This is a genomic window from Variovorax ureilyticus, assembly GCF_050632185.1.
Taxonomy (GTDB): Bacteria; Pseudomonadota; Gammaproteobacteria; order Burkholderiales; family Burkholderiaceae_C; genus Variovorax; species Variovorax ureilyticus_A.
In genome coordinates this window covers 3,275,353-3,332,714 of the sequence record NZ_CP192579.1, presented here as the reverse complement: position 1 = coordinate 3,332,714, position 57,362 = coordinate 3,275,353, and the positions used below count along the sequence as shown (strand labels likewise).

The window sequence follows — 57,362 nt, the reverse complement described above, 5'->3', positions numbered from 1 at the left end:
GCAGCGGCGCCACGCCGTACAGCCTGGTCGAGCAGGCCCGCTTCCGCGCCGCCTTCGATTTCATGCGCCTGCGCGCCGATGTGGGTGAAATCGGCGAGGCGATCGCCGAATGGTGGCAGGAGTTCAGCACGGCCGACGATGTGCGGCGGCAGGACCTGATGGACCAGGTTCGCGACGAGCAGCACAAGAAGGTCCGCCAGCGTGCGCCGCGATCCGCCGGCACGGCCGCGTCCCGTCCGGTCGCCACGCCCGCGGCGGAGGCGAGTGCCGCATTGCCGCCCGACGGCGAGGTCGCGTTGGCGCCTGCGCGCAAGCGCCGTCGCCGGCGCAAGCCGCGCAGTGGCGATGGCGGTGGCGGTGGCGGTGGCGAAGGCGCGAGCGGCGCCGCGGAATGACCGTTCGCGCCTACGTCGCGATCGGCGCGAACCTCGGTGATGCGCGCGCAGCAGTGCTGCACGCCATCGCCGACCTCGACACCCTGCCTGAAACGCGGGTCGTCGCGCGCTCGTCGCTCTACCGTAGCGCGCCTGTCGATGCGACCGGGCCGGACTTCATCAACGCCGTGGTCGAACTCGAAACCGGGCTGGAACCGGAACCCCTGCTGCGCGAGCTCCAGCGTCTGGAGCTCGGTGCGGGCCGCGAGCGGCCGTACCGGAATGCGCCGCGCACCCTCGACCTCGATCTGCTGTATCACGGCGACGTCACGATGGCGACGGAAGCTTTGGCGCTCCCGCACCCGCGCATCGCCGAGCGCGCGTTCGTCCTGCTTCCGCTGGCCGAGATCGCCCCGGGCCGCGTCACGCAGGCGCAGTTGCGCCAAGTGGCCGACCAGCGGATCGAACGGCTCTGAGAGCGGCGCCCAGGGCTGCCCATTACACTTGCGCGGTTTTTTCACGAAGGTGTCACAAAAAATGACTGTGACCGCCGCGAACTCAGGAGAGCGCCATGTTCGGCAAGCTGCTGCCCCGGGAGGGGAATTTTTCGAGATGTTCAACCAGCATGCCGACCGCATCGTCGAAGCCGCGCGCGCGTTTGAACACCTCGTGGCGAACTACAGCGACCTCCACCTGCGTGAGCAGTACAACCGCGATGTCGACAACGCCGAGCGTGCGGCGGACCGGGTCACGCACGAGGTCAACCGCCTGATCCACAAGACCTTCATCACGCCGATCGACCGCGAGCAGATCCACAAGCTCATCAACACCATGGACGACGTGGCCGACCTGATCCAGGACTCGGCCGAGACCATGGCGCTGTACGACGTGCGTCACATGACGGAGGAAATCACGCGCCTGACCGCGCTCAGCGTGAAGTGCTGCGAGCGCGTCAAGGATGCGGTCGAGTTCCTCGGCAAGATCACCGACCCCGTGAAGGCGGAGGCGACGCTCAAGACCTGCGAGGAGATCGACCGGCTCGAGTCGGACGCCGACCGCGTGATGCGCAGCGCGATGAGCAAGCTCTTCCGCGAGGAGCCCGACGTTCGCGAGGTCATCAAGCTCAAGGCCATCTACGAACTGCTCGAGACGATCACCGACAAGTGCGAGGACGTTGCCAACGTGATCGAGGGCATCGTCCTCGAGAACTCCTGACCGCGGGCTTCGAATGGCATCGGTTCAAGTCGCCCTCTGGGTGGTCGTGGTGCTGGTCGTGCTGGCCATTCTCTTCGACTTCATGAACGGCTTCCACGACGCCGCGAACTCCATCGCCACGGTGGTGTCGACCGGCGTTCTCCGGCCGGGGCAGGCGGTGGTCTTCGCGGCCTTCTTCAATCTGTTGGCTGTCTTCGTGTTCCATCTGAGCGTGGCCGCGACGATCGGCAAGGGGATCGCGCAGCCGGAAGTCGTCGATGTGCACGTGGTGTTCGGCGCGCTCGTGGGGGCGATCACCTGGAACCTGGTCACCTGGTACTACGGCATTCCCAGCAGCTCGTCGCACGCGCTCATCGGCGGCATCGTGGGCGCGGTCATCGCCAAGGCCGGCGTCGGCGCGCTGATCGCGGCGGGCATCTGGAAGACGGTCGCGTTCATCTTCGTGTCGCCCTTGCTGGGATTCATGCTGGGTTCGCTCATGATGGTCTTGGTCGCTTGGTTGTTCAGGCACTCCACGCCATCGCGCATCGACAGCTGGTTCCGGCGGCTGCAGCTGGTCTCCGCAGGTGCATACAGCCTGGGCCATGGCGGCAACGATGCGCAGAAGACCATCGGCATCATCTGGATGCTCCTGATCGCCACCGGCTACGCGGCGGCCGACGCACCCGTCCCGCCGACGTGGACGATCATCGTCTGCTACACGGCCATCTCGCTCGGCACGATGTTCGGCGGATGGCGCATCGTGAAGACGATGGGCCAGCGGATCACCAAGCTCAAGCCGGTGGGCGGCTTCTGTGCCGAGACCGGCGGCGCGCTGACGCTGTTCCTGGCGACGGCGCTCGGCATTCCGGTTTCGACCACGCACACGATCACGGGCGCCATCGTCGGCGTGGGCTCGACGCAGCGCGCCAGCGCGGTGCGCTGGCGCGTCGCCGGCAACATCGTCTGGGCCTGGGTTCTGACGATCCCCGCATCGGCCTTCGTGGCTGCGATCGCGTACTGGGTCGGTATGCAGGTCCTCTGAGCGCCTCCCGGCGCTCCACTTGCTTCTTCCGTACAGCTGCCCCAGCGGTCAGTTGAGCGTCAGCATCTCGAATTCACACTTAATGCAAAAGTATTGCATTCCCGTGCTGGGATGCCTGCCTGAATCCCTTCTTCGGCAGGCCCCGCCCTTCATGGAGGAGGTGTGCGATGTACGCGAGCGGAGACAACGCGGTCAGGCCTGCGGCCACGACCTACCGGGTATGGGCTGACGATCCCCAGGGCTTCACAACCTATGGGGTCGCGGCGCTGCATCACAACTTCCACGAGCATCCGCTTTTCCAGGTGCCGGAACTGGTGAAGCTCGCCATGGAGCTCGCTCCCCGAGAGCAATGCCGATTCATGAGGCAAGGCATGACGGTGGCGTCAGCCATCGCGCACGACAGCCGGCACCCGGACGGCCGCAGCCTCGAGGAATTCTTCCAGCGCATGGAGGAGCCGGGCTCGTCGGTTGCCCTCTACAACATCGAAGTCATCCCGCGCTACGACGACCTGCTCCATTCGATCGTGGGCTCCATGCGCGCCTTGGTCGAGCGCGAGCAGCCGGACATTTTTCTGGTCAACGGTTTCGTGTTCTTCTCCGCACCACCCTCGGTGACGCCCTTCCACATCGATCGCGAGAACAACTTCTGGCTGCAGCTGCACGGGCGAAAGACCCTGGACGTCTGGGACCATCGGGACCGCTCCATCGTGCCGGCCGACGGGGTGGAGGACTTCATCGTCACGCAGTCTTTGCGCAAGGTGCGCTTCAAGGAAGAATTCATGCCCCGCGCGCTCGAGTTCGACGCGGGGCCGGGTGATGCGATCTATTTCCCGAGCACCTCGCCGCACATGACGCGGTCCGGGACGGATTGGGTCGGCCCTGGCAACCGCCTGTCGATCTCGATCGGCGTGACCTTCTACACCTCGGTCACGCGCAGGCTGGCCCGCATCCACCAGACGAGCCGGCTGATGCGCAAATGCGGGCTGTCGCCCTCCTATCCGGGGGAATCGATGTTGGCGGATGCCTGCAAGGCCGCTGTCGGCGGGCTCGTCGGCGCCGCACGCGCACGGATCGTCGGCATGTCGCCCACGGCGCGGCGCTTCAAGCGCAGCCTGAAACCGCCACCGGGCTCTTACTAGCGTTCATGAACGCGATCGCCCGGTGCGTCTTACTGCGAGATCCTGCGGCCTTCTTCGACTTCGTGTTCGAAATAGCGCTGCAAGCTGAACGCCAAGCTCGCCATCAGCACGGTGCTGCCGAAGAGAAGCGCCAGCACGACGGCGCCGATGGTGAACCAGTTCGTGCGCCCGGCCGTGGACTCGGCGGCCGAGGCGACGTCAGCGTTGTAGCGGGCGTTCCATTTCTCGGGCGTCATGAGGCCATAGACGATGGCCGTCAGCGCGCAACCCGAGAGGGTGAATCCAAGGAACGGGATCAAGACCCAGCTCAGGCCATCGTCCAGCCCGTACATCCGGGCGCGCTCGATGCCGTAGAGGCCGAGCGCCGTCGGGATCGGAAGCAGCCACCCGAGGGTGCTCGAGAGGCCGCGAAGGTAGAAGCAATGCAGGCCGAAGGGGCCGCCGAGGAAGGCCAGCCACGCGGCCACGGTCTTGTTCTTCATTCCGGCTGGGTCGAGCTGCCTTCGCCCAGGACCCTCTCCATCAGGACGACGTCGCGCCACTCGCCGAACTTCCAGCCGCAGTCCTTGAGCACGCCGACGTGGGTGAAGCCCTGTGCGCGGTGCACGCCGATCGAGCCGGCGTTGGCGGAGTCCCCGATGACGGCGATGAGTTTGCGCACGCCGACCGCTTCCGCGGCCTGGGAGAGCGCGTCGAGCAACTTCGAGCCGAGCCCCTGGCCACGCGCGTCGTCGGCAAGGTAGATCGAATCTTCGGCGGAGAAGCGATAGGCCGGCCGCGGCTTGAACCAGTTGCAGTACGCGAAGCCGAGGAGCTCGCCGTCACGCTCCGCGACGAGGTACGGGAGCTTCTTGGAGAGCACGTCCGCGCGCCGTGCCGCCATGTCCGCGGCGCTGGGCGGCTCGGTCTCGAAGGTGCCAGTCCCATGCAGGACGTGATGGGCGTAGATGGCGGTGATGGCCTCGATGTCTTGGTCGCGGCTGGGTCGGATGTGGGTCATTTGGCACGTCCTGGCGCTGCCAGGTGTAGAAAAAAGCAGGTACGGGCTATAATCGCAGGCTTTTCGGCGTGTCGCTGGCCGGGTGGCCATGTCGCGTGTCTCGACGCTGGAAGAACTCCGTGGGCGAGCCCTTGGACCTTTTGAATGGGTTTGGGTTTGCCACACCACCCGAAGGATAAATCATGGTCGTGATTCGACTCTCCCGCGGCGGCTCCAAGGGCCGTCCGTTCTTCAACATCGTCGTCTCGGACAAGCGCGAGCGTCGCGACGGCCGTTTCATCGAGCGTCTGGGCTTCTACAACCCGACCGCCAAGGACAACGAGGAAAGCATCCGCATCGCGCAGGATCGCCTGACCTACTGGAAGGGCGTTGGCGCGCAACCCTCGCTGACCGTCCTGCGTCTGATCAAGCAGGCGGCCGCAGCCGCCCCCAAGGCGGCTTAAGCCACTTCTGCCAGGCGATGCTGCCCACACTCGAAGCCGCCGAATTGCCGGCGGATGCGATCGAAGTGGCGCGCATCGCCGACGCCTGGGGCATCAAGGGCTGGTTCAAGGTCCTGCCCCACAGCGCCGAACCCGAGGCGCTTTTTTCTTCCAAGCGCTGGTTCCTGCAGCCTCCGGGCGCTCCCGCAGGCCGCGCGTTCCGGCTTCCGATCCGCGAAGCCAAGGAACACTCCGACTGCATCGTCGCCTCGTCCGAAGAGGTGCCCGACCGCAATGCGGCCGAAGCCCTGCGGGGCGCGCGGGTCTTCGTCCCCCGATCTAGCTTTCCCACCGCGGGCGACGACGAGTACTACTGGGTCGACCTGATCGGCCCGGCCGTCGTGAACCGGGAAGGCGTTGCGTTGGGCACGGTCCGCGAGCTGCTCGCGACCGGTCCCCAGACCACGCTGGTCCTGGATGCGCAGGAAGACGGCAAGCCGGTCGAGCGCATGGTGCCGTTCGTTTCGGCCTTCATCGATAAAGTCGACCTGGCCGGCCGCCTGATCACGGTCGACTGGCAGCCCGACTACTGACCGGCGCTGCGGGCCCGGCGCCGTCATGCGCTTCGACGTCATCACCCTGTTTCCAGAGCTGTTCGCTCCTCTCCTCACGAGCGGCGTGACGCGTCGTGCCTTCGAGTCGAAGCAGGTCGACGTGGTGTTTTGGAATCCGCGCGACTACGCGGAAGGGAACTACCGCCGGGTCGACGATCGGCCGTTCGGCGGTGGTCCCGGCATGGTCATGATGGCGCAGCCGCTGTCGGCGTGCCTCGATGCCGCCCTCGCGGCGAGGGGCTCCCCGCGCCGGTGGTGCTGTTTTCGCCCGTCGGAGAAACGCTGCGCCACGAGACGGTCGAACAGTGGTCCGCCAGCGACGGTGCGGTCCTGGTGTGCGGCCGATACGAGGGTATCGACCAGCGCTTCATCGACGCCAGGGTGACGCACCAGATCAGCCTGGGCGACTTCGTGCTGTCCGGCGGCGAGATTGCCGCCATGGCCTTCCTCGACGCCATCGCGCGGCTCCAGCCCGGGGTGCTTGGCGACGAGGCGAGTCATGCGCAGGACAGTTTCAATCCTGAGCTCGATGGGCTGCTCGACTGCCCTCACTACACCCGGCCGGAGCAGTGGAACGGGGAGGGCGTGCCGGCCGTGCTGATGTCGGGCCATCATGTGCAGATCGAGCGCTGGCGCCGGGACCAGCGGCTCGTCATCACGCTTCAAAAGCGGCCCGATCTCATCGAAGCCGCGCGCCGGGCGGGCCGCCTGAGTGCGGCTGACGAGGCAGTCCTCAAGAAAAAGCTATAATCTCGGGTTCCCCGATCCTCTGCCCAGCCGCGTCGGCACCCCGGGGTGCTTCAAATGACGCCTTTTGTGTAGCGTGGGCACGATCGACATCAGGAAATCATGAATCTCATCCAGACCCTCGAGCAGGAAGAAATCGCCCGCCTCGGCAAGAAGATCCCCGAATTCATGCCCGGTGACACGGTCATCGTCAGCGTGAACGTCGTCGAAGGCAACCGCAAGCGCGTGCAGGCCTACGAAGGCGTCGTGATCGCCAAGCGCAACCGCGGCCTCAACAGCGGCTTCACCGTGCGCAAGATCTCCAGCGGCGAAGGCGTGGAGCGTACGTTCCAGACCTACAGCCCGCTGATCGCCGGCATCGAAGTGAAGCGCCGCGGCGACGTCCGTCGTGCCAAGCTGTACTACCTGCGCGATCGCAGCGGCCGTTCGGCTCGCATCAAGGAAAAGCTGCCCGGCAAGTCCGCAGCGGCCGCTCAATAAGAGGCCTCTCCTTGCCATGCAAAAAGCCGCCATTCGAGGCGGCTTTTTGCTTTGGGTCCGCCATTCGGCGGGGCAATCGTGAATTTTTTCGTGGCGCCGTGTCCTGCGTCGGCGCTGTTCTTTCGTTGTATTTGAAAAGTCCATCCACTTGACCCATCAACCACCGGCCATGAGCGAATCCTCCATCGAAGCGATCAATGTCGTGCCGCCCGCGCCGCTCCGGTCGTTCGATCCTCGCGAGGTGCCGGTGACATCCGTCGATTCCGGCCTGCCGGCCGTACAGGCCGATCAAATGGCCGTGCGCGCATTGCGTGCCCGCTTCGCCACGCCGCCGGTGTGGACGCCGGAACTGCGCCGCGAACCAAGGATGACCGACCGCCCGCCGGCACAGGCGGCCGTGCTGGTGCCGATCGTCACGCGCGAGCAGCCCACCGTTCTCCTGACCGAGCGCACCGCGCACCTGAGGAACCACTCGGGCCAGGTGGCGTTTCCCGGCGGCCGCGTCGACCCGGAAGACGCGAACATCTCCGCGGCCGCGCTGCGCGAAGCCTGGGAAGAAGTCGGTCTTTCGGCGGAATACATCGAGGTGCTCGGCATGCTGCCGACCTATACGACCATCACCTCGTTCATCGTGACGCCGGTGGTTGCGCTGGTCCGGCCCGATTTCGAGCTGGCGATCAATCCGCACGAGGTCGCCGAAGCCTTCGAGGTGCCGCTTGCCTTCCTGATGAACCCGGCCAACCACCGCCGCCACACCATGACGGACGACGACCAGCGGTCGCGCGAATGGCTGTCGATGCCGTACCAGGACGGCGCCAGCGAGCGCTTCGTCTGGGGCGCCACCGCCGGCATGCTGCGCAACCTCTACAGGTTCCTTTCAGCCTGAGGGGGCTGTCGGGAAGGGGCTCTCGGTATCATCGACAAATGAGCTTCTTTGCGATCCTGTGCGCATTGCTGATCGAGCAAGTCCGCCCGCTGGCGTACCGCAACCCCGTCTATGCCGGCGTGCTCGCCTGGACGCGCTGGACCAGCCGCAACTTCGACGCGGGCAAGCCGCACCACGGCTGGGTGGCCTGGTCGCTCGCGGTGTTCGTGCCGACGGTGCTGGCACTGGCGGTCCATTGGCTCCTGATCCTGACCCTGGGCATGCCCTTCGCGGTGCTCTGGAGCGTCGCGATCCTGTACGTCACGCTTGGTTTCCGCCAGTTCAGCCATCACTTCACGGGCATCCGCGATGCGCTGGACGAAGGCGATGAGCCGCTCGCCCGTTCGCTTCTCGCGCATTGGCAGCATGTCGATGCCGTCAATCTCCCGCGCAGCGAGATCGTGCGGCATGTGATCGAGCACTCGGTGATCGCCGCGCATCGCCACGTCTTCGGCGTGCTCGCGTGGTTCTCCATTCTCGCGGCGGTCGGCCTCGGCCCGGCCGGGGCGGTGTTCTATCGGATGAGTGAATTCGTCAATCGCTACTGGGTGCACAAGAGCGGCGCATCGACGCAGCCATCGAGCACCTGGGCCCAGCAGGCCGCCGAACGCGCGTGGGCGCTGATCGACTGGCTGCCGGCTCGCATCACGGCGCTGGGCTTTGCGGTGGTCGGCAGCTTCGAAGAGGCGATCGACTGCTGGCGCAACGATGCGCGCCGCTTCCCGAACCAGAACGATGGCGTGATCCTCGCAGCGACTTCCGGTGCGGTGAATGTCCGGCTGGGCGGCGGCACGCTGCGCGCGGTTCCGGTGACCGATCCGCTGTCCCGCGCGCAGGCCGGGGAATCGTTCGGGGATGGACGGGAGCCCGACAGCGGCAGCACACCGGGGCGCGAGCCCGAACCGGCGCATCTGCGCAGCGTCGTGGGCCTGGTGTGGCGGTCCGTCGTCATGTGGATGGTCCTGCTGGCGCTCCTGACGCTCGCGCGGCTGTTGGGTTGATCCGCGCGGAGCCCACTTTGCCGAACATTCCGACCTTCTGGAGCCCGCGCATCGCGGCGCTCGAACCCTACGTGCCGGGCGAGCAGCCGCGCATCGCGAACCTGGTCAAGCTCAACACCAACGAGAACCCGTACCCGCCGTCGCCGGAGGCCATCGATGCGATCCGCCGCGCGGCCGAGAGCAGGCTCGAGCTCTATCCCGACCCCGAATCCCTGGTGCTGCGCCAAGCGATCGCTGCACGCCACGGCCTCGAAGCCGCGCAGGTCTTCGTCGGCAACGGCTCGGACGAAGTGCTCGCACACGCCTTCTTCGCCTACTTCCAGCAGGCCGAGCCGCTGCTGATCCCTGATGTCACCTACAGCTTCTACCGCGTCTATGCGCAGCTCTATGGCATTGCGTGCGAACTGCAGCCGGTCGACGAGGGCCTTCACATCGACGACCGCGCGCTCGCGACGCGCGCGTCCCGAGGTTGCGCCGGCATCGTCATCGCCAATCCGAATGCGCCGACCGGTATCGGGTTGCCGCTGGCGCGCATCGAGGCGTTGCTGGAGGCTTGCCCCGATCGCGTGGTCCTGGTGGATGAGGCCTATGTCGATTTCGGCGGCGAGAGCGCGATCCCGCTGATCGCCCGATATCCCAACCTGCTCGTCGTGCAGACCCTCTCGAAGTCGCGCTCGCTGGCCGGCCTGCGGGTGGGCTTCGCCTGCGGGCAGCCGCATCTCATCGATGCGTTGGTGCGTGTGAAGAACAGCTTCAATTCCTATCCGCTGGACCGGCTCGCGCTCGCCGGTGCGGTGGCGGCGATCGAGGACGAGCGCTGGTTCGCCCGTACGCGCAATGCCGTTGTCGACACCCGCGAGGGCCTCGCACTGCAACTTGAAGATATCGGCTTCGAGGTCCTGCCTTCACAGGCCAACTTCCTCTTCGTGCGACACCCCGGCCACGATGCCGGCGAACTGGCTGCCGCGTTGCGCGAGCGCGCGATTCTCGTGCGGCACTTCCGTCAGCCGCGTATTGCGCAGTACCTGCGCATCACGGTCGGCACCCGCGACCAGTGCGCGGCGCTGGTGACAGCGCTCTCAGACATCCTCGGCGGCTAGTACCGACTTTGACTCAGCTCGGCGAACAGCTCGCCGTAGATGCGGTAACGCGAAGCGCTGATGGCGCCCGTCTCCACCTGTGCGATCACGCCGCAGCCGGGTTCATGCAAATGCGTGCAGTTGTAGAACCTGCATTCGGTCGCGTGCGCCGCGATATCCGGCATCAGGCGCGCGAGCTGCATCGCTTCGATGTGATGCAGCCCGAATTCCTGGAAGCCCGGCGAGTCGATCAGCGCGGTGTCGCTCGCCTTGTCCATCCAGTACCAAGTGGTGGTCGTGGTCGTGTGCTTGCCGGAGTTGAGCGCCTGCGAGATCTCGCCGGTCTGCGCCGAGGCACCCGGCACCAGCCGATTGATGAGCGTGCTCTTGCCGGCGCCGGAAGGGCCGAGCACCAGCGTGGTCTTGCCGGTGAAAAGCCCGATCAGCGCGTCGCGGTCCGTGGCGTCGGCTGCCGTGAGTGCGAGCGGCAGCACCCGGTAGTTCATCTGCCGATAGGGTGACAGCCGTTCCCACGCACGGGCGAAAGCGGTCGTCAGATCGCGCTTGTTGAGCGCGATCACCGGCGTGATGTGCTCGGCCTCCGCCGCGATCAGCGCGCGCGCGAGCTGGCTCTCCGAGAACTCGGGCTCGGCCGCGATGAGGATCAGCACCTGATCGAGATTCGCCGCGAACGACTTGGTGCGGATCTCGTCCTGGCGGTAGAAGAGGTTGCTGCGTGGCAGAACCTTTTCGATCGTGCCTTCGTCCTGGCTCGCCTGCCATTGCACGCGGTCGCCGACGACCGCCTGGCTCTTCTTGCCGCGCGGGTGGCAGATCAGCCGCTCGCCCTCCGGCGTCTCGACGATGCAGTGGCGGCCGTGACTCGCGACGACGAGTCCGTCACGCAGCGCGGCGTCGTGCGCGCCGCTGCCACGCTGCTTAGCCAAGGGCGTGATCCATCGGTTCAGCCTGCCAGCAGCGCATCGACCGCTGCCGCGCACTCGAAATCGGTCGCCGAGATGCCGGACACATCATGCGTGTTGAAGCGCACCACGCAGCGGTTGTAGTGCACCGACAGGTCCGGATGATGGTCGTGCTTGTGCGCGATCAGTGCCAGAGCGTTCACGAAGGCGATGGTCTCGAAGTAGTTCGCGAAATTGAAGGTCTTCTCGATCGCCACATCCTTGCCATCGCCCGCGAGCTTCCAGCCATCGAGCCGCGCGAGGCTCGCGACGATCTCCGTCGCGCTCATGGCGCGGCGCGGGTGGGACTTCCAGTCTTTGATCTTCAGCATGCTGCTCATGGCTTCGGCTCCCGGATCAGGCCGCGGCCATGCGCGCGAGGCGCTCGGACGCAGGCGGGTGCGAGTAGTAGAACTTGACGAACACCGGATCGGGCGTGAGCGTCGATGCGTTGTCCTTGTAGAGCTTGAGCAGCGCCGCGGAGAGGTCCTTGCCGCTCGTCTGCGTGATGGCGTAAGCATCCGCCTCGAACTCGTGCCGGCGTGAAATCAGCACTGGCAGCGGCGCGACGAAGAAGCCGAAGACCGGGACCGCCAGCATGAAGAGGAGAATCGCGAGCGCATCGTTGGGCGCCGAGAGATTCGGCTGCACACCCAGCCCCGTGTAGAACCAGGTGTGGCCCGAAAGCCAGCCCAGCAGGGCGAACCCGGCAAGACTCAGCGCGAACATCGCCGCCATCCGCTTCACGACGTGCCGGTGCTTGAAGTGGCCGAGCTCGTGCGCCAGCACCGCTTCGATCTCGCCGGCGTTCAGCTGGCGCAGCAGCGTGTCGTAGAACACCACGCGCTTGCTGGCGCCGAAGCCGGTGAAGTACGCGTTGGCGTGCGCGCTGCGCGTGCTCCCGTCCATCACGAAGAGGCCCTTCGCCGAGAAGCCGCAGCGCTGCATGAGCGCATTGACGCGGGTCTTGAGGGCGGCGTCGTCCAGCGGCTGGAACTTGTTGAAGAGCGGCGCGATGAAGGTCGGATAGACCAGCATCAGCAGAAGATTGAAGCCCATCCAGACCCCCCAGGTCCAGAGCCACCACAAAGTGCCGGCGGCATGCATGAGCCAGAGGATCAGTGCCGCGAGCGGGAGGCCGATCACGGCGCCGAGCAGGACGCCCTTGACGGCGTCCTTGATCCACAGGCGCCAGGTCATCTTGTTGAAACCGAAGCGCTCCTCGAGCACGAAGGTCTGCCAGAGCGTGAAGGGCAGCTCGAGGACGCCGCCGATCAGCGCGAACGCGGCGAACACGGCCAACTGCTGCCACATTCCGCCCCCCAAGGCGTCCAGGAGCAGTCTGTTGAGGAGGTCCAGCCCACCCAGCAGCGTCCAGCCGAGCAGGACCGCCGCGGCCCAGGCCATCTCGATCACGCCGAGCCGCGTTTTCGCGATCGTGTAGTCCGCTGCCTTCTGGTGTGCCTCGAGCGCGATCGCCTGCTCGAAAGCCGCAGGCACCGCTTGACGGTGTCGTGCCACGTGGCGCACCTGCCGCGTGGCGAGCCAGAACTTCACCACCAGCCCGGCGACCAGCGCGAGGGCGAATGCCAGGGTGAAGGCGAGGGATGCAGGCAAGGAGGTCGGCATGGCGGCCGAGTTTAGCCCGCGGCCTTTCGCCTCGCGGGCAGCCCGCCCGGCGACAGGGCCATCGACGACAATCGCCCGATGCCCGAATCCATCGAAACGACCGCACAGGCGGCCACGCTCGGCAGGAGCGACCAGAACCTCGTCTGGCTGGACTGCGAAATGAGCGGCCTCGACCCCGAGAAAGAGCATCTGCTCGAGATTGCCGTGGTCGTCACCGGCCCCGATCTGACCCCCGCATCGAAGGACCCGTGCTCGTCATCCACCAGAGCGATGTGGTCCTCGACGCGATGGACGCCTGGAACAAGGGCACGCACGGCCGCAGCGGCCTGATCGACAAGGTCAAGACCTCGACCCTCGACGAGGCCGAGGCGGAGCGGCAACTGCTCGAGTTCATCGCCCGCTACGTCCCGAAGAGCGGCTCGCCGATGTGCGGCAACACCATCGGCCAGGACCGCCGCTTTCTCGTGAAGTACATGCCGAAGCTGGAGGCGTACTTCCACTACCGGAATCTCGACGTGAGTACGCTCAAGGAGCTTGCCAAGCGCTGGAAGCCCGCGGCCTTCAGCGCCTTCAAGAAGCAGCAGGCGCACACCGCACTGGCCGACGTGCACGAATCGATCGACGAACTCGAGCACTACCGCAAGACCTTCCTTCGCATCGAAGATTAGGTAAAAACCCGGGCTCGTGCGATAATTACGAGCTTCGCTGAATTGGCACTGCAATCAAGCCAGCGATTCCTCCCGCATCTCCCTATCTTGCACATCGCGCCCGCTGACTGGCTCACTATCAGCACATGGGGCCGCATCCTCGATGAAGGTCGAGGTTGAAGTCGTTGGATGGTTGATGTTTTTTGACCACCCGACGGAGCGCCGCCCACGGCAGCGCTCGCGTAAGAGACTCATTGATGACTGACGCTTTTGAAGCGCAGCGCGACTTCGCGCCTGCGCAATCTGACAGCTTTGCCGTTTCCGGCGAAGCCGTATCCATTTCCACCGCCTCCGACCTCGAAGCGCTCGATGCCGCCGAGGCGGACGCGCCCAAGGAGCCCAACGGCTTCGTCAAGCTCGGCCTCGCGCCGCAGCTGATCGCCGCCGTCGAAGACCTGGGCTTCACCCAGCCGACCACGGTTCAAGAGCAAGCCATCCCCCGCGCCATGAGCGTCAGCGGCACCGGCGAAGGCGCGACCCGCTTCGTCGACCTGATGGTGTCGAGCCAGACCGGCAGCGGCAAGACCGCGGCCTTCCTGCTGCCCGTGCTGCACACGCTGCTGCAGCGCCAGGCCGAAGCCGAAGCCGCCGCCAAGGCCGAATTCCAGCGCCTGGCCGCCGAAGCCGCCGCCCGTGGCGAAGCGCCGCCGAAGAAGCCCAAGCGCAAGGACCCCACCAACAGCCGCAACTTCAAGCCCGCCACGCCCGGCGCGCTGATCCTGTGCCCGACGCGCGAACTCGCGCAGCAGGTCGCGCACGACGCGGTCGATCTGGTCCGCCACTGCCGCGGCCTGCGCATCGCCAGCGTCGTGGGCGGCATGCCCTACCAGCTGCAGATCCAGCGTCTGCAGAACGCCGACCTCGTGGTCGCGACGCCGGGCCGCCTGCTCGACCTGCAGCGCTCGATGCAGATCAAGCTCGACCGGGTCAAGTTTCTCGTCGTCGACGAGGCCGACCGCATGCTCGACCTCGGCTTCGCCGACGATCTGGCCGAGATCAACCAGCTCACCATCGATCGCCAGCAGACGATGATGTTCAGCGCGACCTTCGCGCCGCGCATCCAGCAGCTCGCCACCCGCGTGATGCGCGAGCCGCAGCGCGTCACCATCGACAGCCCGCAGGAGAAGCATGCCAACATCAAGCAGGTGCTCTTCTGGGCCGACAACACCCAGCACAAGCGCAAGCTGCTCGACCACTGGCTGCGCGACACCAGCATCAACCAGGCGATCGTGTTCGCGAGCACCCAGATCGAATGCGACGGCCTCGCCAATGACCTGCAGCAGGACGGCTTCAGCGCCGTCGCGCTGCACGGGGCCCTGAGTCAGGGCCTGCGCAACCGTCGCCTGATGGCGCTGCGCAGCGGCCGGTGCAGATCCTCGTCGCCACCGACGTGGCGGCGCGCGGCATCGACGTGCCGACCATCACGCACGTCTTCAACTTCGGCCTGCCGATGAAGGCCGAGGACTACACCCACCGCATCGGCCGCACCGGCCGGGCAGGGCGTGACGGCCTCGCTGTCACTTTTGCCGAGTTCCGCGATCGCCGCCGGATCTTCGACATCGAGCAATACAGCCGCCAGCAGTTCAAGTCGGAAGTGATTCCGGGCCTCGAGCCGCAGCAGCGCCCGCCGCGCCCGCAAGGCGATTTCGGCGGCCGTGGCCGCAGCGACGGCCATTCGCGTGACCGCAAGTTCGGTGGCGGCGGCCATCGCGGCGGCAATGGCTACGCCAATGCGAGCGGCTTCAACGACCGCAACGCGCGCGGCCCGAATGCCGGCTTCGGCGGGGGACGCAGCAACGAGGGGTATGGCCGCAAGCAGGGCTGGGGCGAAAGCGCTCCCCACAGTGGTGCAGCAGCAGGCGCTCCCCGCCGCGACGGCTTCGCGCCGCGCGGTCATGCAGACGCCGGCAGGGGCTTCGTGCCGCGCGATGCGCAGAAGCGGGGCTTCAAGCCGAGCCGCTGACGCGAACCATCCGTTCCATCCAAAAGCCCGCGCTTCTTCGGAAGCGCGGGCTTTTTTGTTGCCGATCGCAACGGCAGGCGTTGCCGCGGACCTATCGGAAACGCGAATAGGACGTCAAATTAATTGACTTATGAACAGTTGAAAAGTAATGTATTTGGGCATCAAGTTCTCCGGAAGCGCTCCCGCGGCCGGTTCCCCACCTCATCTTTCTTCTGTTGCCCTATGAAAATCGCGATTCTTGGTGGCGGTCACGGCGCCTATGCGGCCGCCGCCGATCTGTCTGAAGCCGGACATGAAGTGCGCCTCTGGCGTCGTGATGCGGCGGCGCTGGAGCCCGTCATCCGCACCGGCTCCATCACGCTGAAGGATGCCGCGGGCGCGCGTGACGTGCCGATCGCGCTGGCGACCGCCGACATCGGTGCGGCGATGAACGATGCCGAACTCATCGTGCTGCCCACGCCCGCCATCGCGCAGGCCGACATCGCACGCGCGATGGCGCCGCACCTGGTGAACGGGCAGGTGGTGTTCCTGCCGCCCGGCACCTTCGGCAGCTATGTGATGGCGCGCATCGTGGCCGAATCGGGCAACCGCGCCGACGTGGCCTGGGCCGAGACCGGCACGCTGCCGTACCTTGCGCGCAAGCACGGCGAACGCGAAGTGAACGTGACCATCCGCGCGATCCACCTCCCCACCGGCGTGTATCCCGCGCGCAAGCAGGAGATGGCGATCGCGGTCATCCGCAAGGCCTATCCGGCGGTGCATGGCTGCGGCGATGCGTTGTCGGGCGCGCTGATGAATGCCGGCCCGATCATCCACCCGCCGCTGATGGTGATGAACGCCGCGCCGCTGCAGCACTTCGAGCGCTGGGACATCCACAACGAAGGCACGCAGCCTGCGGTGCGGGACGTGACCGACAGGCTCGACCGCGAACGCATGGCGGTGCGAGAGGCGCTCGGCCACGGCGTGCCGCACTATCCGCTCGCGGACCACTACAACAACGACCGGTGGATGTACGGCGATGCGCACAAGCAGCTCGTGAAGTCCGGCGACTGGCGCGAGAACATCGACCTGCACACGCACCGCTACATCACCGAAGACACCGAGCTCGGCCTCGGCATTCCTCGCGTCGGCCGCCCGCTATGCCGGCGTGGATGCCCCGATCGCGCATGGCCTGCTGGCGATCGTCGGCGGCTTCCTCGGCCGCGACCTGCGCAAGGGCCCGCGAACGCTCGAGGCGCTGGGTCTCGACAAGCTGACGCCGGCGGAACTGCGCAAGAGGCTGCACGATGGCAACTGAAAGCTTGCCGAGGTTTGCCGCCGTCGGCGCGGGCCGCATGGGGCGCGGCATTGCGATCGCCTTTGCGTATGCAGGCCATCGCATCTCGCTGATCGATCTGCGTCCGCGCAGCGACGAAGCCTGGCGCAAGCTGCATGCCGAGGCCCAGGCCGAGATCAGCGCCAGCCTTTCGGGCCTGTCGCAACTTGGTGTGATCGATGCGGCGCAGGTGCCTGCGATCGCGGCGCGCGTCGAGCTGGTCAAGGCCGATGAAGCGCCCGCCGCGTTGGCCGCTGCCGAGCTCCTCTTCGAAGGCGTCCCCGAGACGCTCGACGCCAAGCGCGAGGCCTTCGAGCACATCAACCGCCATTGCAGCGACGACGCAATCCTCACGTCTACCACCAGCAGCATCCTCGTGACCGAGCTTGCGGCGATGGTGCGGCGGCCCGAGCGCTTCCTGAACATGCATTGGCTCAACCCGGCCTATGTGATTCCGGTGGTCGAACTGAGCTGCCACGCCGGCACCGATGCCGGCGTGCTCGCGCGCACCAAGGCGCTGATGGAGTCGATCGGCAAGCTGCCTGTGGTGTGCGGCCCGACGCCGGGCTACATCGTGCCGAGGCTGCAGGCGCTCATCATGAACGAGGCCGCGCGCATGATCGAGGAAGGCGCGGCCACGGCCGAAGAAATCGACAAGGCCACGCGCTACGGCCTCGGACTGCGCTTCGCGGCACTCGGCGTGGTGGAGTTCATCGACTTCGGCGGCTGCGACATCCTGCATCACGCGAGCCGCGAGATGTCGGGCTCGATCGATCGCGCGCGCTACACCGCACCTGCGATCGTGGATCGCATGGTCGAGGAAGGCCGGCTCGGCCTCAAGAGCGGCGGCGGCTTCTACGACTACGAAGGGCGCGACGTGCCTGCGTACCGCCGCGATGTGCTGTCGCGCACGCTCGGCATGCTGAGGCACGCGGGGCTCTGGAAGCCCCCGCGAGCGAGACGCAATCATGAAGATCCGGCGCGCCTTCGCGGACCTCTCGCCGGGGCAGATCCACTATGCCGAATGCGGCGATCGCGAAGCACCCGCCGTGCTGCTGCTGCACCAGTCGCCGCGCAGCTGGACGGAGTATCGCGAGGTGCTGCCACTGATCGGCGCGCATCGCCGTGCGATCGCCATGGATACGGTGGGCTTCGGCGATTCGGCCGCGGGCGATGGGCCGGCCGGCATCGAGCAGTGGGCGAGGGTCGCCTGCGAACTGCTCGATGCGTTGCAGATCAGGCAGTCCGATGTGGTCGGCCATCACACCGGCGGCGTGATCGCGGTCGAACTCGCGGCGGCCTTTCCGCAGCGGGTGCGCGGGCTCGTGCTTTCGTCGACGCCTTACACGAACGCCGCCTTCCGCAAAGCGCGCGCCGAGCGTCCGCCCATCGACGAAGTGGCGCCGAGCGAAGACGGCAGCCATCTTGCGGCGCTCTGGCAGCGCAGGCAGGGCTTCTATCCGCCGGGCCGGCCCGAGCTGCTCGAAGCGTTCGTGCGCGACGCGCTGAAGGCCAGTGGAAGCCCCGAAGACGGCCACCGTGCCGTCGCGGCGTACCGCATGGAGGAACGCATTCACCTCGTCGTGCAACCCGCGCTGCTGATTCGCGCGACCGACGACCCGTTCGCGTCGCCGCATGCCGCCGAATTGCACGAGCACCTCGCGAACGCACGCATCGTCGACATCGAAGGCGGCATGGTGCCTTTGCCCGATCAGATGCCCGAGGCCTTCGCGCGCACGGTGCTCTCCTTCCTGGAGACGCTGCAATGAAGGCCGTGCGCATCCAAGCATTCGAAGCATCTCCGGTGCTGGAGGACATTCCGGAGCCGGTCGCGCGCCCGGGCCGCACCCTGGTGCGCATGGAGGCGGCCACCGTCGGCCACATCGACCGCACCGTGTGGCGCGGCAGCTTCCTGAAGCATCCGCCGTTTCCGTACACGCCGGGCGTCGAGGCCGCGGGTGTCGTCGTGGCCAGCGCGGTCCATCCCGCAGGTCAGCGCGTCTGGCTGCGCGGCAGCGGATTGGGCACGCTTTTCGATGGCACCTGGTGCGAGCTGATCGATGCGCCCGACGAGGCGCTGGGCATGCTGCCCGACGGCGTCCCGGCCGCGATCGGCTCCGCGTTCTTCTCGCCGAGCACATCGGCCTGGGTCGCGCTGCACGATGTGGCCCGCCTCTCGGCCGGCGAGAGCGTTCTCGTGACCGGCGCGACGGGCGCCGTCGGATCGCTCGCGGTGCAACTGGCGCTCGATGCGGGCGCCGAGGTGACCGCACTCGTCGCGGACGCAGCGCAGGCCGCATGGATGCCGTCCGGCGTCAAGGTGCTGGTGCTCGGCGGCGAGCTCGCTGCTTCGCTGGATTCGGTTTCGATCGACCTGCTGGTCGACACCGTTGGCGGTCCGGTGCTTGCTGCGGCACTGCCGCAGGTGCGGCCCGGCGGCCGCGCGGTGCTCGTCGGCTACACGGCCGGCAACACGCTCACACTCGACATCGCGCACTTCCTGCAGCGGGATGTTTCGCTGCTGCCGCTCAACATGTTCCGCCGCGAATCGGCAGGCCGCGCCGCCGCGCCCGAACTGCTGGCCCGCCTCGCCGATGGCCGGCTGCGGCTGGATGTCCAGCCTTTCGCACTGGAAGACGCCGCGAAGGCCATGGACTGGATCAGCCAGCGCGGCCATCGCGGCCGTGCGGTGCTTGTGACCGGGCGCTGAGCCCCGCGGGTTCTATTCCTCGGCGCCCACGTCCGCCGGCGCATCGCCCGGCGCGCGCGCGTGCAATTCGATGATGTGCCGCAGCGTGCGCTTGAGCTCTTCCGCGCGCGGGAGGCCGAAGGGCTCGAGCACGCGCATCTCGTGCTCGCGTGCGAGCTCCATCAGGTGTTCCACCGCGTCCGAGCCCTTGCGCGTGATCCGCACCAAAGTGACACGGCGGTCACTGTCGTGGGGCAGTCGCTCGACCTGGCCGCGCGCTTCCATGCGGTCCAGCAGCCGCGTCACCGTGGGTTGCTTGGTGACGGTGACCTGCGCGAGCTGCCCGATGCTGATCGCCTCGCCGCCCGCGAGCGACGCCATCACGCGCCATTCCGACACGGAAAAGCCGTGTTTGCGCGCAACGTCGTGGAACTCGGAGGAAATCAGCTGGCTGGCCTGCGCGAGCAGCGCCGGCAGGTAGTCGTCTACAAAACGGAGCTTGTGCTCCGGGCCCTCCCCGGTGAATGGTCCCTGGTCCGCGGCAGGCACGCCGCTTGCGTGTCTAGGGTTATTCATGATTGTGGATACATTCAGTTCTAAACATTATAGAGACCGAGGTTTCTATTGGAATCCCACGAATCCAGACAGGAAAGGGCGCCATGGCTGAGCGATCGTTCGTCGAAGAAGTGAAGAAGCTGCGGCTCTCGGGCGGCGAGGTGTTTCGCGGTGAAGGCATTCTGGCAGTCACCAAGGCGTTGCTGGAGTCAGGTGTTTCCTACGTCGCCGGCTACCAGGGTGCACCGATCTCGCACCTGATGGACGTGCTGGCCGACGCGCAGGACATCCTGACCGAGCACGGCATCCGCTTCGAGAACAGTGCGAGCGAGGCCACGGCCGCCGCCACGCTCGCGGCCTCGGTCAACTACCCGCTGCGTGGCGCAGTGACCTTCAAGGCGACCGTCGGCACCAACGTGGCGTCCGACGCGCTCGCCAACCTCGCGTCGGGCGGGGTCACGGGGGGCGCGCTGATCATCGTCGGGGAGGACTACGGCGAGGGCTCTTCGATCATGCAGGAGCGCAGTCACGCCTTCGCGATGAAGTCGCAGATCTGGCTGCTCGATCCGCGCCCGAACCTCCCGAGCATCGTGGATGCGGTCAAGCAGGGCTTCGATCTCTCGGAGGCGAGCCATACGCCGGTGATGCTGCAGCTGCGCATCCGCGCCTGCCATGTGCACGGCCAGTTCGTCGCCGGCGACAACCGCCGCGCGAAGTTCACGCTCAAGGAAGCGCTGGAGAACCCGCAGCGCGACGTCAGCCGCATCGTGCTGCCGCCCGCGAGCTTCCTGCACGAGCAGGAAAAGGTGAAGGACCGCTGGCCCGCCGCGGTGAAGTTCATCGAGGAGCGGCAACTTAACGAGTTCTTCTCCGAAGGCGCCGACGACATCGGCATCATCGTGCAGGGCGGCAGCTACAACACGCTGATGCGTGCGCTCGAACGGCTCGACCTGGCGGACGTGTACGGCAACACCAAGGTGCCGCTCTACGTGATGAACGTGGCCTACCCGGTCATCGAGAGCGAAGTGCTGCGCTTCTGCGAAGGCAAGCGCGCGGTGCTGGTGGTGGAAGAGGGCCAGCCCAACTTCATCGAGCAGAACCTCGCGACCATCCTGCGTCAGGCCGGTTCCAGCACCGCGCTGCACGGCAAGGACATGCTGCCGGTGGCCGGCGAATACACCGCCGCCGAACTGCTGAAGGGCGCGCGCAGCTTCGGCGAGCGCTACGGCCGCCTGCAGCCGCTGCCGGTGCCCGCGCCGGTGCGCAAGGTGATCCCGCTCGCCGTTGCGGCCGAGCCCGCGAAGCCGCTCGCCGAGAGCGTGCATGCGCGCCCGCCGGGCTTCTGCACCGGCTGCCCGGAGCGCCCGATCTTCAGTGCGATGAAGTTGGTCGAGCGCGAGCTCGGTGTGCACCACGTCAGCGCCGACATCGGCTGCCACCTGTTCTCGATCCTGCCGCCCTTCAACATCGGCAACACCACGATGGGCTACGGCCTCGGCGCCGCCGGCGCCGCGGCGCTCAACACGCAGGCCGGCAAGCGCGCGATCTCGGTGATGGGCGACGGCGGCTTCTGGCACAACGGCCTGACCAGCGGCATCGCGAACGCGGTCTTCAACGAGAGCGACAACCTCACCATCGTCGTCGACAACAACTACACCTCCGCGACCGGCGGGCAGGACATCCTGTCGTCGAAGGCGGTCAACGCCACGCGCAGCACGGGCCACGAGATCGAACGCGCGGTGCGCGGTGTCGGCGTGAAGTGGGTGAAGACCCTGCGTCGCACCTACGATGTCGCGGGCATGCGCGATGCGCTCAAGGACGCGCTGACCACGAAGCAGAAGGGCCCGAAGGTGCTCGTCGCGCAATCCGAATGCATGCTGAACCGCCAGCGTCGCGAGAAGCCGCTGGTGCGCAAGGCGATCGCGGACGGCAAGCGCCAGGTGCGCGAGAAGTTCGGCGTCGATTCGGACACCTGCACCGGCGACCACTCGTGCATCCGGCTGTCGGGCTGTCCGTCGCTGTCGATCAAGCCCAACCCCGATCCGCTGCGCACCGACCCGGTGGCGCATGTGCTCGACAGCTGCGTGGGCTGCGGCGTCTGCGGCGAGGTATCTCACGCTGCCGTGCTGTGCCCCTCGTTCTACAAGGCGCAGATCGTGAGCAATCCCAGCCGCTGGGACCGCCTGCGCGACAGCCTGCGCCAGCGCGTCATCGGCTGGCTGCAGAAGGGCGAGGCCAAGCGCCGCGAAGCCTACTCGTTTTGAACGGAACAGACATGGAGCACAAGCAATTTCAGGGATACCGCGGAACCGGCTTTGCCGGGCCGCTGGTATCGCCCCCGGTCGGGCGGTGGCGGCTACACGAAGTGAGCAAGCCTGGGGGCGAGCAATGATGCAACCAATCAAGATTGCAATCCTTGCCATGGGGGGCGAAGGCGGCGGCGTTCTGGCCGACTGGATCGTCGACATGGGCGAAGCCAACGGCTACGTGGCGCAGACCACTTCGGTGCCGGGCGTGGCGCAGCGCACCGGGGCGACGATCTATTACGTCGAGCTCTTCCCGCAGGCGCAGGCCGATGCGGATAGCGGCAAGCCGGTGCTGGCGCTGATGCCGCTGCCGGGCGACGTCGATGTCGTGCTTGCCTCCGAATTGATGGAAGCCGGCCGCGCGGTGCAGCGTGGGCTGGTCACCAACGACCGCACCACGCTGATCGCTTCCACGCACCGCGTCTATTCCATCGCCGAGAAAAGCGCGATGGGCGATGGCCGCGTGGACAGCAACGAGCTGCTCGGCCATGCCGAACGTGCCGCCAAGCGCTTCATCCGCTTCGACATGGCGCAGGCCGCGGAAGCCTCGGGCAGCGTCATCAGCGCGGTGCTGTTCGGCGCACTCTGCGGCGCCGGCGTGCTGCCGTTCAGCCGTGCGCAGTTCGAGGCGACCGTCGAGCGCGGTGGTGTTGGCGTCAAGCCCAGCCTGAAGGCCTTCGGCGCTGCATTCGCACGCACGCAGGGCGAGACGGAAAAGGCGGCCGCAGCACAGCAGACCCCGGCGCCGCAACCCCGCCATCCCGCCGTGCGTGCACTGGTCGAGCGCGTGCAGCGCGACTTCCCGGCCGATGTGCAGCACGTGCTGCTCGAAGGCGTGCGTCGCCTCATCGACTACCAGGATGTCGATTACGCCGGCCTCTATCTCGACCGCGTGGCCGCGCTCGCCGCGTTGCCCGCCAACGACGGCGGCAAGCTGCTGCGAGAGACTGCGCGCCATCTCGCGCTGTGGATGTCGTACGAAGACACGGTGCGCGTCGCCGCGCTCAAGACCCGCGCGACCCGCTTCGACCGCGTGCGCGGCGAAGCGCGCGTGCAGCAGGGCCAGGTGCTCGCGATCAACGAATTCATGCATCCGCGCCTGCAGGAAATCTGCGAGACGCTGCCGGCAGGATTCGGCCGCTGGCTGATGAACTCGACCGGCCCGCGCAAGCTCGTCGAACGCCTCACGCAGAAAGGCCGTGTGATCCAGACCAGCTCGCTGCGCGGCTACCTGATGCTGCGCACCGTCGCCGCGATGAAGCGCTGGCGCCGTTCGACCATCCGCTATGCGGACGAGAACCGCCGCATTGAAGAGTGGCTGGGCCGCATCGCCGACATTGCAGCGCGCAACCCCGAGCTCGCGCTCGAAGTGGCCCAATGCCAGCGCCTGGTGAAGGGCTACAGCGACACGCACGAGCGCGGCCTTCGCAACTACGACACCGTGATGGCCGCCCTGCAGCGCGCCGGCGCTGCCATCGCGCCCGCCACCCTGCGCGAACTGCGCGATGCGGCGCTTGCCGACGAGCACGGCCACAAGCTGCGTGCCGCGCTCGTCCAGCACGCGCTCGCCTGAACCGGGATCGAACCATGTCCGCCCAACCCGCCACCCTGCAACTGCGTGTCGCCGAAGCGCGTTTGCTCAATCCGCTCATCAAGCTGTTCAGGCTGCGTGCCGCGGATGGCGCGGCGCTGCCGGCCTATACCGCCGGTGCGCACATCCGCATCGAAGTCCTGCTCCCGGACGGCAAGAAGGACTGGCGCCACTACTCGCTGATCAACTTCGCAAACCAGGCCGACGCGACCGATGCGCCGGCCGAGTACGTGATCGCGGTGCGCAAGGAAGACGACGGCCGCGGCGGCTCGCGCTTCATGCACGAGCGCCTGAAGGAAGGCGATACCGTCACCATCGAAGTGCCGAAGAACGACTTCCCGCTGCATGCCGGCCCCGGCGGCACGGTGCTGCTGGCCGGCGGCATCGGTATCACGCCGCTTGCGAGCATGGCTGCCCGGCGTCGCGCCGAAGGCCTGCCGGTGCGCCTGCACTACGCCGGCCGCAGCCGCGACCTGATGGCTTTCCTGCCCGAGCTGCAAATGCTGCTGGGCGAGGACCTGCGCGTGCATGCCGACACGGAGCAGGGCGGCCCATTCGACATCGGCGCGCTGCTCGACGGCTTCCCTCCCGGAGACCGCCTCTATGTGTGCGGTCCGAAGGTCATGCTCGACGCGGTGCTCGCGCAGACGCAGGCGCGCGGCTGGACGCACGACCGCGTGCACTTCGAGCTTTTCACCACGCCAGCGGTGGAAGAGGGCGACCACCCCTTCGAGGTCGAGCTTGCGCAATCGGGCCAACGCTTCACCGTACCGGCCGACCAGAGCATCCTCGACTGCCTGATCGAGCATGGCTGCGACCCGATGTTCGACTGCAAGCGCGGCGAATGCGGCGTGTGCGCCACGCCGGTGATCGACGGCGAGATCGATCATCGCGACTATGTGCTCACCGCCCGCGAGAAGGCCGAAGGCAATGTGATTCAGATCTGCATCTCCCGCGCCAAGGGGAAGCGGCTGGTGCTCGATATTTGAAGGAGACCCCACGATGACTTCCTACCGAGGCAACCCCGATGCGGTGCGCGCGCTGGTGCAGGACGACCGCGTGCATCGCGACCTCTACATCAGCCAGGAATTGTTCGAGCTCGAACAGGAGCACTTCTTCGCGAACACGTGGAACTACGCCGGCCACGAAAGCCAGATTCCGAAGGCCGGCGACTACATCACCAACGACATCGCCGGCCGGCCGCTGATCATCGCGCGCCACTCCGACGGCTCGGTGCGCGTGATGATGAACCGCTGCGCCCACAAGGGATCGCGCCTCGTGAGCTCGCCGTGCGGCAACACCGGCAAGTTCTTCCGCTGCCCCTACCATGCCTGGACCTTCAAGACCGATGGCTCGCTGCTGTCGATCCCGCTGAAGAATGGGTACGAAGGCACGCAGCTTCACGAATGCGAGGCATCGAAGGGCCTGGTCGCGGTGAAGAACGTTCGCAGCCATCGCGGCTTCATCTTCGTCAAGATCAACGACGTCGGTCCGGGCTTCGAGGAATACTTCGGCGACTCGCTGAGCTCCATCGACAACATGGCCGACCGCTCGCCCGAAGGCGAACTGGAGATCGCCGGCGGGTGCCTGCGCTTCGTCCACCAGTGCAACTGGAAGATGTTCGTCGAGAACCTCAACGACACCATGCACCCGATGGTGGCGCACGAATCCTCGGCCGGCACTGCGAAAACCATGTGGGCCGACAAGCCGGCCGACGAACCCAAGCCGATGGCGATCGAGCAGTTCGTGCCCTTCATGTCCGACTACAAGTTCTTCGAGGACATGGGCGTCCGCACCTACGACAACGGCCACAGCTTCACCGGCGTGCACTTCAGCATCCACAGCAAGTACAAGGCGATCCCCGAGTACGACAACGCGATGAAGGCGAAGTACGGTGAGGAGCGCACTGCGCAGATCCTCGGCATGGCGCGGCACAACACGGTGTACTACCCGAACCTCACGATCAAGGGCGCGATCCAGTCGATCCGCGTGGTCAAGCCGATCGCCGCCGACAAGTGCCTGGTCGAGAGCTGGACCTTCCGCCTCAAGGGTGCGCCGCCGGAGTTGCTGCAGCGCACCGCCATGTACAACCGCCTCATCAACTCGCCGTTCTCGGTCGTGGGGCATGACGACCTGCAGGCCTATCGCGGCATCCAGGCCGGGCTGCACGCGAGCGGCAACGTGTGGGTGAGCCTGCATCGCAATTACGATCCGGCGGAGAAGAAGGGCGGCGAGATCACCACGGTCGGCACCAACGAGTTGCCGATGCGCAATCAGTACCGCTCCTGGGCCAAGTACATGACGGAGACCATGTAATGCAGAACGAAGTCACCCGCCAGCAGCTCGTCGATTTCGTGGTCCACGAATCGCGCCTGCTCGACGCCAAGCGCTTCGACGAATGGAACGCGCTCTTCACCGACGATGCCTTCTACTGGGTGCCGCTGATTCCCGACCAGGAAGACGGCATCAACCACACCTCGCATCTCTACGAAGACAAGCTGCTGCGCGACCTGCGCATCGAGCGCCTGAAGAGTCCGCGCGCCTTCTCGCAACAGCCGCCGAGCCGCTGCCACCACCTGCTTCAGACGCCCAGTGTCGAGGAGTTCGACGCGGCTGCGAATCGCTTCGTCGTGCGCACGGAGTTCCACTACACCGAATCGCAGGGCGACGAGCTTCAGTTCTACGTCGGCACCTTCTTTCACCACCTCACGGTGCAAGACGGCGCGTTGCGCATGACGCTCAAGCGCGTGAACCTGCTCAACTGCGACGCGGCGCTGCCGGCGGTCCAGCTCTTCATCTAGGTCCGTCATGCATCACACCGTTCATGACGCCTTCAGTGCGAGCGCGAGGCGCACGCCCGGGGGCGAGTTCCTCTTCACCGAGTCGGTTACCGCAAAGGCCTACGACATCGCGCCGGGCCCGATCCTGTGGGGCGATGCCGCCGGGCAGGTCGAGCGACTGCGTGCCGCATACGCGAAGGCGGGCTACGGCCACGGTCATCGCGTCGGCCTGCTGCTGGAGAACCGGCCGGCCTTTCTCTTCCACTGGTTCGCGCTCAATGCGCTGGGCGTGAGCGTGGTGCCGATCAATGCCGAGATGCGCTCGGCCGAGCTGAGCTATCTCATCGGCCACAGCGAGATCGGCCTGGCCGTGACGCTGCCGCATCGCGCGGACGACCTGCGCGCGGCGGCGAAGATTGCGGGCATCCTTTTCGAGACGATGGGCCCGGACGATGCGGTGCCGCCAGCGACCACGCCTGCGCCGCGTGCCTCGGAGCCCGTCGGCCTTGGCACCGAATGCGCGTTGCTCTACACCTCCGGCACCACCGGCCGCCCCAAGGGGTGCATGCTGAGCAACGAATACTTCCTGCGCGCCGGCCAGTGGTACGCGGAACTCGGCGACCTGTGTCCGGTGCGCCCCGATGCAGAACGCATCATCACGCCGCTTCCGCTCAACCATGTGAACGCGATGGCGTTCTCGACGATGGTGGTGCTCGTCGCGGGTGGCTGCCTCGTGCAGCTCGACCGCTTCCATCCGAAGAGCTGGCTCCAGAGTGCGCGTGAAAGCCGCGCCACCATCGTGCACTACCTTGGCGTGATGCCCGCGATGCTGCTGTCGGCGCCTGCGGTGGATGCCGACCGCGAGCACGACATCCGCTGGGGCTTCGGCGCAGGAGTGGATCGCAAGAATCACGCGCCCTTCGAAGAACGCTTCGGCTTCCCGCTGGTCGAGGCCTGGGCCATGACCGAGACCGGCGCCGCCGCCTGCGTGATGGCGAACCACGCGCCGCGTCATGTCGGTACCAGCTGCTTCGGCCGCCGCGAGGACTTCGTCGAGATTCGCCTCGTCGATGATGAAGGCCACGATGTGCCCGACGGCACGCCGGGCGAACTGCTGGTGCGCTCGTCGGGCGATGACCCGAAGCGCTACTTCTTCTCCGGCTACCTCAAGGACGAGGAAGCCACCCGCGAGGCCTGGGCCGGCGGCTGGTTCCACACCGGCGACATGGTGCGCCGCGATGCCGAAGGCAACTACTACTTCGTCGATCGCAAGAAGAACGTGATCCGGCGCAGCGGCGAGAACATCTCGGCGGTCGAGGTCGAGAGCGTGCTCAACCAGCATCCGGCGGTGAAGACATCGGCCGTTGCTGCGACGCCCGACACGGTGCGCGGTGACGAGGTGCTGGCCTGCATCGTGCTGCGCGACGATGCTTCCGCCTCGGCCCAGCTCGCGGCCAGCATCGTGGACCACGCCTTGTCGCAGCTCGCCTACTACAAGGCGCCGGGGTACGTCGCCTTCGTCGATGCGCTGCCGCTGACCGCGTCGCAGAAGATCCAGCGCGGGCAGCTTCGCGAACTCGCGCAATCCTTGCCGGGCCGCGCGAACTGCGTCGATACGCGTTCGATGAAGAAGAGGCAGTCATGACGCGCCGGCTCTCCTACGAAGGCGTGGCCGTCGCGGTGCCGGTGACGGTGCCCTATGTGCGCTACTCGACGCACGGCGCGCACTGGTTCCTCGGCCAGGCGGTCGAGGCGCTGGTGAAGGCCAGCGGCGTGAAGAAGGAGCAGATCGACGGCCTGTGCGTCAGCAGCTTCTCGCTCGTGCCCGACACGGCGGTCGGCGTGACGCAGCACCTCGGCCTATCGCCGCGCTGGCTCGATCACGTGCCCACCGGCGGCGCATCGGGCGTGATGTGCCTGCGGCGTGCGGCGCGTGCGGTGCAGTCGGGCGATGCGGATGTCGTCGCGTGCGTGGCGGCTGACACGAACCATGTCGATTCGTTCCGCATGACGCTCGGGGCCTTCAGCAACTTCGCGCGCGACGCCACCTACCCGTACGGCTCGGGTGGCCCGAACTCGATCTTCGCGATGATCACCTCGCACTACATGCGCACTTTCGGCGCCAAGCGCGAGGACTTCGGCCGCATCTGCGTGGACCAGCGCAGCAATGCGCTGAAGAACCCGCACGCGATGTTCAATAAGCCGCTGACCCTGGACGAATACATGGCCGCGCGTCCGATCTCCGATCCGATCCATCTCTTCGACTGCGTGATGCCGTGCGCGGGCGCTGAAGCCTTCCTCGTGATGAGCGAGGAGCGCGCACGCGATCTCGGCCTGCCGCATGCGGTGATCCGCGGCGCGATCGAGCGGCACAACGCCTATTCCGAAGACCCGGTGATGGTGCGCGGCGGCTGGCGCATGGACCGCGACGACCTCTACGCGCAAGCCGGCGTGAAGCCCGCCGACATCGACTTCGTGCAGACCTACGACGACTATCCGGTCATCGTGATGATGCAGTTCGAAGACCTCGGTTTTTGCGAGAAGGGCGAGGGTTCGGCCTTTGTCCAGTCGCACGTCATGACGAACGAGGGGAGCTTTCCGAACAACACCAGCGGCGGTCAGCTTTCAGCGGGCCAGGCGGGTGCGGCGGGGGGTTCCTTGGCATGACCGAAGCCATCCGCCAGTTGACCGATGCAGCCGAATCCCGCGCCGTTCCCGATGCACAACTCGGCCTCGTCGCCGGCTTCGGCATGGTCACCTACGACCGGTGCCTCTGCACAGGCGCCATCATTCTCGGGAGACCGGCATGACCATGCCCCTGATGCGCCCCACGCGCAAGAACCCCGTCCTGCGCACGCGGCAGATGAACCTGCCGCCGTGGGCGCGCGGCCGCGTCGCGCTCGGCATCACCGCGGGCGCGGCGGAAGGCCGCTTCGTGCTCCAGACCTGCGAGGACTGCGGCACCGTGCAGTACCCGCCGCGCGAGGCCTGCCACAAGTGCCTTTCGCCGCGTCTTCATTGGCGCGAGCAGACCGGCGAAGGCGAACTGCTGAGCGCCACCACGCTGCACCACAGCAACGACCTGTTCTTTCGCGAGCGGCTGCCATGGCGGCTGGGCCTCGTGCATCTCGATGCCGGCCCGACGCTGATGGTGCACCTGCACGGCGAAGTCGCTGAACCTGGTCAGGCGCCTCAGCGCGTGCGCGTCGGCGCGCGGCTCGACCGCGCCGGACAGGCCGTCCTCATTGGATTTCCGAACGAAGGGAGCCCCCACATGGCTGACGACAAGATGCTCCGTGAAATGACGAGCGACCCGAAATTCCGCAAGGTGCTCGTCACCGACGGCAAGACCGAGGTGGGCCGGGCGATCGTGCGTGCGCTGGTCAAGGCCGGCGCCGACATCGTCTGGGTCGGCCACGCCGAGCCGTGGAAGAAGATGGGCGGCCTGGAAGACATCACCGCATTGCCGCAGGTCACGCTGGTGCCGTTGGACCTGACCAACGGTCGCTCGGTGAGCGAGTTGGCCGGCGAGATCGGCGGCAAGGTCGACATCGTCATCAACAACGCGGAAGTGCATCGCACCTTCGGCATCGGCGCGCGCCGCGGCACCGATGTGGCGAAGGCCGAGATGGACATCAACTATTTCGGCCTGCTGCGATTGGCACAGGAGTTCGGCCCGGCGCTCAAGGGGCGATCGGCCGACGGCGTGACCGGCGCGACCGCGTGGGTCAACCTGCTGTCGATCTATGCGCTCTCCAACTTCCCGCCGCACGGCACTTTCAGCGCGTCGAAGGCGGCGGCGCATTCGCTTGCGCAATGCCTGCGTGCGGAGATGCGGCCAGCCGGCATCCGCGTGATCAATGTGTTCCCCGGCCCGATCGACGACGAATGGAACCAGCACACGCCGCCGCCCAAGTTGGCGCCAAGCGCGCTCGCGAACGCGATCGTGAAGGCGCTGCGCGATGGCGTCGAGGACGTGTACCCCGGCGACGTGGCCCAGGAGTGGCTCGAGCGCTGGCGCGACAACCCCAAGATTCTCGAACGCGAACTCGCGGCGGGCGGAAGCTGATCCGGAGCAATCGAATGACGACCACCACTGAACTGATGTCCACCGCCGAGATCCTCGGCGGCCTCGTGACCGCGATGGCGAGCGGCCGCATCCGCGTCGTCGACCTCACGCAGACGCTAACGCCCGAATTCCCGCAGATCGCGCTGCCGCCCGAGATGGGCCAGTGCTGGCCCTTCCGCATCGAGGAAGTGTCGAACTACGACGAGCGCGGCCCGGCCTGGTACTGGAACAATTTTTCGTGCGGCGAGCACACTGGTACGCACTTCGATGCGCCGATCCACTGGATCTCCGGGCGCGACCTGCCGAACAACTCGGTCGACACCATTCCGGTGCAGCACTTCGTCGCACCGGCCTGCGTGATCGATTGCTCGCCGCAGGTCAAGGACGACCCGGACTACCTGCTCACCATCGAAGACATCGAACAGTACGAGGCGAAGCATGGCCGCATCCCGAAGGGCGCCTGGGTGCTGATGCGGACCGACTGGTCCAAGCGCCACGACCCGGAGGCTTACCAGAACTTCGACGAGACCGGGCAGCACACGCCCGGCCCGAGCGCGGAGGCGGTGCGCTTCCTGGTTGAGCAGCGCGACGTGCTCGGCTTCGGCTCCGAAGCCATCGGCACCGACGCGGGGCAGGGCTATCACCTGCGCCCGCCCTACCCGTGCCACTACTACATGCACGGCGCGGGGCGCTATGGCCTGCAGTGCCTCTGCAACCTCGACCTGCTGCCACCGAGCGGCGCGGTGCTGATCTGTCCGCCGCTCAAGATCGAGAAGGGCAGCGGCAGCCCGTTGCGCGTGCTCGCCCTGGTGGGAGCAGCATGAGCGCCGCGCCAAAGGTTGCGGCCGTCACGGGCGGCAGCGCGGGCATCGGCAAGGCGATCTGCGAAGACCTGCTCGCAGACGGCTACGAAGTGGTGTCGCTCGCGCGGCGCCGCTGCGACATCGACCATCCGAAGCTGCACAGCATCGAGGTCGACCTGATGGATCGCGCCGCCACCGCCGAAGCGGCGGCGGAACTCGCGCGGCGCTTCGAAGTGACCACGGTCGTCCACAACGCAGGCGTGATCCGCCCTGCGCTGATCGCGGACGTGAAGCTCGATGACCTCGATGCGCTCGTGGAGCTTCATCTGGGTTGCGCGATCCAGCTCGTGCAGGCCGCGCTGCCCGCGATGCGCGCGAAACGCTTCGGCCGCGTGGTGCTGTTGTCATCGCGCGCGGCGGTGGGGCTGCAGACACGGACCAGCTATTCCGCCACCAAGGCGGGCATGCTCGGCATGGCGCGCACCTGGGCGCTCGAACTCGCGCCCGACGGCATCACGGTCAATGTCGTTGCGCCCGGGCCGATCCGCACCGACATGTTCTACGACGTGGTCGAGGCCGGCAGCGAGAAGGAGCGCGCGCTCGCGGCGTCGATTCCTGTCAAACGCTTGGGCGAATCCGCCGACGTCGCACGCGCGGTTCGCTTCTTTGCCGATCCGGCAAACAGCTTCGTCACCGGTCAGGTCCTTTACGTCTGTGGCGGCACCAGCGTGGGAAGCCTGGCCCTCTAGCAGTGCATTCACGCACCGCGTCGATTTCCCTACCTCTCGTTTTCACTGCCTTGTCATCGCGATACGCGCCCGCTAGCATGGTTCATATCTAAATATTTCACAAATCATCGGTTGGCGTGAGTCCTGCTTAACCCCATCGGAATCCCAAGGAGCCCTGCATGAAAGTTCTGACTCGTCTCTTTACGATGGCCGGCGTTGCCGCCGCCGTCGGCGTTCTCACCGCCGCGAATGCGTTGGCGGCCGATCTCAAGGTCGGCTTCATCACGTCGCTGTCGGGGCCGGTGTCTTCGCTCGGCATCCCCTACGACAAGGGCATGAAGGCGGCCATCGCCTACAAGTCGGAGCTCAATGGCAAGAAGATCCAGGTGGTCTCGCTAGACGACGCATCCGACCCGAGCACCGCCGCGCGCAACGCACGCAAGTTGATCGACGAGGACAAGGTCGACGTGATCATCGGCACCGCCGGATCGCCGGGCGCACTCGCGATCGCCGCCGTGGCGCGCGAAACCAAGACGCCGCTGATCTCCATCGCCAACGCGAACCTGCCGGGCGAAGAGGGCGCATGGATGGTCACGCTGCCGCAGCCCGCGCCGCTGATGGTCAGCGCGGTGGTCGAGCGCATGAAGCAGTCGGGCGTGAAGACGGTCGGCTACATCGGCTTTTCCGACGCATGGGGCGACCTCGTCTATGACGCGCTGCAAAAGAGCGCCGAGCCCGCCGGCATCAAGGTCGTGTCGAACGAGCGCTATGCGCGTGCCGACGCATCCGTCACCGGCCAGGTGCTGAAGATCGTTGCCCTGCGTCCCGACGCAGTCATCACCGGCACTTCCGGCACGCCGGGCGCATTGCCTTATCTCGCGCTGCAGGAGCGCGGCTACAAGGGCCAGATCTATGGCACGCATGCCCTGATCAATCCCGACTTCGTGCGCGTCGGCGGCTCGGCCGTCGAGGGGCTTCTGGCACCGACCGGCCCGGTGATCGTTGCCGAGCAGCTCCCTGAATCGAATCCGATCCGCAAGGTCTCGATGGACTTCCGCAATGCCTACCAGAAGGCCAACGGCACGGCGCCGACGGATGCCTTCTCGGCCTACTCGTTCGATGCGTGGCTGCTGTACCTCGATGCGGCTTCGCGCACCAAGGGCGAGCCCGGCACGCCGGCCTACCGCGTCGCACTGCGCGATTCGATCGTGAACACCAAGGAGCTGGTCGGCACGCACAGCGTCTACAACTTCAAGCCCGACAACCGCTATGGCTCGGATGAACGCTCGCGCGTCATCGTCAAGCTCGAAAAAGGTCAATGGAAGCTTGTTCCTTAGCCCACCCCCAGGCTCGCGCACTTCGTGTCGCTCTCCACCCCCTCAAGGGGGCGATACCAGCGGGCCGGCGGAGCCGGTTCCGCGGTATCTCCGGCAACACCACTCAGACCGTACGTACGATGAAAAAGCTGTCTTCTCTCCTCTGTGTGTCGGCCATCGCATTTGCCGCCACACAGGCCCTCGCCGCCGATCTCAAGGTCGGCTTCATCAGCTCGCTGTCGGGCCCGGTGTCGGCGCTGGGCATCCCTTATGAGAAGGGCATTCGCGCCGCGATTGCCGAGCATCCGGCGCTGGCCGGCCACAAGGTCGAGCTGATCGTGCTGGATGATGCGTCCGACCCGACGACCGCCGGGCGCAACGCGCGCAAGCTGGTGACGGAAGACAAGGTGGACGTGCTGATCGGCACCTCGGGCGTGCCCGGTGCGATGGCGATTGCCGCCGTCGCGCGCGAACTCAACACGCCGCTCATCTCGCCGACGCCCGTGACGATCCCGGGCCCCGAAGGCGCGTGGACCGTGACCGTGTCGCAGCCCTTCCCGCTGATGGTTTCCGCCGTGGTCGACAAGATGAAGCAGTCGGGCGTGAAGACGGTGGCGTTCATCGGCTTCTCGGACGCGCTCGGCGATCTCGCCTACGACTCGCTGGTCAAGAGCGCCGATGCCGCGGGCATCAAGGTCGTTGCCAACGAGCGCTATGCGCGCAGCGATTCGTCCGTCGCCGGGCAGGTGCTGAAGATCATCTCGGCTCGGCCCGATGCGGTCTTCGCCGGCAACTCCGGCACGCCGGGCGCGCTGCCGTACCTCGCGCTCGCCGATCGCGGCTACAAGGGCAAGATCTACGGCACCCACGGGCTGATCAATGCCGACTTCGTTCGCGTGGGCGGCGCCTCGATCGAAGGCCTGGAGGTGCCCAGCGGCCCGGTACTGGTGGCCGACCAGTTGCCCGACAGCAACCCGATCAAAAAGGTGTCGATGAACTTCCGCGAGGCCTACAAGAAGGCCAACGGCGCCTTGCCGAACGACGCCTTCTCGTCCTACACCTACGACGCCTACCTGCTGCTGGCCGATGCGGCATCGCGCGTGAAGGGCGAGCCCGGCACGCCGCAGTACCGCACCGCGCTGCGCGATGCGATCGTGAGCACCAAGGAGCTGGTCGGCACGCACGGCATCTACAACTTCAAGCCCGACGATCGCTATGGCTCCGACAAGCGCGCCGTTGTGATCGTCAAGAGCGAAAAGGGCCAGTGGAAGCTGGTGCCATGACCCACCCCCAGGCTTGCCCACTTCGTGTGGCCGCCACCCCCTGCAAGGGGGCAGCGCGGCCGCTTCGGGCGGCCGTGCGCGGCGCGCTCCCTGAAAGAGAAGCCATGACTTACCGCAGCCACCCCGAGGCGATCCGTGCGCTCGTGCAGGACGATCGCGTGCACCGCGACATCTACCTGAGCGATGAACTCTTCGCGCTGGAACAGGAGCAGTTCTTCGCCAACACCTGGCTCTACGTCGGCCACACCAGCCAGGTGCCGAACGCGGGCGATTTCTATTCTCTCGATCTCGCGGGCCGGCCGGTGATGATGGTGCGGCAGGCGGACGGCAGCGTGCGCGTGCTCTACAACCGCTGCGCGCACAAGGGCGCGCGGCTGGTGTCGGACGAAAGCGGCAACACCGGCAAGTTCTTCCGTTGCCCGTACCACGCGTGGACCTACAAGCTGGACGGCGCACCGCTCGCGATCCCGCTCAAGAACGGCTACGAAGGCACGCGCCTCAAGGAATGCGAGTCGGGCCAGGGTCTGAGCGAGTTGAAGCACGTCGCCGTCTACCGTGACTTCGTCTTCGCGCGCATCGCCGAGGAAGGCCCGGAGTTCGGCGAGTACTTCGGCGAGGTGCTCGGCGCGATCGACAACATGGTCGACCGCTCGCCCGAAGGCAAGCTCACCGCGGCCGGCGGCGTGATGCGCAACATCATCCATTGCAACTGGAAGATGTACCTGGAGAACATCAACGACACGGTGCATCCGATGTCGACGCACGAATCGGCCACGCAGGCCGCCGATGCGCTCTGGCAGGGCCGCGCGGCCGATGCACCCAAGCCGATGGCGATGGAGCAGATCCTGCCCTTCGGCTCCGGCTACGACTTCTTCGACAAGATGGGCGGGCGCGTGTTCGCCAACGGGCACAGCGTGCTCGGGGTGAACTTCAGCATCCATTCGAACTATGCGCAGCTGCCCGACTACGAGGCGGCGATGCGCGAGGCGCACGGCGACGAGCGCGCGATGGAGATCCTTCAGCGCTCGCCGCAGAACTCGGTCTTTTTCCGAGCCTCTCGGTGAAGGGCTCGCCGCAGGCGATCCGCGTGATCCGTCCGCTGTCCGCCAACCGCACGCTGATCGAAGCCTGGGCGTTCCGCGCCGCGGGTGCGCCCGATGTGCTCTTCGAACGCGCGATGAGCTACAACCGGCTCGTCTTCTCGCCGATGTCGATCGTGGCGCACGACGACGTGCATCTCTTCGAGAGCATCCAGGTCGGCCTGCACGCCGAAGGCAACGAGTGGGTGAGCCTGCATCGCAACTTCGAGGTGGGCGAGCTCTCGCAATCATCGATCACCACCAACGGCACCAACGAGCTCTTGATGCGCAACCAGTTCCGCGCTTGGGCGAAGTTCATGACCGCCGGCATGGAGTCGCAGCCATGAGCGCCGCCCGGCCGCCCGAAGGCGATCGCACCGCAGTGCGAAGCACGGAAGTTTCCGAGCTCGATCCGCGCGACTTCATCGCCGAAGAGGCGGCGCTGCTCGATGCGGGCCGCTTCGACGAATGGCTCGCCCTGTTCGCCGAGGATGGGCGCTACTGGGTGCCGCTGCTCGGCGCGGCGCAGGCCGATCCGCACTCGCACAACTCCATCGCCTACGAAGACCGGCTGCTGCTGCAACTGCGGGTCGACCGGCTCAAGAACCCGCGCACGCATTCGCAGCATCCGGCGAGCCATTGCCAGCATGTGCTGCAGCGCTCCGTCATCGAGCGCGAGCACGCAGCGACCGGCGAGGTCGAGTTGCGCACCCCTTTCATCTATGTCGAAGCGCGCGGCGAAGAGCAGGTGATGCTCGCCGGCACCTATCGGCATCGACTCGTTCGCGACGCGGCCGGTTGGTCCATCCGCCAGAAGCGCGTCGATCTGCTCAATGCCGCGCGCGCGCTGCCGGCCATCCAGTTGTTCATCTGAGCGGTTGCTCATCCATTCCAAACCCTTCCCAGGAGTCACGACATGAAGAGCTTGATGCAGACCTTGACGCGCACCGCGCTCGCAGCCGCGGTGGGCGCCGGCCTCGCGACGACGGCATTCGCGGCCGATCTCAAGGTCGGACTGAGCGTTTCGCTTTCCGGCCCCAACTCGTCGCTCGGCGTGCCGTATGCCAAGGGCATGCAGGCGGCGCTCGCGTACAAGCCCGAGGTCAACGGCCGCAAGATCCAGCTCATCGTGCTCGACGACGGCTCCGACCCGACGAACGCCGGCCGCAATGCGCGCAAGCTGGTGGAAGAGGACAAGGTCGACGTGCTGATGGGCACGTCCGGCGTGCCGGCCGCGATCGCCATGGCGCAGGTCGGCCGCGACGCCAAGGTGCCGATGATCGGCCTCACGCCGATCCAGCTCGACCCGGCCGAGAACGCCTGGGTCTTCACCGTCGCGCAGCCCACTCAGCTCATGATCGACGCGGTCGTCCAGCGCATGAAGAAGGACGGCGTGAAGACGGTCGGCTACATCGGCTTCTCCGATGCGTGGGGCGACCTCGTCTACAACGCGCTGATGAAGTCCGCGCCCGAGGCCGGCATCAAGGTGCTCGGCAACGAACGCTATGCCCGCTCGGACCAGTCGGTCACCGGCCAGATCCTGAAGCTGCTCGCGATGAAGCCCGATGCGGTGATGACCGGCGGCGCCGGCACGCCGGGCGCGCTGCCCTTCCTCGCGCTGAGCGAGCGCGGCTTCAAGGGCCCGGTCTACGGGCAGCACGGCCTCATCAACCCCGACTTCGTGCGCGTCGTCGGCGCGGCGGGGCAGGGCGCGCTGATGCCCACCGGGCCGGTGATCGTCGCGGAGCAATTGCCGGCCGAATACCCGACCAAGAAGATCGCGATGGACTTCCGCGCGATCTTCCAGAAGGTCAACAACGCACCGACCAGCGATGCCTTCTCGGCCTATTCGTTCGACGGCTGGCTTGTCTTCACCGATGCGGCCGCACGCGCCAAGGGCGAGCCGGGGACGCCGGAGTTCCGCCAGTCGCTGCGCGACGCGATCGCGAGCACCAAGGAAGTCGTCGGCACGCACGGCGTCTACAACTTCAAGCCGGGCAGTCTCTACGGCGTCGACGAGCGCGCCCGCGTGATTGTCAAGCTGGACAACGGTCAATGGAAATTGGCGCCCTGACTGCGTGATCGCGCGGTCGATACGAAGACACCACTGAGAGGATTTTTTCAATGACATGGGACGTGGCGCTCATCCTGGGCATCGACGGGCTTGCCAATGGCGCGGTCTATCTGCTCGCAGGGCTGGGGCTGGTACTGATCTTTTCCGTCACGCGGGTGGTGTTCGTGCCGTTCGGCGATATCGCGGCCTTCGCGGCGCTGACGCTGGCGGCCTTCGAGACCAACCGCCTTCCGCCCACCATCGGCCTGGTCGCTGTGCTGGCCGCGATTGCAACGCTGACTGAGATCGGCAGCCTCATCCGCAAGGGAGAAGCCACCGCGATTCCGAAGGCGGTCCTCGCCTGGGGTGTCCTTCCGCTGGTGCCCTGCGCGCTGGCCTGGGCCGCATCGCGCGCGGGCGTGCCTGCCGCGGTGCAGATCGCGGTGACAGTGCTGCTCGTGGTGCCGATCGGCCCGCTGCTGGCGCGCATCGTGTTCCAGCCGATCGCGGATGCTTCGGTGCTGGTGCTGCTGATCGTGTCGCTTGCGCTGCACTTCCTGCTGTCGGGCCTCGGCTTGCTGTTCTTCGGACCGGAAGGCTCGCGCACCAACCCGCTCGCGGGCGGCGCCATTCCGCTCGGCGAAGGCTTTACCGTGAGCGGGCAGGTGGTGCTCATGGTGGCTTCGGCCATCGTGCTGAGCGGCCTGTTCTTCCTGGTGTTCGAACGCACCGTGGCCGGCAAGGCACTGCGCGCGACCGCGGTGAACCGCGTCGGAGCGCGGCTGGTCGGCATCCGGCCCGCGCGTACCGCGGTGCTGGCTTATGGCAGCGCATCGCTGCTGGCCGGTCTCATCGGCGTGCTGATCGCGCCGGTGACCACCATGTATTACGACTCGGGCTTCATCATCGGCCTGAAGGCCTTCGTGGCCGCGATCATCGGCGGCCTCGTGAGCTACCCGATGACCGCGGTCGGCGCGCTCGCGGTGGGCGTGGTCGAGAGCTTCGCGTCGTTCTGGAGCGGCGCGTTGAAGGACGTGATCGTGTTCAGCTTGCTGATACCGGTGCTGATGCTGAGGTCGTTCCTCACCGTGCACTCCGAAGAGGAAGAAGACGAGGTGGACCAATGAGCCAATCGATCGGAAGACCGGACGACGCCGGGATTGCGCTCGGCGTGAAATCGACCGCCGCCGCTGCATCGCGGGCCGGGCGGATGAACCCGCGCAGGCTCTGGATCGGCGTGTTGATCGCGGCACTCGCGCTCGCACCGATGATCGCGGGCAACTTCACCGTCTCGCTGCTCAACGACATCGGCATCGGTGCGCTGGTCGCGCTGGGGCTGGTGCTGCTCACCGGCATCGGCGGCGCGACCTCCTTCGGGCAGGCCGCCTTCGTCGGCATCGCGGCCTATGCGACCGCGTGGCTCACCACGACGCAGGGCATGTCGCCGTGGATCGGGCTCGCGTTCGCGCTGGCGCTCACGGGCCTTTCGGCACTCGCGATCGGCATGCTCACGCTGCGGCTGGGCGGGCACTTCCTGCCGCTCTCCACCATCGCGTGGGGGCTCTCGATCGCGATGCTGTTCGGCAACGTCGACGCGCTGGGCCGCCACACGGGCCTGTCGAACATTCCGCCGCTCTCGATCGCCGGCTTCTCGCTGACCGATCCGCGCGCGATTTACTACCTGATCTGGGCGATCGTCGGACTGGCCTTCCTGTTCAGCAACAACCTGCTGCAGTCGCGCCCCGGCCGCGCGATCCGCAGTCTGCGCGGCGGCTCGATCCTGCTCGCGAGCGTCGGCGAGGACGCCTACCGCGTGCGGCTCTCGCTGTTCGTCACTGCGGCGCTCTATGCGGGTCTCGCGGGCTGGCTCTATGCGCACATGAACCGCTTCGTGAGCCCTTCGCCTTTCGATGTTCGCGCCAGCATCGAATATCTGCTGATGGCGGTCGCCGGCGGCCTCGGCCAGCTCGCGGGTGCACTGGTCGGCGCCGCACTGGTGCTGGTGATAAAGAACGCGCTGCAGGACGTGCTGCCGCTGCTCACGCAGCGCGCCGGCCAGCTCGAAGCGGTGGCTTTCGCGACGCTCTTCATCCTGTTGCTGCACTTTGCGCGCGGCGGCCTGATGGGCTTCGTGCGCCGCTTCACGCGCGGCCGCTTCGCCGCGCCACGGCGCGAAGCCTCGGGGCCGGTCGAGCCGCTGGCGCACCGGACCCTGCCCGAGCGCGGTACGCCGATCCTGTCGGTCAACGGCGCGGTCAAGCGCTTCGGCGGCCTCGTCGCGGTCAACGAGGTGAGCTTCGAAGTCAATGCCGGCGAAATCCTCGGCCTGATCGGGCCGAACGGCGCGGGCAAGTCGACCATGTTCAACCTGCTGACCTGCACGATGCCGATGACCGCGGGCCAGGTGCGCTTCCTCGGCCACGACATCGCCGGCATGCCGCAGCGCAAGGTGGCGCGGCTGGGCTTGGCGCGCACCTTCCAGCACGTCAAGCTGCGGCCGCACATGACCTTGCTCGACAACGTCGCGCTCGGCGCGCATTCGCGCACCCGCTCGGGCCTGCTCAAGGCGGGCTTGCGGCTCGACCGCGTGGAGGAGCAGCAGATCCTCCAGGAAGCGCAACGGCAGCTCGAGCGCATCGGCCTGGGCGACCGGGCGCATGAACTCGCGGGCAGCCTGCCGCTGGGCACACAGCGCATCCTGGAAATCGCCCGCGCACTCGCGGCCGACCCGGTGCTGCTGGTGCTCGACGAACCCGCGGCCGGCCTGCGCCGCAAGGAAAAGATGGCGCTCGGCGACCTGCTGCGCAAGCTGCGCGAGGAGGGCGTGACCATTCTGATCGTCGAACACGACATGGACTTCGTGATGAAACTGGTGGATCGGTTGGTGGTGATGAACTTCGGCTCCAAGCTGGTGGAAGGCGTGCCCGCCGCGGTGCGTGCGGACGAGCGTGTGCAGGCGGCCTATCTCGGGAGCGTCGTATGACCGCCATGCTGGAGATTGGCGACCTGCATGTGTCCTACGGGCAGGTCGATGCGGTGCGAGGGGTATCGCTCAAGCTCGACAAGGGCCAGATCATCTCCGTGATCGGCCCCAACGGCGCCGGCAAGACCACGCTGCTGGCCGCCGCGATGGGCCTGCTGCCGTGCAAGGGCGTGCTTCGCTTCGAAGGCGAGGACCTGCATGGCCTCGACGTCGAGGCGCGCGTGGAACGGGGGCTCTGCCTCGTGCCCGAGAAGCGCGAGCTCTTCGGCGAACTCAGCGTGCTCGACAACCTGCAGCTCGGCGCGTTCTCGAAGCGCCTTCGGAGCGACGCACTCAAGCGGCGCCTGCAGTTCGTCTACGACCGCTTCCCGCGCCTCGCCGAACGTCGCACGCAGCGCGCCGACACGCTCTCGGGTGGCGAGCGCCAGATGCTCGCGGTCGGCCGTGCGCTGATGTCCGAGCCGCGCCTGCTGATGCTCGACGAGCCCAGCCTCGGCCTCGCACCGCTGATCGTGCGCGACATCCTCACCATCGTGCGCAAGCTGCGCGACGACGGCGTCTCGATCCTGCTGGTGGAGCAGAACGCACGCGCCGCGCTCGAAAGCTCCGACCACGGCTACGTGCTCGAAACCGGCGAGATCGCGCTCTCGGGGCCCTCGGCGCAACTGGAGAGCGACCCGCGCGTGCAGGCCACGTACCTGGGTGGAGGCACCCACGATGACGACTGAACCCCGCGCGCTGCCGCCCGCGCAGCGCACGTTGCCGGCGATGTTGCAGCGCCAGAGCGCGCTGTTCGCGGGCCGCAGGCTGCTGAAGATCGCGGGGCGGGCGTGGTCGCATGAGGATGCGGCGAGCGCCGCCGCGACGCGCGCGGGTGCGCTGATGCAGGCCGGCGTCGCGCGCGGCGACCGGGTCGCGCTGATGTGCGGCAATCGCATCGAGTTCCTCGAAGTTTTTCTGGGCGCGGGCTGGATGGGCGCGGCAACGGTGCCGGTCAACACCGCGTCGATGGGGCCGCAGATCGAGTACTTCCTCGCCAACAGCGAAGCGAAGCTGCTGGTAATCGAAGCCGAGTTTCTCGAACGCCTGAGCACGGCCGACCTCGCACGCACGAAGCTGCGCGAGATCTGGGTGGTGGGCGAAGCGCATCCGGCGTGGCGGGGGTCGTCCACGGTGCGCGTGTCGCGATATCCCGAGGCGTCCGAACCGGCTCCTCCCGCCGACGCACAGCCCGGCGAGCCGATTGCGATCCTCTACACCTCCGGCACCACTGGCCCCGCGAAGGGCGTGGTGTGCCCGCACGCGCAGTACTTCTGGTGGGGCGTCAACAGCGCCGAGGTGCTGGGCGTCGGCCGCGACGACGTCCTGTGCACCACGCTGCCGCTCTTCCACATCAACGCGCTCAACACCTTCGCGCAGGCGGCGGTGACAGGTTGCGAGGTCGTGTTCGAATCGCGCTTCTCCGCCTCGGGCTTCTGGCCCGCGATGCGCGCGAGCGGCGCCACCGTGGTCTATCTGCTCGGCGCGATGGTGCCGATCCTGCTCGCCCAGCGCGAAGGCGGTGGCGAGCGCGACCACCGCGTGCGCATCGGCCTGGGCCCCGGCGTGCCGGCCGCGGCGGGCAAGGCCTTCTTCGAGCGAACCGGTGTGAAGCTGCTCGAAGGCTACGGCTCCACCGAGACCAACTTCGTGATCGCGACCGCGCCCGATTCGCCGCGCGGCGGCGTGATGGGCTGGGTCCGCCAGGGCTTCCAGGCCCGCGTGGCCGATGAGGACGACGTCGAAGTCGCCCCCGGCGAGGCCGGCGAGCTGCTGCTTCGTGCCGACGAGCCCTACGCCTTCGCGAGCGGCTACTTCAACATGCCCGAAAAGACGGTCGAGGCCTGGCGCAACCTGTGGTTCCACACCGGCGACCGCGTGATCCGCGAGGGCGATGGCGCGTTCCGCTTCGTCGATCGCATCAAGGACGCGATCCGGCGGCGCGGCGAGAACATCTCGTCGTTCGAAGTCGAGCAGGTGCTGCTGAGCCATCCGTCGGTCGCGTCGTGCGCGGTCTACCCGGTGCGCTCCGAACTCGCGGAAGACGAAGTCATGGCCGCGCTCGTCGCCCGTGCGGACTGCCGAATCGATTTCGCCGAACTCGCGCGCTACTGCGAGGCACGGCTGCCGTACTTCGCGGTCCCGCGCTATATCGACCTGATGGGCGACCTGCCGCGCACCGAGAACGGCAAGGTGCAGAAGTACAAGCTGCGCGAGCGCGGCGTCTCCGAATCCACCTGGGACCGGCAGCCCGCCGGGCGCGGCAGGTAGCGCGATGTTTTCGTTGACCGGTCGGGCGGCTTTCGTGACGGGCGCGGGCCGGGGCCTTGGAGAAGCCATTGCCCGCGGACTGGCCCAGGCGGGCACGCGCGTCGCACTGGCCGATATCGACGGCGACGCCGTGCAGGCGGTCGCCGCCGAGATGCAGTCCGAAGGCCGCGAATGCATCGCGATGCCGCTCGACGTGCGCGACGAAGCCGCGTTCGGCCGCTGCTTCGACGCGGCCGTGAAGCGCTTCGGGGCGATCGACGTGATGGTCAACAACGCCGCGCTCACGCCTTCGACTTCGCTCTGGGACATCGGCGCCGACGAATGGGACAACGTGATGGCGGTCAACCTGCGCGGCAGCTTCTTCGGCTGCCGCATCGCCGGCCTCCACATGCGCGCGCGGGGGCGGGGCGGATCATCAATCTGTCCTCGATGGCGGGCCAGCAGCCGAGCCAGGCGACGGGTGCGCACTACGCGGCCTCGAAGGCGGCGTTGCTGGCGCTCACGCGCTCGTTCGCGCAGGAACTCGCGCCGAGCGGCGTCACGGTCAACGCGATCGCACCGGCGGCGATCCGCAGCCCGGTGCTCGACGCGATGGACGCATCGCGCCGGCGCGCGGTGCAGGCCACGATTCCGCTCGGCCGCTTCGGCGAGGGGCGCGAAGTGGCCGCGGCGGTGGTCTACCTGGCCTCGGAAGCGGGTGCCTTCACCACCGGCGCGACGCTCGATCTCAACGGTGGCCGTTTCATGCGTTGAATCCCTGAGGCCACGCTGGAGCGTCGAAGAGTAGAATTAATTTAGTTGTCAATGTTTTAGGTACGCCATGAACAATGCCCTCAAAGGCCGCCACGCCGTCGTCACCGGAGCCGCACGCGGCATAGGCGCGGAGATCGCGAGAACGCTCGCTGCCGAAGGTGCGCGCGTCAGCCTCATCGGCCGTGATCGCGCTGCGCTGGAGAAGGTGCAGAAGGCGCTGCCGGGTACCGGCCACGCCGTGGCGGCGGCCGACGTGAGCGACGAGGCCTCGGTGCGCGCCGCGTTCGAGGCGCTTCGCGCGGCCTCGGGGCCGGTGGCGATCCTCGTCAACAACGCGGGGCAGGCCGAGAGCGCGCCGTTCCTCAAGACCTCGATCGAACTGTGGCAGCGCATGCTGGCCGTGAACCTCACCGGCAGCTTTCTCTGTGCGCAGGCGGCACTGCCCGACATGCTCGACGCGGGGTGGGGCCGCATCGTCAACATCGCGAGCACCGCGGGGCAGAAGGGCTATGCCTACGTCTCGGCCTACACGGCGGCCAAGCATGGCGTGATCGGGCTCACGCGCTCGCTCGCGCTCGAAGTGGCGCGCAAGGGCATCACCGTCAACGCGGTGTGCCCGGGCTACACGGAAACCGACATCCTGCGCAACAGCGTCGCCAACGTGGTCGGCAAGACCGGCCGCAGCGAAGCCGACGCGCTGGCGGAATTCGCGGCCGTCAATCCGCAGCGCCGCATCGTGCAGCCGGCCGAGGTCGCCGATGCGGTGCGCTGGCTTTGCGGCGAGGGCGCTGCCTCGATGAATGGACAATCGATTTCCGTTTCAGGGGGAGAAGTCACACCATGATCGACAGTACCAACGACCCATCGCATGCGGCGCTCAGCGACGCGGAAGAACTCGGCCACGAGGCCCGTGCACGGCATGACGACCACGTGGTGCTCAAGCTCTGGCTGCGCATGCTTGCGAGCACCACGCAGATCGAGGCCGAGATCCGCAAGCGCCTGCGCGAGCGCTTCGACATCACGCTCGCGCGCTTCGACTACATGGCGCAGCTCTACCGCTACCGCGAGGGCCTGAAGATGCGCGTGCTCTCGCGCTACCTGATGGTGACCGGCGGTAACGTCACAGGCCTCACCGACGAGCTGGAGCGCGAAGGCTTCGTCTCGCGCACGCCGAGTCCCGATGACCGCCGTGCGTGGATCGTGAGCCTCACCGCCAAGGGCCGCCGCAGCTTCGAGGCGATGGCGAAGGAGCACGAGCAGTGGATTCTCGAGATGTTCTCGGGCCTCGACACGAAGACCGTGCGACAGCTCTATGCGCAACTGGGCCAGCTGCGGGTGCTTGTGATGCGGAACGAGCCTTCGGCCGAGGAGAACGCATGAGCGACCCGGTCGCCACCGGCGCGGAGTTCTGCCGCGAACGGCTGATCCGCTTCTCCGACTGCGACCCGGCGGGCATCGTCTTCTACCCGCAGTATTTCGTGATGTTCAACGGCCTCGTCGAGGACTGGGTCAACGACGGGCTCGACATCGGCTATCGCACGCTGATCGTCGAACAGCGCATCGGCCTGCCGACGGTGCGGCTCGAAGCGGACTTCCGCGCGGTGAGCCGCATGGGCGATCGCGTGATCCTCGGCCTCGCGGTGGAGCAGCTCGGCACCCGCTCGATCACGCTCGGGCTGCACTGTTTCGACGCCGAAGGCGAGACGCGCATGCGGATGCGGCAGGTGCTGGTCACGACATCGCTCGAAACCCATCGGGCCATCGAGATCCCCGCGCACCTGCGCGCGGCCATCGGGCGCGGCGCGGGTTAGGCGCTCGCGCGCCGCCCGTTGGCATCCTCGCGGCGCGCAGAATGGAGCCATTCCATCATCACGGAGCGAGGAATGGCGCGAAACAACGGGAGCGAGGCGACCAGCCAGGCGGCGATCGCGCGGGCGGAAGAACTGGTTGAGGCCTTCACGGCGGAGCGGCCCGGCGTGGACGAGCGCATGGCCGCCGGCAAGGCGCTTCGCGAGCGCGTGCCGCGCGCCAGCCACGGCGCCTTCGAGCGGCGGCCCGAGGTCGATCCGGTCGCCATCCTGCGCCAGCAGGCGGTGACGCGCCTGCCCGACCTCATCCCGGTGCGCCACGCGCGCATGATGCAGTCGCCCTTCGCCTTCCTGCGGGGCTCTGCGGCGGTGATGGCGGCCGACCTCGCATCGAGCGTCACCACCGGCCTGCAGGTGCAGGCGTGCGGCGACATGCATGTGGCCAACTTCGGCGTCTTCGCCTCGGCCGAGCGGCAACTCGTCTTCGCGATCAACGACTTCGACGAGACGCAGCCCGGTCCGTGGGAATGGGACGTCAAGCGACTCGCCGCGAGCGCCTACGTCGCGTCGCAGTACCTCGGCGGCGACGTGGCCGCTTGCGAGGCCGCTGCGCGTGCGGCCGCCCAGAGCTACCGCCACCGCATCCGCCGCTATGCCGGCATGGGCCTGCTCGACGTCTGGTACGACACCATCGACAGCGCACGCCTGATCGACGCGCTGCCGACCTGGCTGCAGCCGGGCGCCGCCGCCGTGCTGGAGAAGGCACGCAAGCGCACCCACCTGCAGGTGCTCGACAAGATGACCGACCTGGTCGACGACCAGCATCGCATCGTCGAGCAGCACCCTTTCATCGTGCGGCAGACCCACACCTCGACGGGCCGGCCGGTGCAGGAGGCGCTGGGCCTGTTCCTTTCCGGCTATCTCGATTCGCTCGCACCCGACCGGCGGCTGCTGCTGTCGCGCTACCGCATGATCGACTCGGCGCAGAAGGTGGTCGGCGTGGGCAGCGTCGGCACGCGGTGCTGGGTGGCGCTGATGCAGGGCCGGGACAAGGACGACCCGCTGTTCCTCCAACTGAAGGAAGCGCAGGCGTCCGTGCTGTCGCCGTACCTGCCCGCGCGTCCCGGCTTCACGCCGCCGGCCAATCAGGGCGAGCGCGTGGTGATGGGGCAGCGTCTGATCCAGGGCTCGCCGGACATTTTTCTCGGCTGGGGCCATATCGACGGCGTCGACTACTACGTGCGACAGCTGCGCGACATGAAGGGCAGCATCGAGCTCGAGCCGCACGCGACGCCGCCTTCGGCGTTCGCGGAGTACTGCACCCTGTGCGGCTGGGCGCTTGCGCTCGCGCATGCCAAGTCGGGCGACGCGGCGCTGATCGGCGGCTATCTCGGCAAGTCGGAGGTGTTCGACGACGCGATGGTGCGCTTTGCCGCGGCCTACGCCGAGCAAACCCAGCACGACTACAACGCCTTCGCGGCCGCGGCGCGCGAGGGCGTCATCGAAGTGGCGGCGCTGGAGCGGCTCGCGGCGCAGGGGCAGGCGAAGGTCCAGGCCGCCGGATAGTCGAGGGGCGGATTCAGACGATCGCCCACTCCCGCCGCACCTGCAATTGCGGTTCGTCGCCAAGCCGCTGCGCTTGATCCACATCAAGTGCGCTACGCCCCTTGTCCCTAGACTCCGGACAAAGTCTCGCCGGGTGGCCGAAGCCCGGCGATCGCCTGGCTCTTCGGCGGAGGAGTTCTCATATGCAGGATCTGGCCGGCTCCCCAGTCGATCGCGCGCAGTCCATCGCGCAGGGGCGCGTGCGTCACTACAGCATGGAGTGGGCCAAGGCGGATGTCGTGGCCGGCCTGACCGTTGCGGCCGTTGTCATTCCGAAGGCACTGGCCTATGCCACCGTCGCGGGACTGCCGATCCAGGTCGGCCTCTATACGGCCTTCCTGCCCATGGTCATCTATGCCTTCCTCGGCACCTCGCGACCGCTCAGCGTCAGCACGACGGCGACGCTTGCCATCCTGACCGCAGCCGCCCTGGGCAAGGTCGTGCCCGACGGCAACCTCGCTGCCTTGACGACCGCCACTGCAACCTTGACCGCGCTCGTGGGCGTCACGCTGATGCTGGCGTCGCTCCTGCGGCTCGGCTTCGTCGCCAATTTCATTTCCGACCCGGTGCTCACGGGGTTCAAGGCCGGCATCGCCATCGTGGTCGTGGTGGATCAACTGCCCAAATTGCTGGGTATCCACTTCGAGAAAGGCAACTTCGGCCACAACGTGTACGAGATCCTGGCGGGTCTGCCCCATCTCTCGGTCACGACACTGGCAGTCGGCGTGGCCACCATGGCCATGCTCGTGGCGATCGAACATCTGTGGCCGAAGGCGCCCGCTCCCCTTATTGCGGTGGCCGCCGGGATCGCCTGCGTGGCGCTCCTCGATTTGTCTTCGCACGGCGTGGGGCTGGTCGGCAAGGTGCCGACGGGTCTGCCGGCCCTGACGCTGCCTGACCGATCGATGATCCTCGAGCTCTGGCCCGCCGCCGTGGGGATCGCGCTCATGAGCTTCACGGAGACGGTCGCGGCCGGCCGGGCCTTTGTGCGCGACGATGAGCCGATGCCTGCGGCCAACCGGGAGCTGCTCGCCACAGGTCTCGCGAATGTGGGTGGCGCGCTGCTGGGCGCCATGCCGGGTGGCGGTGGCACATCGCAGACAGCGGTCAATCGCCTCGTCGGCGCACGCACGCAGGTTGCCGAACTGGTGACCGCGGGGGGCACGCTTTGCACGATGCTGGTGCTGGCTCCATTCATTGCCATGATGCCCCATGCAACGTTGGCCGCCGTGGTCATCGTGTACTCCGTCGGCCTGATCGATCCGGTCGAGTTTCGGGCGATCCTCTCGATCCGGCGAACCGAGTTCGTGTGGGCACTGGCTGCGGTCCTGGGTGTCGTTCTGCTCGGTACCTTGCAGGGCATCGTGATCGCCATCGCCATCTCGCTGCTGTCGCTTGCGCATCAGGTTTCCGATCCGGCGTTGCACGTTCTCGCGCGCAAGCCCGGAACCAGGCTGTTCAGGCCGACCTCCCCGGGCACCCCGATGACCAGAAGATCGATGGACTGCTGATCCTGCGCCCCGAAGGTCGCATCTTCTTCGCCAATGCCGAGCGCCTGGGCCAGAAGATCTCGCATCTGGTCTCGCAGGCCGATCCACGTGTGGTCGTGCTCGACCTGCGCGCTGTGTTCGATCTCGAGTACACGGCGCTGAAGATGCTGACGGCCGCGGAAAAGAAGGCCCGGACAAGCGGCAGGGAAGTCTGGCTCGTCGGCCTGACGCCGGGCGTCATGCAGTTGATACGACGCTCGCCGTTGAGCGATGCATTGGGTCGCGAGCGGATGTTCGCGCGGTTGGAAGACGCAGTGGCAAAGTTTGAGGCCGGTGCGAAGAAGGAGTCGCCATGAAGAACAAGTCCGACAATTCCAGGCGCGACGCGGCACAGCCGCAGGGTGCCCCCCGTACGTGAGCGCCGATGAGCGCGCGGCCGAGGGACGCAGACTGCGCGACAAGATATCTCGAACCTCGCACGGAGGGTGGTCCGAGCCGAAGGACCGCCGCGATCCGATCGAGATCCTCGTCGAGTCGAACGAGGGGCGCGTTCCGGCGCTGATTCCGATCCGCTTCGGCCGAATGGCGGCGTCCCCCTTCGCGTTCTATCGAGGCGCAGCCGCGCTCATGGCTGCCGACCTCGCCACGACGCCGGTCAGCGGCTTGCGGGTGCAGGCGTGCGGCGACGCACATCTCATGAACTTCGGCGGCTTTGCCACGCCTGAGCGCAACGTGATCTTCGATGTCAATGATCTGGACGAGACCTTGCCGGCGCCGTTCGAGTGGGACCTGAAGCGACTTGCAGCCAGCGTGGTCATCGCGGCCCAACACCTGAGGTTGCCCAATAGTGACGCGGGGCGAGTCGCAAGAGATGTCGTTCGGGAATATCGCGAGCGGATGATCGACTACGCGGGGATGCCGGCGCTGGACATCTGGTACGACAAGATCGACCTGCGCAAGTATGCGGACAGGGCGGGAGATCCGGAGATCGTGGCCGACGCGCGCAGGCGCCTGGCGGAGAGGATCGAAGCGGAAGAGCGCAAGACGGTGGCCGATCATCTGTATCCGAAACTGGTGTCCGAGCAGGGAACGCTTCCGAGGATCAAGGACGACCCGCCATTGATCTACCACCCGGATTCCCGGGAGGCCCCTGGCCTCGAATCCGGATACACCGAAGCCATCGCGCTGTACCGGGAGAGCCTGCCGGAGCATGTCCGGACACTGTTCGACCGGTTCCGGTTCGTCGACCTCGCCGTCAAGGTGGTCGGGGTGGGGAGCGTGGGAACCATGTGTGCCGTGTGCCTCTTTCTCGCCGGGGACCGGGACCCGCTGTTCCTGCAGGTGAAGGAAGCGAAGGCCTCCGTGCTCGAGCCGTATGCCGGCAAGAGTCGGCATCCGAACCACGGCCAGCGCGTCATCTCGGGCCAGCACCTGATGCAGTCCGCGAGCGACGTGTTTCTGGGGTGGACCAAGGGAATGAACGGACGGCATTTCTACATCCGGCAGCTTCGCGACATGAAGATGTCGGCCATCATCGAAGACTGGGACGCGGGACTGCTGCGTCAGTACGGGCGCATGTGCGCCCACGCGCTCGCCCGCGCACATGCGCGTTCGGGTGACCCGGTGGCGGTCGCCGGATACATGGGATCGGGGCAGACTTTCGAGGACGCCGTGGGCGAGTTCGCGACTGAATACGGCGAGCAGAACCGCAGGGACTATCGGGAATTCCTCAAGGCGATTCGGTCGGGAAGGATCGAGGCGGTCGTCGAGGCATGACCTGGGCGATCGAAGCTCGGGCGCAGATCACTGCGCGGGGTTGAGTCGAGGATGCGTTTCCTCGCCCCAGCGATAGAGCGCCAGACCGGAAAGCGCCATGGCGCCGGCCACGAACCAGAACGCGCTCTCGAGTCGACCGCCCAGGGCTGCCGCCGCGCCGAGTCCCAATGCGCCGATGCCATAGCCGGTGTCTCGCCAGAAGCGGTAAATGCCGATGGCCGATGCGCGCCAGTTCGGATGCGCGATGTCGGCCACAGCGGCGCTCAGGTTCGGGTAGAGCATTGCCATGCCCAGGCCGGAGATGGCAGCCGAGGCGGTCCACCATGCGGCGCCTTCGCCGAGCGGCATCAGCGCGACGCCTGCGCCACATATCCACATGCCCCACGCGTTGAGCAGGTGGCGACCCCACCGGTCAGATAGCTGGCCCGTGAAGAACTGTGCGGCTCCCCAGGTAAAGCCATACACGCCCACAATCCAGCCGATCTGAGGGAGGCTCACCCCGCGCTGATGCAGGTAGACGGGCCAGATGGCCCACACGAGCGCATCGACGAACTTCTCGACAAGTCCTGCCCGGCAAAGGGCTGCCATGCGCGGGTCGCGCCAACTCATGAGGGCGAACATCTCCCTGGTCGAAGGTCGAGGACTCACGCGCGTCGGATAGCGGGGCCTTAACGCCAGCGTTTCGGGATGCGCATGGCGCTTGACCTCATCCTGGGCCCAGGGAAGCGTCTCCACGACGGCAAGCCAGGCCAGCAGGGTCGCCAGCCCGATGACCGCGGCCCCGAACCAGAACAACCCTTGGCGTGGGCCCAGGACGGAGGCCGGGTAGCCGGTCGTGACGCCGGCAAGGGCCACGCCGAGGTAGCCGGAGAACTCGTTCAGGCCGATGACCAGTCCGCGCTGGTCCGCCCGCGTGAAATCAAGCTTCGCCGTCTGCGTCATCGACCAGGTCAGCCCCTGATTGATGCCCAACAGGACCGTGGCGAACACCACCCACGACCAGCTCGTCGCGAAGTAGATGAGTGCCGGAATGGGCACCGCGGAAAGCCATCCGAGCAGCAACACGCGTCTGCGCCCCATCTGCTCGGCGATGCGACCCGCGACGAAGTTCATGGCGCCTTTGACAAAGCCGAAGGCGACGACGAAGGCGACCAGCAGCATGAACGAATTGCGCGGCACGCCGAACTCGGTCTCCGCCAGTGCGGGAACGACGGTGCGCATCATCCCGATGGTCATGCCCACGAGCAGCACTTGCAGCAGTTGCTGCAAGAACTGGCTCAGGTTGGCGCGGATGCCGAAGTGCATGGTGAGCTCAGGGGTGTCACTCGACGACCGGCAAGCCACGAGCGCGCCACTCGGCCACCCCGTCGGTCAGGTGGAAGGCCTGGTAACCCTTCTTTCGCAGCAGTTCGACCGCGTCCTTGGCCATCAGGCAGAACGGGCCGCGGCAATAGGCGACCACGGGCACATTCTTCGGGAGCTCGGCGAGTCGTTTCTTGAGTTCATCCACCGGCAGCGAGCGTGCATGCGGCAGGTGGGCGGATGCGAACTCCTCTTGCGGGCGGACGTCCAGCACGACCACCTCGCCGGCGGCAGCGCGGTGCAGGATGTCGCCGCGGTCGACCCCTTGCAGTTCGTCTGCGTGGTCGGTGATCGACGCCAGCGCCATCTGCAACTCGACCAGCCGCTCCTCGGCTTCGGACCTCAATGTGACCCAAAGGTCGGCCACGCTCGTGTCGGCCAGGCGATAGAAGACGTACTTGCCTTCCTTGCGGGCGTCAACGAGGCGCGCAAGCCGGAGCTCCTTCAGGTGCGCGCTGGCCAGCTTGACGCTGATGTCCGCCTGGGCAGCAAGGGTTTCGACGGTCTTTTCCCCCTGGCACAGCAACTCCACGAGCTCCAGCCGCTTTGGGCTCGAGATGGCCTTGCCGATGCGAGCGACCTGTTCGTAAAGCCGGGTCTTCAATTCTTTCATCCGCTCATTCTAGCGATTATTAGAATATTGAAGAACGCCTTCGTGGCGGGGCGCTCAGGCCTGCGATGGCCGGCAGCGGCCCGGGGGCGGCGCGTCTGAAGCCGGGGCAGGAGCGTGCCAGACGGGCCCGCAAAGCGGCATTCGCTTCTCCTGAAGGGAGGGTTTGGCAATCACAGACCCGCAACGCTGCAGGATGGATAGATTTGCCACCCATGACCAAAATCAAGAAATCGCTGCACACTGGCCTCGGTGACGGCACACCCGACGGGCATTGAGCCCCGGCCGCGCAAGGACTGATGAATCAATCAAGGACGCACACGATGACCGAAGCCCTGGACCTCGACCACCTGCGCAGCTGGATCGGCCGCACGGAGACGCACGAGGACCTGCTCTCGCCCTGGACCGCCAGTGCCATGGCCGCCACGGTGCGCAACGACGGGCAGGCGTGGCAGCCCGGCCGCGCGCTGCCGCCGCTGTGGCACTGGTGCTATTTCCTGCCGACCGCGCCGCAGAACGGGCTGGGGCCCGACGGGCATCCGGCGCGCGGCGGCTTCCTGCCGCCGGTGCCGCTGCCGCGCCGCATGTGGGCGGGCAGCCAGTTCGAGTTCTTCGCGCCGCTGAAGCTCGCCACGCCGAGCACCCGGACATCGCGCGTGGTCGATGTGAACCTCAAGCAGGGCAAGGGCGGCGCGCTGGTCTTCGTCAAGGTGCAGCACGAGGTGCATGCGGGCGGCGCACTGCTGCTGCGCGAGTTCCACGACATCGTGTACCGCGAGGCGCCCAGGCCGGGCGAATCCGCGCCGCCGCAGACACCCCCGGCCGACGCCGCGTGGACGGTGGAGCATCTGCCCGATGCGCCGCTCCTGTTCCGCTATTCGGCGCTGACCTTCAACAGCCACCGCATCCACTACGACTTTCCCTACGTCACGCAGGTGGAGGGCTATGAGGACCTCATCGTGCATGGGCCGCTCATCGCCACGCTGCTGCTCGAAGCCGCGCAGCAGAACAACCCGGGCCGCGCGGTGCGGGCCTACACCTTCAAGGCGGTGCGACCGCTGACCTGCGGCAAGCCGCTTCGCGTGCGTGGCCATGCGGTGCAGCCCGACGGCACCGTCGTGCTGTGGGCCGAGGACGCACAAGGTGCACTGCTGATGCAGGCCACCGCACGCTTCGCCTGAGCCGACAACGATTCATTCACGACCACCATGAGCCCATCCACCCAACGCTTCCAGGACATCCGCGACGCGGTGCGCGACCTGTGCGCGCAGTTTCCCAGCGAGTACTTCCGCAAGATCGACGAGCAGCGCGCCTACCCGGCCGAGTTCGTCGATGCGCTCACCCAGGCCGGCTGGATGGCCGCGCTGATCCCGCAGGCGTACGGCGGCTCGGGCCTCGGGCTGACCGAGGCCTCGGTGATCATGGAAGAGATCAACCGCGCCGGAGGCAACTCCGGGGCCTGTCACGGACAGATGTACAACATGGGCACGCTGCTGCGGCACGGCTCGGACGAGCAGAAGAAGAAATACCTCCCCAGGATCGCGACCGGCGATCTGCGCCTGCAATCGATGGGCGTGACCGAGCCCAGCACTGGCACCGACACCACCAGGATCAAGACCACCGCGGTGAAGAAGGGCGACCGCTATGTCATCAACGGGCAGAAGGTGTGGATATCGCGCATTCAGCATTCGGATCTGATGATCCTGCTCGCGCGCACCACGCCGCTCGCGGAGGTCAGGAAGAAGTCCGAGGGCATGTCGATCTTCATCGTCGACCTGCGCGAGGCGATCGGCAACGGGCTCACGGTGCGGCCGATCCTCAACATGGTCAACCACGAGACGAACGAGCTGTTCTTCGAGAACCTGGAGATTCCGGCAGAGAACCTGATCGGCGAGGAAGGACAGGGCTTCAAGTACATCCTCGACGGCCTCAACGCCGAGCGCACGCTGATTGCAGCCGAGTGCATCGGCGACGGCTACTGGTTCATCGACAAGGTGACGGCTTACACCAAGGAGCGCGTGGTGTTCGGCCGGCCGATCGGGCAGAACCAGGGCGTGCAGTTCCCGATCGCCGAAGCCTTCATCGAAGTCGAGGCCGCCAACCTGATGCGCTACGAAGCCTGCCGCCTCTTCGACGCGCACGAGCCCTGTGGCGCGCAGGCCAACATGGCGAAGTACCTCGCGGCCAAGGCCTCGTGGGAAGCGGCCAATGCCTGCCTGCAGTTCCACGGCGGCTTCGGCTTTGCGTGCGAATACGACGTGGAGCGCAAGTTTCGCGAGACGCGGCTCTATCAGGTGGCGCCGATCTCGACCAACCTGATCCTCAGCTACGTGGCCGAGCACATCCTCGGTCTGCCCAGGAGCTTCTGATGCGCCCGCTCGAAGGCATCACCGTTCTCACGCTCGAACACGCGATCGCGGCGCCGTTCTGCACGCGGCAGCTCGCCGATCTTGGCGCGCGGGTCATCAAGGTCGAGCGACCCGGCAGCGGCGACTTCGCGCGAGCGTACGACCAGCGCGTGCACGGGCTCGCATCGCACTTCGTCTGGACCAACCGCTCCAAGGAAAGCCTCACGCTCGATGTGAAGCATCCGAAGGGGCAGGAGATCCTTGCGCGCCTCGTGGCCGAGGCCGACGTGCTGGTGCAGAACCTCGCGCCGGGCGCGGCGGCGCGGCTTGGGCTGTCGTTCGAGGCGCTGTCGCCGAAGCATCCGGGGCTGATCGTGTGCGACATCTCGGGCTATGGCGACGACGCGGGCAAGCCCGGGCCGTACCGCGACAGCAAGGCGTACGACCTGCTGATCCAGAGCGAATCGGGCTTTCTCTCGGTCACCGGCACGCCGCAGGAGATGGCGAAGGCCGGCTGCTCGATCGCGGACATCTCCGCGGGCATGTACGCCTACACCAACATCCTCGCGGCGCTACTGCAGCGCGGCAAGACGGGCAAGGGCTGCCGCATCGATGTCTCGATGCTGGAGAGCATGGTCGAGTGGATGAGCTTCCCGCTGTACTACGCCTTCGACGGTGCGGACCCGCCGCCGCGCGCGGGGCGGCGCACGCGACGATCTATCCCTACGGGCCGTTCCCGGCGGGTGACGGCAAGCTGGTGATGCTCGGGCTGCAGAACGAACGCGAATGGCAGGTGTTCTGCACCAAGGTGCTGGAGCAGCCGGGGCTGGCGAACGATGAGCGCTTTGCATCGAACACCAGGCGCACCGATTCGCGCGACGCGCTGCGCGAGATCATCGTGCAGGCCTTCGCGCCCTTCACTGCGGCGGAGATCATGAAGCGGCTGGGCGACGCACAGATCGCGACCGCGCAGGTCAACACGATGCACGACGTGTGGAACCACCCGCAGCTCAAGGCGCGCGAGCGCTGGACCGAGGTGGGCACGGGTGCGGGACCGATTCCCGCGCTGCAGCCGCCCGGCATGCCGCGCGAGTGGAATGCGCGCATGGATGCGGTGCCGACGCTGGGACAGCACACCGATTCGATCCTGGCCGAGTGCGGCTACGACAAGGACGCCATTGCCGCGCTGCGCGCCGAGGGCGTGACATGAGTGCCCACCCCAGCCAGACGCTGGCCACCTTCGCCGCCGAACTCTCGTTCGAGCGCATTCCCGATGCGGTCGTGCGCCGCGCCGAAGACCTGATGCTCGACTGGCTGGGTTCGGTGCTCGCCGCGCGCTCGGCGCGGCCGGTGCAGAGCATCCAGCGCTTCGCCGAGACGATGGGGCCGGGGGAAGGGCCGAGCGAAGTACTGATCTCGCGCCGCACCACGTCGCCGGTGTTCGCCGCGCTCGTCAATGCAGCGGCTTCGCACTATGTCGAGCAGGACGACGTGCACAACGGCTCGGTGTTCCATCCGGCGGCGGTGGTGTTCGCCCCCGCGCTGGCGGTGGCGCAGGCCGTTGGCGCAAGCGGCAAGCAGCTGCTGACAGCGGTGGTCGCGGGCTACGAGGTCGGTATTCGCGTCGGCGAGTTTCTCGGGCGTTCGCACTACCGCACCTTTCACACCACGGCCACCGCGGGCACGCTGGCGGCAGCTGCGGCCGTGGGGCGCCTGCTCGATCTCACGCCCGCGCAGATGCTGCATGCCTTCGGCTCCGCCGGTACGCAGTCCGCGGGCGTGTGGGAGTTCCTGCGCGACGCGGCGGATTCCAAGCAGCTGCACTGCGCGCATGCCGCTGCGGCGGGGCTGATGTCGGCCTATCTCGCGAAGGACGGCTTCACCGGCGCCGCGCGCGTGCTCGAAGGCGCGCAGGGCCTCGGCGTGGGCATGTCGACCGATGCCGATCCGGCCAGGCTCACCGATGGGTTGGGCACGCGCTGGACGCTGGCCGAGACCTCGTTCAAGTTCCACGCATCGTGCCGCCACACGCACCCGGCCGCCGATGCGCTGTTGCAGGTCATGCAGCAGAACAAGCTGAGGGCGGGCGACATCGCGCGCGTGGTCACGCGTGTGCATCAGGGCGCGATCGACGTGCTCGGGCGCGTGGTGGTGCCGTCCACCGTTCACCGAGGCCAAGTTCTCGATGGGCACGGTGCTCGGCCTCATCGCAGTGCACGGCCGGGCGGCGCTGACCGAGTTCGATCGCGACTTCCTCGCGCCCGAGGTCGCCGCCTTCCGCGACAAGGTCATGATGGAACTCGACCGCGAAGTCGACGCTGCCTACCCGGCACGCTGGATCGGCAAGGTCAGCGTGACCACCACCGACGGGCGCACTTTCTCGGGTCGCGTCGACGAACCCAAGGGCGACCCGGGCAACACGCTGAGCCGCGCGGAGATCGAGGACAAGATGCAGCGCCTCGCGCAGTA

General features: G+C 67.0%; 44 protein-coding genes and 12 pseudogenes (2 of these 56 only partly in view). 48 read left to right on the top strand and 8 right to left on the bottom strand.

All coding sequences use genetic code 11. The annotated features are described in order from the left end of the window. The 5 genes and pseudogenes from pcnB to ACQ858_RS16395 all read left to right on the top strand — a co-directional run. Window positions 1-395, top strand: the 3' end of a protein-coding gene (pcnB, locus tag ACQ858_RS16415; RefSeq protein ID WP_431273724.1) for a polynucleotide adenylyltransferase PcnB. It extends 1,204 nt beyond the left edge of the window; only the last 395 of its 1,599 coding nucleotides appear in the window; its start codon lies off the left edge, out of view; it ends in the stop codon at window positions 393-395. Further along, a complete protein-coding gene (folK, locus tag ACQ858_RS16410) occupies window positions 392-850 on the top strand; it encodes a 2-amino-4-hydroxy-6-hydroxymethyldihydropteridine diphosphokinase (protein WP_431273723.1) in 459 nt (152 codons plus the stop codon). Before pcnB ends, folK begins: the two co-directional genes overlap by 4 nt. A gap of 95 nt (window positions 851-945) precedes the next feature. Then, a pseudogene (locus ACQ858_RS16405) lies at window positions 946-1,589 on the top strand (DUF47 domain-containing protein). Window positions 1,590-1,602: 13 nt separating this feature from the next. Next, window positions 1,603-2,613: an inorganic phosphate transporter gene (locus ACQ858_RS16400; protein WP_431273722.1), complete on the top strand. Its 1,011-nt coding sequence runs from the start codon at window positions 1,603-1,605 to the stop codon at window positions 2,611-2,613. Window positions 2,614-2,780: 167 nt separating this feature from the next. Then, window positions 2,781-3,752, top strand: coding sequence for a JmjC domain-containing protein (locus tag ACQ858_RS16395; protein WP_431273721.1), 972 nt, complete (start codon window positions 2,781-2,783; stop codon window positions 3,750-3,752). Between the two features lie 29 nt (window positions 3,753-3,781). Here the strand turns inward: ACQ858_RS16395 and ACQ858_RS16390 are convergent, their stop codons facing one another. Then, window positions 3,782-4,234, bottom strand: coding sequence for a hypothetical protein (locus ACQ858_RS16390; protein WP_431273720.1), 453 nt, complete (start codon window positions 4,232-4,234; stop codon window positions 3,782-3,784). Next, the gene (locus tag ACQ858_RS16385; protein ID WP_431273719.1) at window positions 4,231-4,752 is read right to left on the bottom strand and encodes a GNAT family N-acetyltransferase; all 522 of its coding nucleotides are present in this window, start codon (window positions 4,750-4,752) and stop codon (window positions 4,231-4,233) included. The genes ACQ858_RS16390 and ACQ858_RS16385 overlap by 4 nt, the downstream gene beginning before the upstream one ends. A gap of 182 nt (window positions 4,753-4,934) precedes the next feature. On the opposite strand from ACQ858_RS16385, the gene rpsP reads away from it, so the two are divergent. From rpsP to hisC, 7 genes and pseudogenes are all read left to right on the top strand, one after another. Continuing rightward, complete coding sequence (gene rpsP, locus ACQ858_RS16380) at window positions 4,935-5,195, top strand: 30S ribosomal protein S16 (RefSeq protein WP_431273718.1); 261 nt, start codon at window positions 4,935-4,937, stop codon at window positions 5,193-5,195. A gap of 17 nt (window positions 5,196-5,212) precedes the next feature. After that, window positions 5,213-5,767, top strand: a complete 555-nt coding sequence (rimM, locus tag ACQ858_RS16375; protein ID WP_431273717.1) for a ribosome maturation factor RimM — start codon at window positions 5,213-5,215, stop codon at window positions 5,765-5,767. A gap of 25 nt (window positions 5,768-5,792) precedes the next feature. After that, a pseudogene (gene trmD / locus ACQ858_RS16370) lies at window positions 5,793-6,538 on the top strand (tRNA (guanosine(37)-N1)-methyltransferase TrmD). Between the two features lie 99 nt (window positions 6,539-6,637). Then, window positions 6,638-7,015, top strand: coding sequence for a 50S ribosomal protein L19 (gene rplS / locus ACQ858_RS16365; protein ID WP_431273716.1), 378 nt, complete (start codon window positions 6,638-6,640; stop codon window positions 7,013-7,015). A 169-nt stretch (window positions 7,016-7,184) separates the two neighbouring features. Continuing rightward, window positions 7,185-7,901, top strand: a complete 717-nt coding sequence (locus tag ACQ858_RS16360; protein WP_431273715.1) for a CoA pyrophosphatase — start codon at window positions 7,185-7,187, stop codon at window positions 7,899-7,901. A gap of 38 nt (window positions 7,902-7,939) precedes the next feature. Then, a complete protein-coding gene (locus ACQ858_RS16355; RefSeq protein WP_431273714.1) occupies window positions 7,940-8,941 on the top strand; it encodes a CobD/CbiB family protein in 1,002 nt (333 codons plus the stop codon). 26 nt (window positions 8,942-8,967) lie between these two features. Then, window positions 8,968-10,041: a histidinol-phosphate transaminase gene (hisC, locus tag ACQ858_RS16350; RefSeq protein WP_431276882.1), complete on the top strand. Its 1,074-nt coding sequence runs from the start codon at window positions 8,968-8,970 to the stop codon at window positions 10,039-10,041. Here hisC and rsgA read toward each other — a convergent pair. The 3 genes from rsgA to ACQ858_RS16335 are packed head-to-tail and all read right to left on the bottom strand — an operon-like array spanning window position 10,038 to window position 12,599. Further along, entirely contained in the window at window positions 10,038-10,967 is a 930-nt protein-coding gene (gene rsgA, locus ACQ858_RS16345) for a ribosome small subunit-dependent GTPase A (RefSeq protein ID WP_431273713.1), read from the bottom strand. The genes hisC and rsgA overlap by 4 nt on opposite strands. A gap of 17 nt (window positions 10,968-10,984) precedes the next feature. Further along, complete coding sequence (locus tag ACQ858_RS16340; protein WP_431273712.1) at window positions 10,985-11,323, bottom strand: 4a-hydroxytetrahydrobiopterin dehydratase; 339 nt, start codon at window positions 11,321-11,323, stop codon at window positions 10,985-10,987. 16 nt (window positions 11,324-11,339) lie between these two features. Beyond that, on the bottom strand, window positions 11,340-12,599 hold the full coding sequence (locus ACQ858_RS16335; protein WP_431273711.1) for a M48 family metallopeptidase: 1,260 nt from the start codon (window positions 12,597-12,599) through the stop codon (window positions 11,340-11,342). A 90-nt stretch (window positions 12,600-12,689) separates the two neighbouring features. On the opposite strand from ACQ858_RS16335, the pseudogene orn reads away from it, so the two are divergent. From orn to ACQ858_RS16305, 6 genes and pseudogenes are all read left to right on the top strand, one after another. Further along, window positions 12,690-13,279, top strand: a pseudogene (gene orn / locus ACQ858_RS16330) (oligoribonuclease). A gap of 236 nt (window positions 13,280-13,515) precedes the next feature. Continuing rightward, a pseudogene (locus ACQ858_RS16325) lies at window positions 13,516-15,281 on the top strand (DEAD/DEAH box helicase). A gap of 222 nt (window positions 15,282-15,503) precedes the next feature. After that, window positions 15,504-16,578: pseudogene (locus tag ACQ858_RS16320) on the top strand (NAD/NADP octopine/nopaline dehydrogenase family protein). Further along, window positions 16,568-17,506 (top strand): annotated as a pseudogene (locus tag ACQ858_RS16315) (3-hydroxybutyryl-CoA dehydrogenase); the annotation flags it as partial. The pseudogenes ACQ858_RS16320 and ACQ858_RS16315, both read left to right, overlap by 11 nt. Before the next feature lie 58 nt (window positions 17,507-17,564). After that, complete coding sequence (locus tag ACQ858_RS16310; RefSeq protein WP_431276881.1) at window positions 17,565-18,365, top strand: alpha/beta fold hydrolase; 801 nt, start codon at window positions 17,565-17,567, stop codon at window positions 18,363-18,365. Further along, window positions 18,362-19,306, top strand: coding sequence for a quinone oxidoreductase family protein (locus ACQ858_RS16305; protein ID WP_431276880.1), 945 nt, complete (start codon window positions 18,362-18,364; stop codon window positions 19,304-19,306). Before ACQ858_RS16310 ends, ACQ858_RS16305 begins: the two co-directional genes overlap by 4 nt. A gap of 12 nt (window positions 19,307-19,318) precedes the next feature. Here ACQ858_RS16305 and ACQ858_RS16300 read toward each other — a convergent pair whose 3' ends face one another. Then, entirely contained in the window at window positions 19,319-19,861 is a 543-nt protein-coding gene (locus tag ACQ858_RS16300) for a MarR family winged helix-turn-helix transcriptional regulator (protein ID WP_431273710.1), read from the bottom strand. An 83-nt stretch (window positions 19,862-19,944) separates the two neighbouring features. Here ACQ858_RS16300 and ACQ858_RS16295 point away from each other — a divergent pair, with 83 nt between their 5' ends. The 26 genes and pseudogenes from ACQ858_RS16295 to ACQ858_RS16170 all read left to right on the top strand — a co-directional run bounded on the left by ACQ858_RS16295 (window position 19,945) and on the right by ACQ858_RS16170 (window position 50,573). Then, a complete protein-coding gene (locus ACQ858_RS16295) occupies window positions 19,945-22,104 on the top strand; it encodes a thiamine pyrophosphate-dependent enzyme (protein ID WP_431273709.1) in 2,160 nt (719 codons plus the stop codon). 127 nt (window positions 22,105-22,231) lie between these two features. Continuing rightward, a complete protein-coding gene (locus tag ACQ858_RS16290; protein ID WP_431273708.1) occupies window positions 22,232-23,719 on the top strand; it encodes an indolepyruvate oxidoreductase subunit beta family protein in 1,488 nt (495 codons plus the stop codon). A 14-nt stretch (window positions 23,720-23,733) separates the two neighbouring features. Continuing rightward, the gene (locus ACQ858_RS16285; protein WP_431273707.1) at window positions 23,734-24,726 is read left to right on the top strand and encodes a PDR/VanB family oxidoreductase; all 993 of its coding nucleotides are present in this window, start codon (window positions 23,734-23,736) and stop codon (window positions 24,724-24,726) included. A 13-nt stretch (window positions 24,727-24,739) separates the two neighbouring features. After that, window positions 24,740-26,053 carry an aromatic ring-hydroxylating dioxygenase subunit alpha gene (locus ACQ858_RS16280; RefSeq protein WP_431273706.1) on the top strand — a complete coding sequence of 438 codons (1,314 nt, stop codon included), beginning with the start codon at window positions 24,740-24,742 and terminating at the stop codon, window positions 26,051-26,053. Further along, window positions 26,053-26,538, top strand: coding sequence for an aromatic-ring-hydroxylating dioxygenase subunit beta (locus ACQ858_RS16275; protein WP_431273705.1), 486 nt, complete (start codon window positions 26,053-26,055; stop codon window positions 26,536-26,538). Before ACQ858_RS16280 ends, ACQ858_RS16275 begins: the two co-directional genes overlap by 1 nt. A 7-nt stretch (window positions 26,539-26,545) precedes the next feature. After that, a complete protein-coding gene (locus ACQ858_RS16270; protein WP_431273704.1) occupies window positions 26,546-28,162 on the top strand; it encodes an AMP-binding protein in 1,617 nt (538 codons plus the stop codon). Beyond that, window positions 28,159-29,327: pseudogene (locus ACQ858_RS16265) on the top strand (thiolase family protein). The gene ACQ858_RS16270 and the pseudogene ACQ858_RS16265 overlap by 4 nt, the downstream one beginning before the upstream one ends. Next, window positions 29,324-30,586, top strand: a complete 1,263-nt coding sequence (locus ACQ858_RS16260) for an SDR family NAD(P)-dependent oxidoreductase (RefSeq protein ID WP_431273703.1) — start codon at window positions 29,324-29,326, stop codon at window positions 30,584-30,586. The pseudogene ACQ858_RS16265 and the gene ACQ858_RS16260 overlap by 4 nt, the downstream one beginning before the upstream one ends. A 14-nt stretch (window positions 30,587-30,600) precedes the next feature. Next, a complete protein-coding gene (locus ACQ858_RS16255; protein WP_431273702.1) occupies window positions 30,601-31,410 on the top strand; it encodes a cyclase family protein in 810 nt (269 codons plus the stop codon). Continuing rightward, on the top strand, window positions 31,407-32,138 hold the full coding sequence (locus ACQ858_RS16250) for an SDR family NAD(P)-dependent oxidoreductase (protein ID WP_431273701.1): 732 nt from the start codon (window positions 31,407-31,409) through the stop codon (window positions 32,136-32,138). Before ACQ858_RS16255 ends, ACQ858_RS16250 begins: the two co-directional genes overlap by 4 nt. 158 nt (window positions 32,139-32,296) lie before the next feature. Next, window positions 32,297-33,454, top strand: a complete 1,158-nt coding sequence (locus ACQ858_RS16245) for an ABC transporter substrate-binding protein (RefSeq protein WP_431273700.1) — start codon at window positions 32,297-32,299, stop codon at window positions 33,452-33,454. A gap of 119 nt (window positions 33,455-33,573) precedes the next feature. After that, the gene (locus ACQ858_RS16240; protein WP_431273699.1) at window positions 33,574-34,716 is read left to right on the top strand and encodes an ABC transporter substrate-binding protein; all 1,143 of its coding nucleotides are present in this window, start codon (window positions 33,574-33,576) and stop codon (window positions 34,714-34,716) included. Between the two features lie 104 nt (window positions 34,717-34,820). Next, window positions 34,821-36,142: pseudogene (locus ACQ858_RS16235) on the top strand (aromatic ring-hydroxylating dioxygenase subunit alpha). Continuing rightward, window positions 36,139-36,669 carry an aromatic-ring-hydroxylating dioxygenase subunit beta gene (locus ACQ858_RS16230; protein ID WP_431273698.1) on the top strand — a complete coding sequence of 177 codons (531 nt, stop codon included), beginning with the start codon at window positions 36,139-36,141 and terminating at the stop codon, window positions 36,667-36,669. Before ACQ858_RS16235 ends, ACQ858_RS16230 begins: the two are co-directional and overlap by 4 nt. A 42-nt stretch (window positions 36,670-36,711) precedes the next feature. After that, window positions 36,712-37,869, top strand: a complete 1,158-nt coding sequence (locus tag ACQ858_RS16225; protein WP_431273697.1) for an ABC transporter substrate-binding protein — start codon at window positions 36,712-36,714, stop codon at window positions 37,867-37,869. A gap of 50 nt (window positions 37,870-37,919) precedes the next feature. Continuing rightward, window positions 37,920-38,975: a branched-chain amino acid ABC transporter permease gene (locus tag ACQ858_RS16220; RefSeq protein ID WP_431273696.1), complete on the top strand. Its 1,056-nt coding sequence runs from the start codon at window positions 37,920-37,922 to the stop codon at window positions 38,973-38,975. 83 nt (window positions 38,976-39,058) lie between these two features. Continuing rightward, window positions 39,059-40,831: an ABC transporter permease subunit gene (locus tag ACQ858_RS16215; RefSeq protein WP_431276879.1), complete on the top strand. Its 1,773-nt coding sequence runs from the start codon at window positions 39,059-39,061 to the stop codon at window positions 40,829-40,831. Next, the gene (locus ACQ858_RS16210) at window positions 40,828-41,559 is read left to right on the top strand and encodes an ABC transporter ATP-binding protein (RefSeq protein WP_431273695.1); all 732 of its coding nucleotides are present in this window, start codon (window positions 40,828-40,830) and stop codon (window positions 41,557-41,559) included. The genes ACQ858_RS16215 and ACQ858_RS16210 overlap by 4 nt, the downstream gene beginning before the upstream one ends. Then, a complete protein-coding gene (locus ACQ858_RS16205; protein ID WP_431273694.1) occupies window positions 41,549-43,141 on the top strand; it encodes an ATP-dependent acyl-CoA ligase in 1,593 nt (530 codons plus the stop codon). The genes ACQ858_RS16210 and ACQ858_RS16205 overlap by 11 nt, the downstream gene beginning before the upstream one ends. A 4-nt stretch (window positions 43,142-43,145) precedes the next feature. Further along, window positions 43,146-43,894, top strand: a pseudogene (locus ACQ858_RS16200) (SDR family NAD(P)-dependent oxidoreductase). Between the two features lie 67 nt (window positions 43,895-43,961). Continuing rightward, a complete protein-coding gene (locus ACQ858_RS16195) occupies window positions 43,962-44,738 on the top strand; it encodes an SDR family NAD(P)-dependent oxidoreductase (RefSeq protein WP_431273693.1) in 777 nt (258 codons plus the stop codon). Then, entirely contained in the window at window positions 44,735-45,274 is a 540-nt protein-coding gene (locus ACQ858_RS16190; protein ID WP_431273692.1) for a MarR family winged helix-turn-helix transcriptional regulator, read from the top strand. The genes ACQ858_RS16195 and ACQ858_RS16190 overlap by 4 nt, the downstream gene beginning before the upstream one ends. Beyond that, a complete protein-coding gene (locus ACQ858_RS16185; protein ID WP_431273691.1) occupies window positions 45,271-45,705 on the top strand; it encodes an acyl-CoA thioesterase in 435 nt (144 codons plus the stop codon). Before ACQ858_RS16190 ends, ACQ858_RS16185 begins: the two co-directional genes overlap by 4 nt. Before the next feature lie 72 nt (window positions 45,706-45,777). Continuing rightward, a complete protein-coding gene (locus tag ACQ858_RS16180; protein WP_431273690.1) occupies window positions 45,778-47,268 on the top strand; it encodes a DUF2252 domain-containing protein in 1,491 nt (496 codons plus the stop codon). A gap of 254 nt (window positions 47,269-47,522) precedes the next feature. After that, a pseudogene (locus ACQ858_RS16175) lies at window positions 47,523-49,153 on the top strand (SulP family inorganic anion transporter). Window positions 49,154-49,211: 58 nt separating this feature from the next. Then, window positions 49,212-50,573: a DUF2252 domain-containing protein gene (locus ACQ858_RS16170; RefSeq protein ID WP_431273689.1), complete on the top strand. Its 1,362-nt coding sequence runs from the start codon at window positions 49,212-49,214 to the stop codon at window positions 50,571-50,573. A 27-nt stretch (window positions 50,574-50,600) separates the two neighbouring features. Here ACQ858_RS16170 and ACQ858_RS16165 read toward each other — a convergent pair whose 3' ends face one another. Then, window positions 50,601-51,878, bottom strand: a complete 1,278-nt coding sequence (locus ACQ858_RS16165; protein ID WP_431273688.1) for an MFS transporter — start codon at window positions 51,876-51,878, stop codon at window positions 50,601-50,603. Window positions 51,879-51,894: 16 nt separating this feature from the next. Beyond that, a complete protein-coding gene (locus ACQ858_RS16160) occupies window positions 51,895-52,548 on the bottom strand; it encodes an ArsR/SmtB family transcription factor (protein WP_431273687.1) in 654 nt (217 codons plus the stop codon). Between the two features lie 320 nt (window positions 52,549-52,868). Between ACQ858_RS16160 and ACQ858_RS16155 the strand changes: the two genes are divergently transcribed. The 4 genes and pseudogenes from ACQ858_RS16155 to ACQ858_RS16140 form a co-directional block, all read left to right on the top strand. Then, window positions 52,869-53,726, top strand: coding sequence for an FAS1-like dehydratase domain-containing protein (locus ACQ858_RS16155; protein WP_431273686.1), 858 nt, complete (start codon window positions 52,869-52,871; stop codon window positions 53,724-53,726). 27 nt (window positions 53,727-53,753) lie between these two features. After that, window positions 53,754-54,914, top strand: coding sequence for an acyl-CoA dehydrogenase family protein (locus tag ACQ858_RS16150; protein ID WP_431273685.1), 1,161 nt, complete (start codon window positions 53,754-53,756; stop codon window positions 54,912-54,914). Next, window positions 54,914-56,103: pseudogene (locus tag ACQ858_RS16145) on the top strand (CaiB/BaiF CoA transferase family protein). The gene ACQ858_RS16150 and the pseudogene ACQ858_RS16145 overlap by 1 nt, the downstream one beginning before the upstream one ends. Then, window positions 56,100-57,362: pseudogene (locus ACQ858_RS16140) on the top strand (MmgE/PrpD family protein) (it continues 94 nt past the right edge of the window). Before ACQ858_RS16145 ends, ACQ858_RS16140 begins: the two co-directional pseudogenes overlap by 4 nt.

Excerpts from the sequence above, each read along its gene's own strand:
- ACQ858_RS16220 (WP_431273696.1), top strand. The coding sequence starts at position 37,920 with ATGACATGGGACGTGGCGCTCATCCTGGGCATCGACGGGCTTGCCAAT.
- ACQ858_RS16215 (WP_431276879.1), top strand. The coding sequence starts at position 39,059 with ATGAACCCGCGCAGGCTCTGGATCGGCGTGTTGATCGCGGCACTCGCG.
- ACQ858_RS16205 (WP_431273694.1), top strand. The coding sequence starts at position 41,549 with ATGACGACTGAACCCCGCGCGCTGCCGCCCGCGCAGCGCACGTTGCCG.
- ACQ858_RS16290 (WP_431273708.1), top strand. The coding sequence starts at position 22,232 with ATGCAACCAATCAAGATTGCAATCCTTGCCATGGGGGGCGAAGGCGGC.
- ACQ858_RS16395 (WP_431273721.1), top strand. The coding sequence starts at position 2,781 with ATGTACGCGAGCGGAGACAACGCGGTCAGGCCTGCGGCCACGACCTAC.
- ACQ858_RS16240 (WP_431273699.1), top strand. The coding sequence starts at position 33,574 with ATGAAAAAGCTGTCTTCTCTCCTCTGTGTGTCGGCCATCGCATTTGCC.
- ACQ858_RS16260 (WP_431273703.1), top strand. The coding sequence starts at position 29,324 with ATGACCATGCCCCTGATGCGCCCCACGCGCAAGAACCCCGTCCTGCGC.
- ACQ858_RS16300 (WP_431273710.1), bottom strand. The coding sequence starts at position 19,861 with ATGAATAACCCTAGACACGCAAGCGGCGTGCCTGCCGCGGACCAGGGA.
- rplS (WP_431273716.1), top strand. The coding sequence starts at position 6,638 with ATGAATCTCATCCAGACCCTCGAGCAGGAAGAAATCGCCCGCCTCGGC.
- rimM (WP_431273717.1), top strand. The coding sequence starts at position 5,213 with ATGCTGCCCACACTCGAAGCCGCCGAATTGCCGGCGGATGCGATCGAA.
- ACQ858_RS16180 (WP_431273690.1), top strand. The coding sequence starts at position 45,778 with ATGGCGCGAAACAACGGGAGCGAGGCGACCAGCCAGGCGGCGATCGCG.
- ACQ858_RS16150 (WP_431273685.1), top strand. The coding sequence starts at position 53,754 with ATGAGCCCATCCACCCAACGCTTCCAGGACATCCGCGACGCGGTGCGC.
- ACQ858_RS16210 (WP_431273695.1), top strand. The coding sequence starts at position 40,828 with ATGACCGCCATGCTGGAGATTGGCGACCTGCATGTGTCCTACGGGCAG.
- ACQ858_RS16225 (WP_431273697.1), top strand. The coding sequence starts at position 36,712 with ATGAAGAGCTTGATGCAGACCTTGACGCGCACCGCGCTCGCAGCCGCG.
- ACQ858_RS16280 (WP_431273706.1), top strand. The coding sequence starts at position 24,740 with ATGACTTCCTACCGAGGCAACCCCGATGCGGTGCGCGCGCTGGTGCAG.
- ACQ858_RS16270 (WP_431273704.1), top strand. The coding sequence starts at position 26,546 with ATGCATCACACCGTTCATGACGCCTTCAGTGCGAGCGCGAGGCGCACG.
- ACQ858_RS16155 (WP_431273686.1), top strand. The coding sequence starts at position 52,869 with ATGACCGAAGCCCTGGACCTCGACCACCTGCGCAGCTGGATCGGCCGC.
- ACQ858_RS16250 (WP_431273701.1), top strand. The coding sequence starts at position 31,407 with ATGAGCGCCGCGCCAAAGGTTGCGGCCGTCACGGGCGGCAGCGCGGGC.
- ACQ858_RS16385 (WP_431273719.1), bottom strand. The coding sequence starts at position 4,752 with ATGACCCACATCCGACCCAGCCGCGACCAAGACATCGAGGCCATCACC.
- ACQ858_RS16185 (WP_431273691.1), top strand. The coding sequence starts at position 45,271 with ATGAGCGACCCGGTCGCCACCGGCGCGGAGTTCTGCCGCGAACGGCTG.
- ACQ858_RS16305 (WP_431276880.1), top strand. The coding sequence starts at position 18,362 with ATGAAGGCCGTGCGCATCCAAGCATTCGAAGCATCTCCGGTGCTGGAG.
- ACQ858_RS16230 (WP_431273698.1), top strand. The coding sequence starts at position 36,139 with ATGAGCGCCGCCCGGCCGCCCGAAGGCGATCGCACCGCAGTGCGAAGC.
- ACQ858_RS16160 (WP_431273687.1), bottom strand. The coding sequence starts at position 52,548 with ATGAAAGAATTGAAGACCCGGCTTTACGAACAGGTCGCTCGCATCGGC.
- folK (WP_431273723.1), top strand. The coding sequence starts at position 392 with ATGACCGTTCGCGCCTACGTCGCGATCGGCGCGAACCTCGGTGATGCG.
- ACQ858_RS16255 (WP_431273702.1), top strand. The coding sequence starts at position 30,601 with ATGACGACCACCACTGAACTGATGTCCACCGCCGAGATCCTCGGCGGC.
- ACQ858_RS16285 (WP_431273707.1), top strand. The coding sequence starts at position 23,734 with ATGTCCGCCCAACCCGCCACCCTGCAACTGCGTGTCGCCGAAGCGCGT.
- ACQ858_RS16340 (WP_431273712.1), bottom strand. The coding sequence starts at position 11,323 with ATGAGCAGCATGCTGAAGATCAAAGACTGGAAGTCCCACCCGCGCCGC.
- ACQ858_RS16360 (WP_431273715.1), top strand. The coding sequence starts at position 7,185 with ATGAGCGAATCCTCCATCGAAGCGATCAATGTCGTGCCGCCCGCGCCG.
- ACQ858_RS16275 (WP_431273705.1), top strand. The coding sequence starts at position 26,053 with ATGCAGAACGAAGTCACCCGCCAGCAGCTCGTCGATTTCGTGGTCCAC.
- ACQ858_RS16390 (WP_431273720.1), bottom strand. The coding sequence starts at position 4,234 with ATGAAGAACAAGACCGTGGCCGCGTGGCTGGCCTTCCTCGGCGGCCCC.
- ACQ858_RS16165 (WP_431273688.1), bottom strand. The coding sequence starts at position 51,878 with ATGCACTTCGGCATCCGCGCCAACCTGAGCCAGTTCTTGCAGCAACTG.
- ACQ858_RS16190 (WP_431273692.1), top strand. The coding sequence starts at position 44,735 with ATGATCGACAGTACCAACGACCCATCGCATGCGGCGCTCAGCGACGCG.
- rpsP (WP_431273718.1), top strand. The coding sequence starts at position 4,935 with ATGGTCGTGATTCGACTCTCCCGCGGCGGCTCCAAGGGCCGTCCGTTC.
- ACQ858_RS16295 (WP_431273709.1), top strand. The coding sequence starts at position 19,945 with ATGGCTGAGCGATCGTTCGTCGAAGAAGTGAAGAAGCTGCGGCTCTCG.
- ACQ858_RS16310 (WP_431276881.1), top strand. The coding sequence starts at position 17,565 with ATGAAGATCCGGCGCGCCTTCGCGGACCTCTCGCCGGGGCAGATCCAC.
- ACQ858_RS16355 (WP_431273714.1), top strand. The coding sequence starts at position 7,940 with ATGAGCTTCTTTGCGATCCTGTGCGCATTGCTGATCGAGCAAGTCCGC.
- ACQ858_RS16400 (WP_431273722.1), top strand. The coding sequence starts at position 1,603 with ATGGCATCGGTTCAAGTCGCCCTCTGGGTGGTCGTGGTGCTGGTCGTG.
- ACQ858_RS16245 (WP_431273700.1), top strand. The coding sequence starts at position 32,297 with ATGAAAGTTCTGACTCGTCTCTTTACGATGGCCGGCGTTGCCGCCGCC.
- ACQ858_RS16195 (WP_431273693.1), top strand. The coding sequence starts at position 43,962 with ATGAACAATGCCCTCAAAGGCCGCCACGCCGTCGTCACCGGAGCCGCA.